Source organism: Actinophytocola sp. (assembly GCF_049647105.1).
GTDB lineage: Bacteria > Actinomycetota > Actinomycetes > Mycobacteriales > Pseudonocardiaceae > Actinophytocola.
The window spans coordinates 1-52,109 of the sequence record NZ_JBARWZ010000204.1 but is presented as its reverse complement, the minus strand read 5'-3'; the positions used below and the strand labels follow the sequence as shown (position 1 = coordinate 52,109).

Sequence of the window (52,109 nt, the reverse complement as noted above, 5' to 3'; positions counted from 1 at the left end):
ACAGACTGGGTAACCAACGGAGTTTCTGCTATCTGGTGATCTTGGTCGACACCGTTCTAGCAGGAACTCCGTTGCTAGTTTCAGCCGGCTGGACAGCCGCACCCACCCCTTAACTTCACGGCCTTGGCACTAGCTCGAGCATCTTGCCGGCGATGTACTGGTGCGTCCCGGGTGCCGCGCTGATCCACCGCTCCCCACGCGTCATCTGTGACACGGAAAGCGCCCACCGCCCGTCAGCCTGGTCCAGGACGGTGAGCCACCGGTCCGACCGATGCCGAACCCCGTTGACGTCCCGCTTGGCGGCGTAGAGCTTCGCCACCGCGAAGCGCTGAGCCTTGAGAAGGGCGTCGAGCCGCCGAGCCGCCTCGGGCCGGGCAGCGGAGGACCGCCGCATGACGCTGCCCTCCGCTCGCCCGCGCGGAGCGTGGAAGTCGGTGTGCCGCACGGAAAACGGCTCACCGTGCGCGACGCCGGTGTCCGGCAACCGCCACACCAGGGTCTCGATCATCCGGTCCAGATCGCACCGCTCGAACCGCACCCGCTCCCCGGAGCGCACAACGAGGACCGCGGACCGCCCATAGGAGGCAACAAGAACGGAGTAGGCCTCATCAGTGGTGGTGACCCACCCGTAGTACTCGACGGTGGCCCGCTGAACAACGTTGACGAGATCGACGAACTCGTCGAACTCCCTGCGACCCCCAAGCCCCGCGGCGTCCAGCTCCTGCCGGACAACCCGCTCCGCCTCGGCCGAGAACCGAGGGGAGACATACCGTTCGCCCCCGGCGAAAACAGCGTGCGGCTCCCCCAGATTCTCCTTCTGCATGAGACTGAGCAGAGGGAAGACGGAAAGCTCGACCTTGCGCCCGGTCTGCATCAATCCTCGTATTCGTCGTCGCCGATGACCTGAGGCGCGGTCAGCACGTCACTGCCGAAGATCTGCTCGGCGTCAGCCTCGATGAGCACCTTCCGCTCATGCTCGGCATTCTCGTCGTCCTTCCCCCGCCCAGCCCCCAAAGGTGCCCCCATGGGCCCAGCCCCACCACGGGCGGCAGCTCCCTGCATCCCGCGCCGAACAGCGTTCTCCTCAGCGGCAAGGGCCCCAGCCCCGACCGCACCCCCAGGCCCACGCACAGCGGACCCACCACCACCGCCGGCGACGCCCCCACCCGCACGAGGTGCACCGCCACCGGAGTACCCACCCACCGAACCCCCACCGACAAACCCACCGGGAGCTGCGGAAACCGGCGCCCCAGACAAAGGAGGAGAGTACCCGGTCGTTGGATACAAAGATCCCGAAGAAGACCGGTAGTCATTGGCCGCGGTCTGCCCATCACCGGATGACGAAGCCCCGGTGACCCCAGCGGAGGCGCCCGGATGCCCTGCGGCCTCACCCGGATAACCCGAAGGCCCCGCGCGATACCCACCGTCGGGGTTCCCCGGCTCGTCACCAGGCCCACCAGGCGGACCATCTCCGGGGCCAGGTCGAGGCTCCCCAACCCCGATGGTGTCGGCAGACTTCACCGAGATATCGCCCCCGTCCCGCCCACCGGCGTGGAACTCCTGAGGCATGTTCGTCTCGTTGTACTCACTGGCCCCGTCATACTGCTGGAAGACAGCGATATTGTGCTGGGCGTCAGCCTGGTATGCCGTGACTTCCTTCTCGTGGTCCACGTCAAACGGGAACGCGTCATCAAGCGACTGCTCTGGCGGCTCCGAAACCGGCCGCACGCTGTTGTGGGCCCGCTCGAACGAGCCGGCCTGTCGGGAGACGAGGTCCTGTGCCTGGTCGAGCTTGTCCGCGTTCGCGAGCACCTGCTCCTTGAGCGGCAGTGCCGCACCCCGGGCCGCCGCGCTGGCCGCACCCTGCCATCCGACTGCGATCAGATCCCCAAGCGACGCGATCAAGTTCGCCCGGTCTTCCTCCTCGGGCACCTCGTGTTGTACCTGCGCTTGGATCCTTTGCAGATCGAACAGACCTGGCCCCTGCGTGACCTGGTGATAGATCTCGGCGGGCGTCAGGAACGTGGAAGGGAAGAATCGATCTTCCGAGTCGGTCATGATCCCGCCTTGATCGTCTTCATCGTCTCGCCGGTCGCCATGATCGCGACCTCGCACGAATCCCGTTGTCCGATGTTGTCACTGGACAGTTGTGTCAGTGTCTGAATCACCCGTTGATCGGTCAGGCCGACGACGACCGAACACTGGACGGTGGGATTCTTGTCAGTGTCGAACGCGACCGCTGGAAAACCTTCGAGGTCGGCTATCGGTTTGAAATACGCGTAGGTGCCATTTTCGTTGGACCTGTAGGCGTCACTGAGTCCACGTTTCACCTTCGTGAGGACGCCGAAGTGGAAGTTGCCACCCGTGTCCGGATTGCGCCACGCGCACCCTGGGCCGAAGTCCGTGTCCGAGCGCGTCCCAGCCGGATCGACGTTGAGCGCGTTCGCCTGTTCCGCGGTCAGCGCGTCGCACGGATTCTTTTCGAAGTGGCTCGCGTCGAGCGGATTCCGGACCTTCGGGGCACCGTCCGACGGCAGTTCGTCGTCAGCCGGTGGCTCGTCGCCTGACGGGGAGGTTTCGCTTGTCGGGGCCTCGGCGGAATTCACCTGATCGGGGACTGGGTTGCCCGCTGCCGTTGTCGTGCACGACGCAAGGCTTGCCCCGATGATCGCGAGGATGGTGATTCGCGCTAACCGGTTGCTCACGATCAGATTCCCGTCTGCGGTCCGGACTTGTTGATCTCGATCACCGACTGGTACTCCTGGCCCAGGACGGTGATCCACGGTCCGACCGCTGTCGGCTGCGGTCTCCCAGATTCTCCTTCTGCATGAGACTTATCGTCGTCAGGAACTCGCCGGTCACCGTTACGCCGACTTCGCACGGATCTTTCTGGCCGATGTTGTCGCTAGAGAGTTCGGTCAGGGTCTGCATCGACAGTTGATCGGTGATCCCGACGGTCACCGAACACTGGTTCGTCGGGCTTTCCGAGTCGGTGTCCCACGCGACCGCCGGGAATCCCTCGATGTCGTCGATCGGCTCGAAGTATTTGAACTCGCCGTTCTTGTTCGACCGGTACGTGTCGCTCAGGCCGCGTTTCGCTTTCGACAGGAACGAGATGATGGCGGAACCGCCGGTCTCCGGGTTGCGCCACATGCAGCCATTGCCGAAGTTCGTGTCCGCCCGGGTGCCGGTGGCCTCGACATTGAGCGTGTTCGCCTGCTGAGGAGTCAGGGCGTCGCACGGGTTCTGCTCGAAGTGGCTCACGTCGAGGGGGTTCTCGACCTTGGGTGCGCCGTCGGAAGGCAACTCGTCGCCTGGCGGGTTCTCGTCGGTCGACGGTGGCTCGCTCGTCGGGGCGTGGCCAGATTTCACCTGATCGGGGATCGGATTGCCTGCCGCTGTGGTGGTGCACGCAGCGAGCCCGATGGCGCTCACGGCGATGATGGCGATTCGCAGTAACCGGTTGTTCACGATCAGATTCCCGCTTGTGGTCCGGGGCCGGACTTGTTGATCTCGATCACCGACTGGTGCTCCTGGTCCAGGTAGTCGTCGAGGGTGTCCTGCAGCAGCTGGGCCTGCTTGACGCAGTACCAGTAGTTCGTCACGACGTACTGGTAATACGCCTTGTTCGCGTTCGTAGAGGCCTCGGCCTGCCCTTTGCTGGCGAAGTCGAGTCCTGGCGGGATGATCGCGTCCGTGCTGACGCGTTTGCTCGATGCGAGGTAGCGGTCGGCAAGCTCGGTCCACTTCGTGACCAGGGACCGCAGTGTCGCCTCGTCGTACGCGAAGCCGCCGCCGGTGCCTTCGTGCGGGGTCGGGCTCCCCATCTTCTCCAGGCGCCGGTAGCTCTCGGTCTGCTCGAGTCTCCCGCTCATTCCTCTCGGCCTCTCCCCAGTGCCGCCTGTGATCCGGCGGATGCGCTCGGTAGCCGAGGATACGACATGCCGTCGCCCGGTGTGGTCTCTTCGCCGTGGAACCGCTCGCTCGGGTCAGTCTTCGTATTCGATGTCGCCGATTGCTCCTTGCGGGTCACGTCCTGCGCGATGTTCAGCGAGTCGACGCCGGTCACGAAAACGCCCCCGACCGGGACCCCTCCCTTGCCCGGTGTGGAATCTTTGATCAGCAGGGTGCTGCCGAATGGGGACCGTACGAGGGGCGTTTGATGACCGAGGAGCCGCCTGGCCGCCGGCTGGAGCCGTTCGACCCGCAGCCGCCGGAGTGGGCGAAGGTGCGGGGAGAGGAGATCGTGCGTCAGATCTTCGCCTTCGAGCCAGGGTCGGGCGGATGGGGCCCCTCGGGTGGCTGGGGGCGCAGAAGGGCCACCACGCCACCGGTTCTCCGGTTCTCGGACAAGCACATCGTCGGCATCCTCGACCTGCGTGCGGTGGAGTTCCCGCACCTGCTCGAGTTCGTCCGCTGCCGGTTCGAGGAGCCACCCGACCTCCGGCAGACCAATCTCGCGGGCTGCGAGTTCGCCACCTGCCGCCTGCCGGGGCTCGAGGGGCGCAACCTCTACAGCGACAACGACCTGCGGTTCGTCGGTGGCACCAGGGTGGACGGCCGGATCGACCTCACCGACGCCGAGATCAGCGGCTCGCTCGACCTGACCGGCGCGAAGCTGCGCAACGTCGACGGGTACGCGTTGCACGCCGACCGGCTGCAGCTCGCTGGCGCGCTCCTGGCCGCGAACATCGAGGTGCACGGCCAGCTGCGGCTTCCCGGCATGCGCACCGGCGGCAACGTCAACCTGTCCGGCGCACTGCTCGACAGCCCGAAGGGCTATGCGCTGGACGGGAACGGCCTGCAGATCGGTGGAAACCTGCAGTGCGTGGCGACCAAAAAGGGGCGGTTCACCTCGATCGGGCGGCTGTACCTGCCGAGCGCACGCATCGACAGCGACTTCTCGATGCGCGGCGCGTTGCTCAAGCCCACCGGTGAGGACTACGCCGACGGCGGCAACCAGCGGTTCTTCGACCAGCGCGCCACGTTGATCGCCGACCGGATCCAGGTGTCCGGCAACATGGACCTCGACCGGGACTTCACCAGCACCGGCACGCTGCGGATCGTCAACGCGCGCATCGGCGGGTCGCTGCGCCTGTCCGGCGCCACTGTCGACCTGTCCGACGACACCGAGCCGTTCGAGGAGCAGACCGCCAAGGCGGCGGCCCCCGGGCCGTACCGCTATCGCGCCTTGCACCTCGACGGCACCGAGATCGACGGCGGGATCGATGCCAGGAACACGCGGATCGCCGGGCAGGTGCGCCTCGTCGACGTGAACGCACGCGGCAGCGTCGTGCTGGACGGTTCGATCCTGAGCAACCGCCACGGCGACGTGGTCGAGGGCCGCCGGTTCACCACCGGCGGCAACCTGGACGCCCGTGGCGTCGTGGTGTTCGGGTCGGTCCTCCTGCCGGAGGCCGGTATCGGCGCCAACTTCGACCTGCGTGCCTCCCGGTTCGTGAGCCCCGGCCGGTACCGGCGCGACCAGTCCCAGAAGCCGTCGGTCGACCTGCGTGTCGCCCAGATCGGCCGGGACCTCGTCTGTGCCCGCGGCGACGGACAGTCGTTCTCCGCACACGGTGAGATCCGGATCCGGCGGGCGGAGATCGGCAGGCAGACCAACTTCCAGGGCGCGGAGCTCGGCTCCAAGCTGAGTGACACCGCCATCAACGCCTACGGGCTCATCACCCAGGAGCTGCGGGTCGACGTGGCGGCCGCGCCGCGCGGGCACGTGAACCTGCGGCACGCGCGCTGCGCGACCCTCGCCGACAACGACAAGTTCTGGGACGCCAGCGGGCACATCTCGCTGCACGACTTCCGCTACGACGCGCTGGCCGAGCCGATCGAGCTGGACGACGACGCGCAGGTCAAGCACCGGCTCAAGCTGCTGCGCAACGCCATGGGTGACATCTACCGGCCTGGCCCGTACGACCAGTTCGCCACGATGCTGCGTGCCAGCGGCAACGAGGAGCACGCCTCGACCGTGCTCATCGACAAGCAGCGCTGGCGGTACGCGGCCCTCGCCGAGGGCTACCGCCTGCTCGGGTTCCCGGTGATGTTGTGGAGCTGGCTGCAGAGATGGATGGTCGGCTACGGCTACCGGCCGATGCGTGCCCTGCTGTGGTTGCTCGCGCTGCTGGTCATCGGCTCGGTGTGGTTCTCGTTACAGCCAACGCCGGTGGAGTCCAACACCGACGACAAGCTCGTGTGGAACCCGGTGCTGTACACGATCGACCAGCTGGTCCCGATCGTCGACTTCGGTCACAAGAACAGATGGCACTTCGACGGTGCGTCACAGTGGATCACGGCCGGACTCGTCGCGGCGGGCTGGATTCTCGCGACGACCGTCGCGGCAGGCATCACGCGGATGTTGCGCAGGTCGTCGACTTAGTAACCTGCCGCTGTCTGGCACCCGCATGGAGGATCGATGAACGAGCCGAGCGCGTCCGCGCACACCGAGGTGCACGCGTCGCCGGACGTGGTGTATACGCTGGTCAGCGACCTGCCGGGGATGTCGGCACTGACCGACGAACTGGCGCGCGGCAGCTGGCTGGACGGGGTCGGCGAGGCCGCCGTCGGCGTCCGGTTCCGAGGGCACAACAAGATCGCGTGGCGGCGCTGGAGCACCACGTCGACGGTCACCGACGCGGACCCGGGGCGGCGCTTCGCGTTCGAGGTCTCCTCGGTCGCAGGCATTCCCGTCTCCCGCTGGCAGTACGACATCGAGGCGACCGTGAACGGGTGCCGTGTCGTGGAGCAGACGTGGGACCGGCGGCCGTCGTGGTTCCGGCCGTTCGCCAACCTCGTCACGGGTGTGCGGGACCGCGCGGATCACAACCGCCGCAACATGGAGCGCACCCTGGTGCGGCTGAAGGCGGCAGCGGAGGCGGCAAGCGGTTAGCCCGAGGGCGGCGGTTACCATTCCTTGGTGCCAGAACTCAAACTCGAGATCCAGATGCTGCACGACAGGGTGCTGGTGCAGCTCTCTCCCGAGGAAGGGGAACGGCGCAGTACCGGTGGCATCGTCATCCCGGCGACCGCGCAGATGGCACGGCGCCTTGCCTGGGGTGACGTGTTGGGGGTCGGCACGAACGTGCGGAACGTCAAGGTCGGCGACCGGGTCCTGTTCAACCCCGAGGACCAGTTCGAGGTCGAGGTCCAAGGGCAGACCTACCTCGTGATACGTGAGCGCGATCTGCACGCCATCGCCAGCGAGCGGATCGAGCACGGCACGGGTTTGTATCTCTAGGGAAGGCAAGTCGTGGAGCACCAATGGCCGGACTCGCACGCCGAGCAGACGGACGTGTTCACCCCGCTCACGCGCACCATTGGTGACGAGCCGACGGTCAGGATCCAGGCGCCTGGGCAGCCTCCCGCCGGGGAGCAGGGCACAAAGGGCAAGCGCCTGCGCAAGGCGGGCATCATCGCGGGGGCGGTGTTCGGCGCGCTCGTCGTCCTGTACGGCGTCGACCTGTTGATGAGCAGCGGCGAGGTGCCGCGCGGGGTCACCGTGGCCGGTGTCGACGTCGGCGGTCAGTCGCACGAGGACGCGGAGCAGGCTCTGCGCGAGACCATCGAGCCGCGCCTCGACGAGCCGGTCAAGCTGCGCGGTGGCGACGTCGACGCCGAGGTCAAGTCGGCCGACGCCGGTCTGACCATCGACTGGGTGGCGACCCTCGACCACACCGGTGAGCAGCCACTGAACCCGATCACGCGCCTGATGTCCTTATTCGGCAGCAGCGAGGAAAAGGGCGTCGTCACGATCACGGACGACGAGAAGCTGGACGCGGCACTCGAGGCGCTCCGGCCGAAGATCGACCGCGAGCCCGCCGAGGGCACAGTCAAGTTCGAGGGCGTCGACCCGGTCGCGGTCGACCCGAAGCCGGGCCAGAAGCTCGACGCAGCTGGCGCGCGGCAGGCGCTCGTCGACGAGTGGGCCACGGGCGAGCAGGTCGCGCTGCCGGTGGCCATCACCAAGGTCAAGACGACCGCCGATGGTGTGCGGAAGGCGGTCGACGAGATCGCGAAGCCCGCGGTCGCCGCTCCCGTGATCGTCCACGGCGAGGGCAGGGACGCGACGATCGAGCCCGCGGTGATCGCGAGCACGCTGGTGTTCAAGCCTGCCGACAACGGCGGGCTGTCGGCGAGCATCGACCAGGCCAAGCTGGCAGGCGCCGTCGGCCCGCAGCTCGCGTCCACCGAGGTCGAGGGCAAGGACGCACAGATCGTCTTCTCGTCCGGCGCGCCGACCGTCGAGCCGTCCGTCGACGGCAAGGGCGTCGACTGGGCCAAGACGCTGACGCCGGTGATGGACGTGCTGAAGAAGACCGACGGTCGTGAGCTGAAGGCCGAGTACGTGCCCAAGCCCGCGAAGGTGACCACCGACGCCGCGAACAAGCTCGGCATCAAAGAGGTCATCGGCGAGTTCACCACCCGGGGGTTCGCCTCGGACTCCGGCGTCAACATCCGCACGGTCGCGGCGGAGGTCGACGGCGCGATCGTGAAGCCGGGCGAGACCTTCAGCCTCAACGGTTTCACCGGGCCGAGGACCAAGGCGCAGGGCTACGTCGAGGCAGGCGTGATCAAGGAAGGCGCACCCGGCCGGGAGGTCGGCGGCGGCATCTCCCAGTTCGCGACGACCCTGTACAACGCGTCGTACTTCGCGGCCATGAAGGACGCTGGCCACAAGGAGCACAGCTACTACATCAGCCGCTACCCGGCCGCGCGCGAGGCGACCGTGTTCCAGAACCACGACGGCAGCAGCGTCATCGACCTGAAGTTCACCAACGACTCGGACACCGGGGTGGCCATCCAGACGATCTGGACGTCGAACTCGATCACCGTGAAGCTGTGGGGGACGAAGAAGTACGAGGTCGAGTCGATCACCGGTGGGCGGTCCAAGGAGACCCCGCCTCAGGAGAAGCCGGGGCCCGCGGAGAACTGCCACGCCAGCAACGGCGCGCCGGGGTTCACCACCAGCGACACCCGGATCATCCGGGAGGTCGGCAGTGGGCGCGAGGTTTCCCGGCACACCCGGTCGGTGAAGTACAACCCGCAGCCGAAGATCGTGTGCGCGCCACCCCCGCCTGCTGGGTGATCGCCCTTCTTTGACGCCGAGAGGCCTCCGGAGTCCAGGACTCCGGAGGCCTCTCGGCTTTGGGGTGTTCGTCGTCAGGCGCGCGTGCGTGACTTCGGGTAGAGGGCCGCAGCCAGGATTACCGCGACCACCGCGGCGATGATCTGGAAAATGTGCCGCCACCAGTCGATGCCCGGGGTGTCCTTCACGCCGACCCATCCGGCGATCAGGTTGCCCACCAGGGCGCCGACGATTCCTGCCACGATCGTCAACCAGAACGGGATCTTCTGATCACCCGGGGCGAAGAGCCGCCCCAGGATGCCCAGGACGATGCCCGCGATGATGAGGCCGATGATTGCGCCAAGTGACCACATAAATGCTCCTCCACCAAACGAATGGTGGCTCAGCAGTACCACCGATCGTCAGTGGTCACACCTCGAGCGTGATCCGACTGTTTCCACGCCTGAGACGGCACCAGCCGCGGGTCAGCGACCCGCGGCTGGTGTGACGATGAGTCTCGGTCAGAAGGCGGACTCGTCGAGCTCCATCAGCGAGTTGTCCGCGGCCTCGACGATCTTGCGACCCGAGGACAGCTCCGGCAGGACGTTCCGCGCGAAGAAGGTCGCCACCGCGATCTTGCCCTCGTAGAACGCCTTGTCCTTGTCCGCCGCGCCTTCGTCGAGGCGGGCGATCGCGATCTCCGCCTGGCGCTGCAGCAGCCAGCCGATCACCAGGTCGCCCACCGCCATCAGCAGGCGCACGCTGTGCTGGCCGACCTTGTAGACACTGGCGGGCTCGTTCTGCGACGCCGTCAGGAAGCCGATCAGCGAGCCGAGCATGCCCTGCACGTCCTCCAGGGCCTGCTTCAGCAGCAGGCGGCACTCCTTGAGCCTGCCGTTGCCGCCCTCGGACTCGATGAACGCCGTGATCTCGCCCGCCACGTGGGTCAGCGCGGCACCCTTGTCGCGGACGATCTTGCGGAAGAAGAAGTCCATGGACTGGATGGCGGTCGTGCCCTCGTACAGCGAGTCGATCTTCGAGTCGCGGATGTACTGCTCGATCGGGTAGTCCTGCAGGAAGCCGGAACCACCGAGGGTCTGCAGCGACTGGGCCAGCTGCTCGTACGCCCGCTCGGACCCGACGCCCTTGACGATCGGCAGCAGGAGGTCGTTGACGCGCTCGGCGAGCTTGCGGGACTCCTCGTCGCCCTCGCCCGTCCACGCCTGGTCCTGGAACGTCGCCGTGTACAGGTACACCGCGCGCAGGCCCTCCGCATAGGACTTCTGCAGCATCAGGCTGCGGCGCACGTCCGGGTGCGCGGTGATCGCGACCCGGGGTGCGGTCTTGTCCAGCATCTGCGTCAGGTCGGCGCCCTGGACGCGCTCCTTCGCGTACTCCAGCGCGTTCAGGTAGCCGGTGGACAGCGTCGCGATGGCCTTCGTGCCCACCATCATCCTGGCGTACTCGATGACCTGGAACATCTGCGCGATGCCGTTGTGCACCTCGCCGACCAGCCAGCCCTTCGCGGGCGTGTCGTGCTGGCCGAACGAGAGCTCACAGGTGGTGGACGCCTTGATGCCCATCTTGTGCTCGACGTTCGTCACGAAGGCGCCGTTGCGCTCGCCGAGCTCGCCGGTCTCGGAGTCGAAGTGGAACTTGGGGACCACGAACATCGACAGGCCCTTGGTGCCGGGGCCGCCGCCCTCGGGGCGCGCCAGCACCAGGTGGATGATGTTCTCGGTCAGGTCGTGCTCACCGGACGTGATGAACCGCTTCACGCCGTCGAGGTGCCAGGAGCCGTCCTCCTGCAGGACGGCCTTCGTGCGGCCCGCACCCACGTCGGAGCCCGCGTCCGGCTCGGTCAGCACCATCGTGGCGCCCCAGCCGCGGTCGATCATGAACTGCGCCCAGCGCTGCTGCTCGTCCGTGCCGTTGCGGTGCAGCACCTGCGCCATGTTCGGGCCGGACATGTACATGAACAGCGGCGGGTTCGCGCCCAGCATCAGCTCCGCGGCCGCCCACTGGACGGTCGGGGGGAGGCCGAGGCCGCCGAGGTCGTCGGCGAGCCCGAGGCGCCACCAGTCGCCGTCCCACATCAGCTGGTAGGCCTTCTTGAAGGACTCGGGCAGCTTCGCCGAGAAGGTCTTCGGGTCGTAGGTCGGCGGGTTGCGGTCCGCGTCCGCGAACGACTCCGCCAGCGGGCCCGTGGCCAGCCGGTTCAGCTCGGCCAGCACGCCGCGCGCGGTCTCCTCGTCGGATTCGGCGAGGACGCCCTTGCCCAGCCGGTCCTGGACCTTGAACACCTCGAACAGGTTGAACTCGAGGTCGCGGACGTTGCTCTTGTAGTGGCCCATCTCCTGGCTCCCTCGTTTTCGCGGTTCCGCGAACATGTGCTACCCGTCGGTAACATCAGGATATTACTAGCGAGTAGAGCACGGCAAGGAGAGCGGCCAACAAGGTGTGTCTCCGCAGGTGGGAGTGGGTGTAAGTCACCTCACGCCGACGTCGTTGCCTCCTCGGGCGCAGGGCACGGCGCCGTCGAGCGTCAGCACGCCGGAACGGAACGCGACGGCCACGGCGTGGGTGCGGTCCCTCGACGCGAGCTTGCGCAGGATGCTCTTCACGTGCGTCCTGATGGTCTCGACGGACACGAAGAGCACGTTCGCGATCGCCTGGTTCTCGAGGCCGTCCGCGATCAGCTGCAGCACCTGGTGCTCACGCCGCGACAGCGGCTGGCGCGGACCGTTCGGCCGGCGAGGACCGAGGACGGGCGCCGCCATCGCGGCGGTCATCGCGGCGTCGAGGTAGCGCCCCTCGGAGTGCACCGCCTGGATGGCCTTCACGAGTAGTGGCGGCTGCACGGACCGGAGGACGACCCCGCGCACCCCGCCGGTGACGGCACTGGCGACATACTCCGCGGTCCTGCGTCCCTCGTCGACCAGCAGGATGACCCCGAGGGCCGGGTTGCCCGCGAGGAGATGGCTCAGCTGCCCGCGCGGGTCGAGCGCGGCGTCGATGACGACGATGTCGGGCCGCATCCGTTCACACAACCGCACACCGACCGCCGGGTTCTCGGCCGCGCCGACCCAGCGGAGCCCCGGCGTCCGGTGCACGAGCGCGGACAATCCTTCTCGGACGAGCGGGATGTGGTCGATGAGCGCGACGCCGACGGCGCCGTTCGCCTGGCGCGTCGGCTGGTTGGTGTTCGGTTGCATCTCGGCGTCCTCCCGCTTGCACTACTCCGGGACAGAGACGAACCAGTCGGGGCGACGTGACGCGTTCGGTGACTTTGTTCTCACGATCCACTCTGGATAGCGAACGCTTAGCACTCCACGGGTTTGCGACGCTACTGTTAGTGGCACTGTGGAGTCCGAGATCGAGCGCAACGCCCAAGACTGGTTCAGGTTCATGGTCGACACGAACCTGGCCCCGGGGCTGCGTGCCCTCGGCTTCTTCGGGGTCGGCAGGCGCTTCCGCATCGAGGGCCCCAGCCACTGGGGCGAAGTCGCCGTGGAGCAAGCACGTTCCTACAGCGCGCGCGCAGTCCGCTTCACCCTGCACATCGGCGTCATGTCCCGCGACGAGTGGGCCGAGCAGCTGCGGGTCCGCCCGTACTACCCGGCGAGCGAAGTGGCGAAGGCGCAGTGGATGGGCTGGCAGGCGCCGATCGGCTCGGTCGTCGAGGTCGGAGGTTTTCCCATCGGCGAACTGTGGTGGGAGCTGGAGGTCGGCCGCCCGTTCCAGTCGCTGGCAAGGGAAGTGCTGACCACGGTCCGCGAGTACGGCCTGCCGGCCATGCATGAGCGCATGAAGGCCTGAGTCTGACCGCGGCTCGCCGGGTAGTCCAGCAACTGAGCACGATCGCGTAAATCCGTACGGTCCGACCTGATTACAATCAGTGTTCATCCGATTACGGAGAAGGGACTACACCTTGACGACCGAACATGCGATCGGTGTCCACCTGGACACCCCAGCGGTCCAGGTGGCTCGGGACCTCGTACTCCTGGTGGCCAGGGTCGGCCTCGCGGTGATCATGCTGGCGCACGCCAAGTTCTTCTACGACCTCGGCGGCCTTGGCGGTGTCGGGCAGATGTTCGCGCAGTCCGGCGTCCCGCTGCCGGGCATCGCCGGGCCCGCCAACGTCCTCTTCGAGTTCGTCGGCGGCATCGCGCTGCTCCTCGGCCTCGCGGTACCCATCGTCGGCGCCCTGATGGCGGTGAACATGGTGGGTGCGTGGATCTTCATGCACCCGGGTTCCCTGTTCTCCATGGAGCACAACGGCCCCGAACTGGTCATCACGATCGGGCTGCTCAGCCTCGTCCTCGCCGTGGTCGGCTCCGGCCGGTTCGGGCTCGACCACCTGATCCGCACACGTAGCGCCCGACGGGGCCAGTAACAGCACGAGAAGGTCCTGCCGACCAGGAAACAATCCCCAGCTCTACAGTGGACACACTGTGAGCTGGGGATTTGCATATTGAGCGGACTTATCCACCTCCGTTCGACGGCGTGTTGGCCGGCGAACGAACGCCTCCCATGTGACACTGCGCGTGATCAATCAATCACGTACGGTGCGTCTTCTTGTGGTCCTCGCGATACCGGAAGAAGAACGAGCCGTCCGAAAGGAAGAGGTGCCATGACATTCATGAATGGTTTGCGGCGCAAGGCAGTGCTGGCCGTGGCGGTTGCAGGACTGTCCTCGGGGTTCACCACCCCCGCGCTCGCTGCCCCCGCTGCCTCGGTGGCCGCCGAGGCATGCGGAGAGACCCAGTTCTGCATGTCCCGGGAGCGGGACGGCATCGGAGAGACGTTCCGCTACGAGAGTTCGGCCGACGGCACCTGTATCTCACGGTCCAACGCGTGGAGCGACGGCCTCACCTCGGACGCCAAGTCGTTCGAGAACAACCTGACCGTCGACGCGCTGGTGTTCACCTCGGGTAATTGTTCCGGATTCCCCACCGGCGGCAAGACGGCCCCGAAGGGCAGCTGGAACTTCGAGGACGACGTCCGCTCGTTTCGGATCCTGGGTGCCGACTGCGTCGAGGGCAGAATCTGCTTCTGGACGAACTCCAACTTCACCGGCACGCTGAAAGCGAAGCCGTGGGGCAACTTCTGCCAGGACACCGGCGGCATCGCAGCCAAGACCGCGTGGAACCGCACCGGGTCCTCTATCGACCTCTACTCAGGCGGCACCTGCCTGGGGGCCAGTTACGTCGGCTCACTGCCCGCCAACCAACTCGCCTACACCGAAAACTCGTGGGGCCGCTGGAATCTCTCCTGACCCGCAGCGACTCGTTCGACGATGACGCCAGTGCTGTTTGATCTAGAAACGACGAACCCCCAGGTCCACAGTAGACATGCTGTGACCTGGGGGTTCGTGTGTTGAGCGGATGACGGGAATCGAACCCGCGTTCTCAGCTTGGGAACCAGCCTAATCCGCCCAGAGAGGCTGTCTGACCTGCGGTTCGATCAGGACGGGGCTAGCCGTTGTTGACCGTTGCGGACCACCCTCTACAGCATGCGGACAGCACGAGGCTGGACCATCTTCACGCAGGTGAGAGAGGCGCTGAGTTGCCCTGTGCGCCTGCCGATGTGAATCACCCCGGCCCGTTGTGGATCGGTCGTCTACGGCGATCCTGGCGCGCGTTCTCCGCTCTGATCGATGTGCGTCGACTGACTCACGCTCCTGGCGCGTTGGGGGTCGTCAGGGACCGTCTGGGGCCAGCCGCTGAGGATGGTCCAGCTTGGTTGAGATGGCACCTGTGACACAGAGAGAGTGTGGGAAGCCAGGACAACCTCTCTGAGTGTCACTCAAGTGTCACTCCCGGTTCCCCAGGTCGCATCAGGTGCAGTGACAAGGTGACAGGTGTGACACCTACGGCGGGTCCTTGTCACTCAGCGCAGCCCGATCCCTGGTCTAAGAGCAATGCGTCTCCGTGCGGGCCACGGCGTGTTCCCCGATCCCATACCGAGGGAAGCTGGGACACTGAGCGGCATGTCAGCGGGATTGCTTGCGCAGATCGAGGCTGGCGTGCTCGAAGGTGAGCCGCTGCCGAGCCTGTTGCAGAAGTGCCTCGTGCTCGGAGGTCGGGCTGGGTCGGAGAAAATGCGAGATTGGGCCCGCCAAGAACTCAATGGTTATCCAGGCATCGGAGGTCTTCCTCCGTACCGCATGTTGCATGCACAGGTCAAGCTCACCTTGACCAACCCGTGGGGATATCAGCCCAAGACCACCTCGTTCTCCACCGCGCAGCTGCCTGACCAACTGAGCACGTTCCTTAAAGAGAAGGGCACCGTGCTCGAAAGCATCCCGATGAACATGGGCGTTGGTGAGCTGGACGCTATGGCTGACAGCGGCAAAGGCGAGCACCATCTCCTCCCATGGTGGTCTGACATGCTGCTTCCTGTTCTCAACGAGCACTACGTCGACCAGGAGTACACCCGGGTCCAAGATGTGTACTGGGCTCTGTCCAACAGCACACTCAAAGGACTGCTGGTTCAGATTCGCACGAACCTCGCCGAGCTAGTTGGTGAACTTCTCGCGCTTACGCCAGACGATCGCCAGCCGACCAAAGAGGCCGCCGACGCAGTGACAGTGTTCATCCTCTCCGGTGATCGCAACGTGATCACCAATCTTCGACAGGATGTGACTGGTGGAACTGCGGTCGCTACCCAGGGCGGCGAGTCTCCCGTGACTGCCGCAGGAACGGGTGGAACCGCGATCGGCAGCCAGACTGCCAGCAGTGAGGGGGCCAGTGTTGTCGGCAGTCAGGTCGCTAGCGGCGACGGCAGCCGCGCCACTGGCCGCGATTCGACCCAAGCTGAGCCTGTCACCAGCAAAGATGGGTTCTTCAAGCGGTTCCGCAAGCGCGGTATGTACGTTGGGATAGCGACTATCCTCGCCGCAGTGGTCGGCGTGCTGCAGTTGCTGGGCTGGACCCCCTGGTAGACATGGCGCGCTAGCAGCCTGGTGACGTGCAACGCACATGCAGCGAGCAACGCACATGCAGCGAGCACTGTCACCTTGGCTAGCTGTCAGTCGTGCGAGGACGCCTCGCATACCCCGACTCGCCGGAGTGTGGGAACAGTCGGTTGTTGGCGTCGTGTGACACCCTGAACGCCATGCCCGACGAGCCTCAGTACGAGTACGACCTTGCCGTGTCTTTCGCAGGCGAGCAGCGAGATTATGTGCGGGGAGTCGTCCGTGGTCTTGGTGACGACGTTCGGGTGTTCTATGACGAGGATGAGAAGGCGAGATTGCTCGGCGAGAACCTCGTCGACTTGTTGACGGACGTCTACCAGAACAAGACGCGATACGTCGCCATGTTCGTCTCCCAGGCGTACGCCGAGAAGATGTGGACGAAGGTGGAGCGTCAAAGTGCAATGGCGCGGGCCATTCGGCAACGGGCGGCATACATCCTTCCAATTCGTATGGATGACACGGAGCTTCCTGGCCTTCTGCATACCGTAGGATATCTTGATGCGCGGTTCGAAGGACTGGGCGGCGTAATCAGCGTTCTGCGGGAGAAGTTGGGCAATGAACGCGTCTCCGCGACCTACTCAGGCAGAGTTCCCGAGACGCAGGCAGACCTCGACCTGTTGCTTGCCATTCGACCTCAATGGTGGGAATTCTGGCTGTACGCAGGAGTCCTGAGGGTCGGCCTCGGTGCCCTGGAAAGCAAATATCGCGATTACGAAATAGGATTTGCTCCGCAGACTGGTGAGACATATTTTGGGCGTGATGCGTTCGAATTCTTGCACGCAGTCCCGACGCGTGCGAGTAGTTTGATCAACAACTTCAATGCCATTTTTCACTCGGGAGCGCAGTCTAGAGCCTTTGGTGAACCTGGCCAACCAGGTGACGCTGATCGCATAATCCATTTGGCTCGGCGCTTTCTGGACGTGTACGAGAGCTTGTTGGATGAGGCTGCTCGTATTCGAGGCGCGGCACTTTCGGACCCTTTTCAGGAGGCGCAACGAGCTGCCGCTGCGTTCGGGTCTAATGCGGTGCAAGAAATTCGCGATTTCGTCACAGAATGCGTCGAATCAATGAATTCCTTGCCTGAGCTCGCGGAGAGTCATTCGGAGGACGATGGGCCACTGGAACTCACACTCATCGTAAAGCTAACCGTTGACGAGGAGATATCCGCGAGTTTTATCGAAAATACCCAGAGAGCTGTTGATGAGATGCTTCGAAACGGGTAGTAGTGCGCGCTTGGATGACACCTGTGACATATAGAGGATGTGGTAGGTCAGAATGACTGTAGGTGTCGCTCCTGTTTCGAGGTCATCCCACGTGCAGTGACAGTGGCAGGTGTGACGCCTGTGGTGGACACCTGCCACTCTGTCGCTGTTCTAGTCGGTGGTGGCCTTTGGCGCTACGTAGGTACCGCGACCGTGCACAACCTTGAGTCGACCCTGTTCGACCAGTGCGGCGATGGCACGGCGCACGGTCGGCCGACTCACGCCGTACACGTCATCGGCCAGGCCCTGTTCCGACGGGAGACGAGTGCCGGGTGGCAGCTCGCCGCTGTCGAGATCTGCGAGAAGGTCCGTGTGCACCTGCTCCCACACAAGCTCGGGCCCGTCGTGGTCGATTCGGTCAGCACGGTTATCCCACGACATGCGGCCACAGTAGACATCCCCTCACCTGCGAAAACGGTAAGATACGTCACGTGACGTCAGGTGACGTAAGCTGGCCTGCGGCACGGCGCGACCCGTCCCCGGCAGGTGGCCTGATGGACGCCACCACAGCACGCGCGCTGCACGCCGTCCCGGCCGCGCCGGTGCGGCGGACGCGGTGGACCGACGATGTCCTGTTGCGGGAGGAGTTTCCTCCGCCCAAGTGGGCCGTGCCCGGCCTGCTCTGCGAAGGGCTCAACCTGCTCGCGGGAGCGCCGAAGCTGGGCAAGTCCTGGCTGTCGCTCGGGATTGCTGCGGCCATCGCCAACGGTGACCCGGCACTGGGTGGGGTCGAGGTCGAGCGCGGGCCGGTCCTGTACTGCGCGCTGGAGGACACCGGTCGGCGCCTGCAACGCCGTCGACAGCAGATGCTCGCCGCAGGTGGCCGGGCCGCTCCGCTGCTCACTCTGGAAACCGCGTGCCCGACCATGCCCAGTGGCGGGGAAGACGTGATCGTGGAGTGGATCGAGCAGAACCCCGGTGCGCGGCTGATCATCATCGACACCTTCGAGAAGATGCGCGGCCGCAACCCCCACGGCGTGTCCGCCTATAGCGCCGACTACGCCGCCGCGGGCCGGTTCAAGACCATCGCCGACCGCCACGGCGTGCCGATCCTGCTCATCCATCACGTCCGCAAGCAGGCCGCCGAGGACTGGCAAGACCTCGTGTCCGGCACCAACGGACTCACCGGAGCCATGGACGCCACGCTCGTGCTGGAGCGCTCACGCGGGCAGGCAGACGGCGTCCTGCACGTCACCGGCCGCGACGTCGTGGAGAACGACTACGCCATGACGTTCGACGGCACGTTCTGGACCAAATTGGACGGACCCGCGTCGGACTACGAGGTGAGCGAGACCCGCGCAGACCTGCTCCGGCTCGTGCGTGAGTACCCCGGCAGCAAGCCCGCCCAGCTCGCCGAAGCGCTCGGGATCGCACCCGCGACTGCCCGCAAAACGCTGTCCCGGATGGCCGAGAAAGGCCAGGTCCGGGTTGCGCCCGGCGGCCTGTACTACCCGCCCGAGCAGGTCAGTGACAGCGACCATGCCGCACCTGTCACACCTGTCACACCGTCACTCCACAACCTCTGACCAGGGAGAACCGCTGTGACACCGCCAGTGACACCCACAAGGACCCGTCACTCCGACACCAGGGATAGGGACATGACGACGCGCTTCCTCTCGGTGCCAGAAGCCGCCGATTACTTGAACACATCGGTGCGGTTTATCCGCCGACTCATTGCGGAACGGCGAGTCGCTTTCCACAAGCTCGGAAAGCACATCCGGTTCGCGGTCAGTGACCTGGACAGCTACGTCGCGGCGGGACGTGTGGAGCCGGTTTCCGTCAGCGACGTTTGGCTCAGCATGAAGGGGGTCGCGTAAATGGTGAGCAAGCGCAGGCGATTCGGTTGGGTACGTGACCTTCCCTCCGGCCGGTGGCAGGCCAGTTATCTCGGACCGGACGGACAGCGGCGGAACGCGCCCAACACGTTCAAGTCCAAGACCGACGCTGATCAGTTCCTTGTGAACGTGGAAAGTCTGATGATCCGTGGCGAGTGGACGGACCCAATCCGGGCGCGGATCAAGTTCGGCGACTACGCCGCTGTGTGGATTGTCGAACGTCCGGGTCTGCGGACGCGCACAATCGAGCTGTATCAGTGGCTGCTCAGGAAGCACATCAACCCCTACCTCGGTGAAACCGAGTTGGGCAAGCTGACCACCGGTGCGATTCGGCAATGGCGCGCGGAACGGCTCAAAGCTGGCGTTAGCGAGTCGGTTGCGGCCAAGTGCTACCGGCTCATGCGCGCCGTGCTCAATACCGCTGTCCAGGAAGACAACATCCTGCCGAAGAACCCGTGCCGCGTGCGCGGTGCCGACAAAGAGGAACCGGCCGAAAGGCCGGTGCTTACTGTCGCGCAAGTCTTCGACCTGGCGGGCCGGATGCCCGCGCGGTTCCGTGCCATGGTGCTACTGGCCGCATTCGCCTCACTCCGCTGGGGTGAGGTGTCGGCGCTGCGTCGGTGTGACATCGCGGAGGACGGGAGCTGGGTGCGCATCTCTCGCGCGTTCGTCGAGTCGACAGAGAAGGGGCTGATTGTAGGTCCGCCGAAGTCGAGGGCGGGTGCGCGGACGCTCACGCTGCCGACCGCTGTCCGGCCGGACATCCTCGGGCACCTGGAGACCTACACCGAGGGCTCGCGGGACGCGATCGTGTTCACCGGCGAGAACGGCGGGGCGCTACGGCGGCCGAACTTCAACCAGCGGGTGAAGTGGACAGCCACGGTCACGAAGATGGGGCTCAGGGGCTGCACTTCCACGACCTGCGGCACGCGGGCAACACCTGGGCGGCGCAGGCGGGCACGTCGACGCGGGATCTGATGACACGCATGGGCCACGACGACATGCGGGCCGCGCTCATCTACCAACATGCCAGCAAGGAGGCGGACCAGGCCATCGCTGAGCGACTCTCGGCGTGTGTTGACAGCTACCGTGAAGCCCAGCGGTGACGACTATCTGTTCAACACTGTGGCGACGGATGTGTACGCACAGTGGTCACCTCAACCGTGGATTTGTACCCCGCAAATGCATCACTCGATCGAGTGATGGGTATAGTCTGCCTTGATCCCATAGAGCGGCATCTGTGCTGGTAGCAGCAATATGATTCGTGGCCAAGTGAGACGCTGCGTGTGGCAAGCGCTACGCGACGCGTGGAGCTGGTACGACATGTTGGGCCAGTGCCTGGTACGACATGTTGCGACCATGGGGTTGCGTGGTACGACATGCTGAACTGCGTGGTACGACATGCTCACCATGGGTTGCGTGGTGCGACGTGTTGGACCATGGCTTGGCTGGTATGACATGCCTGGACCACGCGGATTACCACCACAGGAGTCGCGGGGCTCACAAAGGCGTCGTGGAGGAGAAGCGGGACCCCCGCCCGGCAGGTAACGCCTGACGGGAGTCCCAACTCTCAGAAGAAAACCACGATGGAAATGGTCTGCTGGCCATGGGCGAGCACAAGCCAAGCCAGCAGGACCACCAGGGCGAGGAGGAGCATGCTCCTCCTCGCCCTCCGGTATCGCCGCCTTAACATCTTCAACAGGCGGCGGCCAAAGGTCGTCTTCATCTGCATCACCTCCTCCCCCCGCTGGTGTTCTAGCTGGGACGTCCACGGGTGGACGCCTCGCGAGAACCGCAGGTTTTCCGGTTCTCGCGAGTTGAGAAGCGAGGCCGGGGAGGTGTGCGTGGCGAGATCGTATCGCGGACACGATCTCGCGCTCGGAGGACTCTCTCAAAGAGGCCCGAACAGCACGTGGACAGCACGTGGAGGCAGTTTGGGCACAACGTCAGAAGCCCCGGGTCCGGAGTAGATAACCTCTGACCTGGGGCTTCTGACGTGGAGCGGATGACGGGAATCGAACCCGCGTTCTCAGCTTGGGAAGCTGATGTTCTACCATTGAACTACATCCGCAGAGTGCTGACGAGCTTACAATGCCTGGTCCTCGCTAGGGTGATCGGGTGTTGTTGAGCGATGGTGACCTCCGCAAAGAACTCGCCGCCGGCAGGTTGGGCCTCGAGCCTCTCGACGAGGCGATGGTCCAGCCGTCGAGTATTGACGTGCGGCTCGACCGGTTCTTCCGTGTCTTCAACAACACGAAGTACACGCACATCGATCCGCGGCAGCAGCAGGACGACCTCACCTCGCTGGTCGAGGCGGCCGACGACGAGCCGTTCGTGTTGCACCCCGGCGAGTTCGTGCTCGGGTCGACGTTCGAGTCGGTGAACCTGCCGGACGACCTCGCAGGCCGGCTGGAGGGCAAGTCGTCGCTGGGGCGGCTCGGGTTGCTGACGCATTCGACGGCCGGGTTCATCGATCCCGGGTTCACCGGGCACATCACGCTCGAGCTGAGCAACGTGGCGAACCTGCCGATCACGCTGTGGCCGGGCATGAAGATCGGGCAGCTCTGTATCTTCCGGCTCTCCAGCCCGGCCGAGAACCCGTACGGCTCCTCGGTCGCGGGGTCGCGCTACCAGGGGCAGCGCGGTCCGACGCCGTCACGGGCGTACCTCAACTTCCACCGCACCGACACGCGCCGCTGACTCGCCCGCGACCGGGGTGAGGGCGGCGCCCGCCGCCGGGAAGAGTGCGGCGACCCCCAGCGCCAGCGGGTAGCCGAACGCGGTGATCAGGGCGCTGAACAGTGGCGCGGCGGCCATGGCCGTGATGTTCTGGCCGGTGTTCTGCACGCCGAGCGCGCGTCCCGCCCAGAACGGGCCCGCCAGCTCGGCGGTGGCGGTGAAGCCGAGCCCGTTGTCCGTCACCGACACGACCATGGCCGCCACCAGCGCGCCGATGGCCAGCCACGGCAGATCCAGCGCGTCCCCGACGCCCCACAGGACGATCGTCGCCAGCGCGCCGAGTGCGATGAGCCGCATCGGGCCCGTCCTGCTGCCCGCGCGGTCGGACCACACGCCGGCCAGGATCCGGCCCGCCGCGCCCCCCACCTGCACGACCGCGACGAGCTGACCCGCCGCCACCGGGTGCCAGCCGCGGGCCGACACGAGGTAGGTCACGGCGAAGGTCGCCGACACGAACTGGGGCACGACGAGCATCGAACTGGCCGTGTGCAGGCGAATGAGGGTGGTGGCCGTCGGGCCGGTGTACGGGGACGCCGCCGACGACACGGTGGGTTCCGGCCGTGGCGGGTCCACGACCACGAACCACACGAGCACGGCCGACGCCAGGCACAGGACGGCGGGCAGCACCAGCGCGGTCGCGAAGCCGTGGTGGTCCGCCAGCGCGGGCAGGGTCGCCGCCGCGATGCCCACCCCGACCGGCTGGGCGGTCTGCCGGATGCCCATCGCGAGGCCGCGTTCCCTGGCGCTGAACCAGCCGAGCACGACGCGCCCGCTCGCCGCGTTGACCGACGCCGAGCACGCACCCGCCAGCAGCAACCCGAGACCGAACAGCACGAACCCCGGCAGGGTGAGGCTCACCAGCAGCAGCACGCCGGTGAGTGCGAGCCCGGCGGCCATCACGCTCCGCTCGCCGAACCGGTCGGCGGCCGCGCCCCACGCGATCAGTGCGAGCAGCAGACCGAGCAGTGGCGCCGAGATCAGGACGCTCGCCGAGGTCAGGGACAGGCCGTGGCCGGTCTGCAGCGCGGGGATGAGGAACGGGAGACCATAGAGGAAGCTCGACGTGGTGGCCTGCGCGATCAGTCCGGTGGCGAGGATGAACCAGCGTCGCATGCTCGTCACCGTAACGCGGTGCTCCTGAATATTGGGATGGATTTCTCGCTATCCGAGACGACTTGGTGGGGGTGCCCCCAGGGTCGGATCGGGGGCGTCCCGGATGTCCCGCACCCCCCACAAGCCATAACTTCCTGGTGACACAGGAAAAGTGAGTGGAGGCGTGGCAATGGTGAGCAAGCGCGTGGTGGCGGGGATCGCGGTCGGGGTGGCCGGTCTGTTCCTGGCCGGGTGCGGCTGGGTCGGCACCTCCACGTTCGACGACCACGAGACGCTCGGCCAGAAGATCACCGAGGTGCGTTTCTCCAACGACTCGGGCAACGTCAGTGTCGATGTCGGCGACACGGTCGAGGTGCGGCGGACCGTCAGGCATGGCGACGACAAGCCGGGCAAGACCTACCGCGTCGAGGACGGCGCGCTCCTCGTCGACGCGTGCCCGGTCCGCGAGTGCACGATCGACTACGAGCTGACCGTCCCGGCGGGCACCAAGGTCAGCGGGCACGTCGACTCGGGGAGCATCGAGGTCGCCGGGGTGGCCACGGCGAACGTGGCAGCCGAGTCCGGCGACATCACGGTCCGGGACGTCGCGGGCGAGGTGAACGCGTCGGTCCAGTCGGGTTCGATCGACCTCGGTGACATCGGCGGCGCGGTCGTCGCGGGTGCGGAGTCCGGGGACGTGAAGGTGGGGCTCGCCACAGCCGGGAGCGTCTCCGTCGAGACGGAGAGCGGCAACATCGAGGTGACCGTGCCGAGTGGGAAGTACCACGTCACGGCGTCGACCGAGAGCGGCTCGATGGAGAACGACCTGGACAACGACCCCTCCGGGCTGCCGATCGAGGCGAGCGCCCAGAGCGGTGACGTGACCATTCGCGCCGCCTAGGGAACACCACGGGCGGTCCGCTCGTTGGGAGGATCAGAAAGATTGAGCGCGAGGGGCTCAAGTCTGGTTTGACGAGTGATCAGCTCCGAAGGCAAACTTGAGCGGCAGTCACTCAACCCACGCACAGGAGCAGAAAGCAGGAGGGAACCAAATGGCGCGAGCGGTCGGTATCGACCTGGGGACGACCAACTCCGTCGTCGCTGTCCTCGAGGGCGGTGAGCCGACGGTGATCGCCAACTCCGAGGGTTCGCGGACGACACCGTCCATCGTCGCCTTCGCCAAGAACGGCGAGGTGCTCGTCGGCCAGCCGGCGAAGAACCAGGCTGTCACGAACGTCGACCGCACGGTCCGTTCGGTCAAGCGGCACATGGGCACGGACTGGAAGACGGAGATCGACGGCAAGTCCTACAGCGCGCAGGAGATCAGCGCGCGTGTCCTCATGAAGCTGAAGCGGGACGCGGAGGCCTACCTCGGTGAGCCGATCACCGACGCGGTGATCACCGTCCCGGCGTACTTCGAGGACGCCCAGCGGCAGGCCACCAAGGAGGCCGGGCAGATCGCCGGCCTGAACGTGCTGCGGATCGTGAACGAGCCGACCGCGGCCGCGCTGGCGTACGGCCTGGACAAGGGCGAGAAGGAACAGACCATCCTCGTGTTCGACCTCGGTGGTGGCACGTTCGACGTGTCCCTGCTGGAGATCGGCGAGGGCGTGGTCGAGGTCCGTGCGACGTCCGGTGACAACCACCTCGGTGGCGACGACTGGGACCAGCGGATCGTCGACTGGCTGGTCGACAAGTTCAAGCAGTCGGCTGGCATCGACCTCACCAAGGACAAGATGGCGCTCCAGCGCATCCGTGAGGCCGCCGAGAAGGCGAAGATCGAGCTGTCCAGCTCGAACAGCGCAGGCATCAACCTGCCGTACATCACGGTGGACGCGGACAAGAACCCGCTGTTCCTCGACGAGACGCTGACGCGCGCCGAGTTCCAGCGGATCACCAGCGACCTGCTGGACCGCACCCGCTCCCCGTTCAACAACGTGATCAAGGACGCCGGCATCAAGGTCGGCGACATCGACCACGTGGTGCTCGTCGGTGGCTCGACCCGCATGCCCGCCGTGGCCGAGCTGGTCAAGGAGCTGACGGGTGGCGAGCCGAACAAGGGCGTGAACCCGGACGAGGTCGTCGCCCTCGGCGCGACCCTGCAGGCCGGTGTCCTGCGCGGCGACGTCAAGGACGTGCTGCTGCTGGACGTCACCCCGCTGTCGCTGGGCATCGAGACCAAGGGCGGCGTGTTCACCAAGCTCATCGAGCGGAACACGACCATCCCGACCAAGCGGTCGGAGATCTTCTCCACCGCGGACGACGGCCAGACCACGGTCGGCATCCAGGTCTTCCAGGGTGAGCGCGAGATCGCGGTGCACAACAAGAAGCTGGGCACCTTCGACCTCACCGGCATCCCGCCGGCACCCCGCGGCGTGCCGCAGATCGAGGTCACCTTCGACATCGACGCGAACGGCATCGTCCACGTCAACGCGAAGGACCTCGGCACCGGCAAGGAGCAGTCGATGACGATCACCGGCGGCTCCGCGCTGCCGAAGGACGACATCGACCGCATGGTCAAGGACGCCGAGGCGCACGCAGAGGAGGACAAGCAGCGCCGCGAGGAGGCCGAGGTCCGCAACCAGGCCGAGACGCTCGTCTACCAGACGGAGAAGTTCGTCAAGGACAACGACGAGAAGATCCCGTCCGAGATCAAGGACAAGGTCAACATCGCGGTCAAGGAGGCCGAGGAGTCGCTCAAGGGCACCGACATCGCCGCCATCAAGGCAGCGATGGAGAAGCTCGCGACCGAGTCCCAGGCCATGGGATCCGCGATCTACGCGCAGTCCGGCGCCACGCAGGACGCGGGAGCGGGTGCGGGTGCCGAGGGCGGCGAGCAGGCAGGCGGCCAGCAGACCCCGGGCGCCGATGACGTCGTGGATGCCGAGATCGTCGACGAGGACGGCAAGAAGTGACTTCGCCGCGATCATCCGACGACCACGGAGAGGAGCCACGAGTAGTGGTGCGTGACCGGCGTCGCATAGATCCGGACACCGGCGAGGTCCGGCCACCCACCCCAGAAGAGGAGGCGGGTGTGCCGGACCCCGAGGCCGGTGTCGTACCGGAGACCGCCGAGGAGGCGGAGCTGGTGGGAAGCCAGGAGGCCGAGCTGAAGGCCCAGCTCGACGAGCGGACCGCTGACCTGCAGCGGCTGCAGGCCGAGTACGCCAACTACCGCAAGCGGATCGACCGTGACCGGGAGGTCGTGGTCAACACCGCGAAGGCGTCCGTGGCGGGCGAGTTGCTGTCCGTGCTCGATGACATCGAGCGTGCCGCCCAGCACGGTGACCTCACCGGTGCGTTCAAGGCGGTCGCGGACAAGCTGGTCGCGACCCTGGAACGCACGGGGCTGGAGTCCTTCGGGCACGACGGAGAGCCGTTCGACCCGTCCGTGCACGAGGCCGTCCAGCACGACACGTCACCGGACGTGGCGGGGCCGACGGTGACCGCGGTACTGCGCCGCGGCTACCGGTTCGGTGACCGGATCGTGCGGGCCGCGCTGGTCGCGGTCACCGACCACGACCCGGGAGTCTCGCCAGTGCCCGACGAGCCGCCGAGCGAGTGGTTCGACCCGAACGACAAGTCGAACGACAAGATCTGACCGAGAGGAGGGGACGTCCGTGAGTGCGCGGGATTGGATCGACAAGGACTTCTACCGCGAGTTGGGCGTCTCGTCCGACGCCACCGACGCCGAGATCAAGAAGGCGTACCGAAAGCTCGCCCGTGAGCTGCACCCCGACGCCAACCCGGGCAACGCCCAGGCGGAGGCGCGGTTCAAGGCGGTGTCCGAGGCCTACGGGGTCCTCGGCGACGGGGAGAAACGCAAGCAGTACGACGAGGCCCGCCGGCTCTTCGGATCCGGCGGGTTCCGTCCTGGCGGCTTCGGTGGTTTCGGCGGCGGCGGAGGCGGCGGGTCGTCGACGTTCGACTTCAGCGACATCTTCGCGGGCCAGCAGGCCGGCGCGGGTGGGGCCGCGGGTGCCGGTGGCATCAGCGACCTGCTCGGCAACCTGTTCGGCCGCCGGGGCGGCGGCACGACGTCGGGCAACCGGCCGCGCCGCGGTGCCGACGTGGAGACCGAGGTGCGGATCGACTTCGTGGAGGCGGTGAAGGGCGCGACCGTGCCGTTGCGCCTGTCGAGCCCGTCCACGTGCGACACGTGCCACGGGTCCGGCGCCAAGCCGGGCACGACGCCGCGCACGTGTCCCACGTGCGCGGGTGCCGGCCTGGTGAGCCGTTCGCAGGGCGCGTTCGCGTTCAGCGAGCCGTGCCGCGACTGCCGGGGCACCGGCCGGATCGTCGACGACCCGTGCCCGGAGTGCAACGGCGACGGTGTCAGCACCAAGTCACGGACGCTGACCGTGCGGATCCCTCCCGGTGTGAACGACGACCAGCGGATCCGCCTGGCAGGCCAGGGCGAACCGGGCAACGCGGGCGGGCACGCGGGCGACCTCTACGTCCGCGTGCACGTCACGTCGCACCCGGTGTTCGGCCGCTCCGGCAACGATCTGACGTTGAAGGCGCCGGTGACCTTCACCGAGCTCACGCTGGGCACGACACTGGAAGTGCCGACACTCGAGGGCAAGGTCGCCCTGCGAGTGGCCCCCGGCACGGCCAGCGGCCGGGTCCTGCGCGTGCGCGGCAAGGGCATCACCCGGCGCGACGGGCAGGCGGGTGACCTGCTGGTGACCCTGCAGGTGGCGGTGCCGTCGAACATGGACGACAAAGCCAAGGCCGCGCTGGAGGAGTACGCCGCGGCTACCTCCGGCTACGACCCCCGGCCGGAGCTGACCGCGATGCTGGCTGAACGGAGTCGGTGATGACGGGTTTTCCGTTCCCACCCGGGGCTGACGAGGACACTCCTGTCTTCGTGATCTCCGTGGCCGCCGAACTGTCCGGGCTGCACGCGCAGACACTGCGCGGGTACGACCGGATGGGGCTGGTGTCTCCCGGGCGCACGTCCGGGGGTGGACGGCGGTACTCCATGCGGGACATCGCGCTGCTTCGTGAGGTGCAGCGGTTGTCCCAGGAGCAAGGGGTGAACCTGGCAGGCGTCAAGCGGATCATCGAGCTGGAGCATGAGGTCGATGACCTGCGGTCCCGGCTCGCCGAGCTGACCGAGGAACTGGCGGCTGTGCACGCGGCCGCAGAGCAGGCCGCTGCCGCCATTCACCGGTCCTACCGGAACGAGCTGGTACCCGTTTCCCGGCAGACCGCGTTAGTGGTGTGGAAACCGCGTAAGAAGTAGGGGTTTCACGTCGAAGGGGCCGTGCCTTTGTGGCGCGGCCCCTTTTGTCAGTCCACCGTGAACGGGTCGTACGTGATTCGGTCAAGGGCGGTGCCCGCCACCAGCATTCTCGACACCGTGGAGCGGACCATGGCTGGGGAGCCCGACACCAGTACGTCGTGGTCCTGCCAGGCGCCGTAGCGGGTCACCACGTCGGCCAGGGTGCCGTTTTCCACCGCTGCCATCGTGGAGTCCGATTCCAGTACCGGCACCACCTTCAGCCACGGGTTGGACGCCGCGGTGGCTTGCAGGTTCTCCAGGTCGTACAGGTCCGCCCGGATGCGGCCGCCGTAGAAGACCTGCACCCTCGGGTTCTCGCCCCAGTTGGCGAGGTGGTCGATGATGGCGCGCATCGGGGCGATGCCGGTGCCGCCCGCGATCATCAGCACGTCCCTGCCGGAGTCGCGGTTGACCGCAAGCCTGCCCATCGGGGGGCCGATGCGCCACACGTCGCCGGGTTCACCGTGGGTGACGATCGACCGGGAGACCCAGCCGGTCTGGACCGCGCGGATGTGGAACTCCAGCAGGCCGTCGTCGCGTGGTGCGGTGGCCGGGGTGAAGTACCGCCACATCCTGGGGCGCTGCGGCACCTCGACGCTCAGGTACTGCCCCGGCTGATAGGGCACCGCGTAGTCGGGCTGGACCCGCACCACGGCCAGGTCCCTCGCCAGGCGGTGGTGTTCGACGACCGTGCCGTTCCACCAGGCCGGGCTCTGGTCGGCGCTCGCGGCCTCCAGCATCGCCCTGGCCATGATCGTGTACGCCTCGGCCCAGGCTCGTTCGACCTCTTCGGTCCACGCGGCCCCCGCGTACTGCTTGACCGCCGACAGCAGTGCCATGCCGACGGCTTCGTAGTGGCCGGCGATCACGCCGAACTTGCGGTGGTCGCGGCCCAGCTGCCTCAGGAACGGCAGCAGGTCGTCTGGGCGGTCGACCATCTGGACGACGTGGACCAGGGCACGCAGCAGCCGCGAGCGCTGTACCTGCATGTTCACCGGGAACATTTCGCGGGTGGCGGGTGCGATCGCGAACAGCGTCGAGTAGAAGTGCTGCGCCACTCGGTCGTGGTGCGGCTCCACGACCGCGAAACTCTCGCGGACCAGGCGCGCCATGGTCGCGAGGGGCTCGTCGCCCTGCTGCTGGTTGTCCTGGTTCGGTAAGGGGCTCACAACGGCGTTGGCTGTCATGGTCGGGACACAGTCCACCTCTCGGCGTCCGGGGTTCCACGCCGCATCACCTGGTCGTCGTCCGTCCCCGACTTCGAGACACTAGACGGAAACTCACTCGTTGTCCGCCCTCCTGACACTTTCGTGTGAGGTACCACTACTTACGGTTGTCGTGTTGGGACGTTCCGGCGACATCACGGGGGGTGCCTGCGCGGTCACCGTCCCGTTATGAAAACGTGTCCGCTGTGCCTCCTGATGTGGTGACTCCCACGGGTGTCGCGGACACGACTCTGCTGGCCTTGGAAATCGCGGAACCCGCTGTCACGCCGCCGCCACCGTCCGTAGATCCGCCGACCGTGCGATTACACCCGATCAGCGCGTCCGATTCACCCGATTGCCCGGGGGAGCGCCTGCTCCAAAACGCCTACGGCACTACGGAACGGGCCGAACGCTTCTACCGCGACCAGGTGCTCGACCACCTCAACCCCGAGATGATCGAGTTCGTGGGCCGGATGGAGATGGCGTTCGTCGGCACGGCGGGCGCGAGTGGCGAGTGCGACTCCAGCTTCCGCGCGGGACCGCCCGGCTTCCTGCACGTCCTCGACCCGCGCCGCGTCGCCTACCCGGAGTACCGGGGCAACGGCGTGCTCGCGCGCCTCGGCAACATCAGCGAGAACCCGCACGTCGCGGTGCTGATGATCGACTTCGTGCGGGACCTGATCGGGCTGCACGTCAACGGCCGCGCCGCGATCATCGACGACGTCGTGCTGCGCCGTGACCATCCCGCCCTCCCCGCCGCCGACGAACGCGGGCGCACGCCAGAGCGCTGGATCGTCGTGCATGTGGAGGAGGCCTACGTCCACTGCCGCAAGCACATCCCCCGGTTGCGGCCCGTGCCGCGCGAGCGGGACTGGGGCACCGACGACACCCGGCGCAAGGGTGGCGACTACTTCAACGTCCGTGCGCGCCAGAACGCCCCCGTTGCCGGGCGTCGCTGAGCCGATCCCTCGTCGGCCCGCATTCACTCGGGTGGCGGTGTCGCTCTGAGCCACCGACCATGGACCTGACGTCCCGAAGTGCCTCTGCACACCGTCCTGTGGATAGACACCTGGCGATTGTGGACAAGTGGGAACCCACTGTGGACAACGCGGCTACGACATGTGGGTGAGGCGGAACCAGGCGATCGTGACCTTGCGCCAAGTCGGAGTTGAGCGGAACACACTCAACTTTGCTGACGTTATACACAGTGTGTACGAACGTTGCAGGTGAGGGGACCCATGGACGCTTTCAACCCGACGACCAAGACCCAGCAGGCCATCTCGGCGGCCGCCCAGGCCGCGACCGTGGCAGGCAACCCGGACGTGAAGCCCGCGCACCTGCTCGGCGCGCTGCTCGCGCAGGGCGACGGCCTGACCGCGCCCTTGCTGTCGGCGGTCGGGGCCGACCCGAACGTGGTGCGCAAGGAGCTGGACCAGCTGGCGAACTCGCTACCGTCCGCGAGCGGCTCGACGGTGTCCGCGCCGCAGCTGGACAGCGAGGCGCTGCGTTCGGTGACGCACGCGCAGAAGCTCGCGACCGAGATGGGCGACGAGTACGTCTCCACCGAGCACCTGCTCGTCGGCCTCGCCGCGCAGGGCGGCGCGGTGGCGAGCCTGCTGAACCGGCACGGCGCGACGCCGGAGGCGCTGCGTGAGGCGTTCGCCAACGTGCGCGGCTCCGCGCGGGTCACGAGCCCCGACCCGGAGTCGACCTACAAGGCGCTGGAGAAGTACAGCCTCGATCTGACCGAGCGGGCCCGCAAGGGCGAGCTGGACCCGGTCATCGGCCGCGACTCCGAGATCCGCCGGGTCGTGCAGGTGCTGTCCCGGCGGACCAAGAACAACCCGGTGCTGATCGGTGAGCCCGGCGTCGGCAAGACCGCGATCGTCGAGGGCCTCGCCCAGCGGATCGTGGCCGGTGACGTGCCGCAGTCGCTGCTCGGCAAGCGGGTCATGGCCCTGGACCTCGGGTCCATGGTCGCCGGCGCGAAGTTCCGAGGTGAGTTCGAGGAGCGGCTGAAGGCGGTCCTCAAGGAGATCACCGAGTCGGCGGGCCAGGTCATCACGTTCATCGACGAGCTGCACACGATCGTCGGCGCGGGCGCGACCGGCGAGAGCGCGATGGACGCGGGCAACATGATCAAGCCGATGCTCGCCCGGGGTGAGCTGCGGATGGTCGGCGCGACCACGCTCGACGAGTACCGCCAGCACATCGAGAAGGACGCCGCGCTGGAGCGCCGCTTCCAGCAGGTGCTGGTCGGCGAGCCGTCCGTCGAGGACACGGTCGGCATCCTGCGTGGCCTCAAGGAGCGCTACGAGGTGCACCACGGCGTGCGCATCACCGACGGCGCGCTGGTCGCCGCGGCGACCCTGTCCGACCGGTACATCACCGCACGCTTCCTGCCGGACAAGGCGATCGACCTGGTCGACGAGGCCGCGTCCCGGCTGCGGATGGAGATCGACTCCCGGCCCGTCGAGATCGACGAGGTCGAGCGGGCCGTGCGGCGCCTCGAGATCGAGGAGATGGCGCTCGCGAAGGAGGACGACCCGGCGTCGAAGCAGCGACTGGCCGTGCTGCGAGCCGAGCTGGCCGAGAAGCGGGAGGCGCTGACCGGGCTGACCGCCCGCTGGCAGAACGAGAAGGGCGCCATCGAAAAGGTCCGCGACCTCAAGGAGCAGCTGGAGCAGCTGCGTGGCGAGGCGGAGCGGGCCGAGCGGGACGCCGAGCTCGCGGTGGCCTCCGAACTGCGGTACGGCCGGATTCCCAAGCTGGAGAAGGACCTCGAGGCCGCGACGCGGACCGCTGAGCGGACCGAGGAGCAGGTCATGCTGAAGGAGGAGGTCGGCCCGGACGACGTCGCCGACGTCGTGTCGGCGTGGACCGGCATCCCGGCGGGCAGGCTGCTCGAAGGCGAGACCGCGAAGCTGCTGCGCATGGAGGATGCCATCGGCAGGCGGGTCGTCGGCCAGGAGAAGGCCGTGCGGGTGGTGTCCGACGCGGTGCGGCGGGCCAGGGCAGGTGTGTCCGACCCGGACCGGCCGACCGGCTCGTTCCTGTTCCTCGGCCCAACCGGTGTCGGCAAGACCGAGCTGGCGAAGGCACTCGCGGAGTTCCTGTTCGACGACGAGCGCGCGATGATCCGGATCGACATGTCCGAGTACTCGGAGAAGCACTCGGTCGCGCGGCTGGTCGGTGCCCCGCCAGGGTACGTCGGCTACGACCAGGGCGGCCAGCTCACCGAGTCCGTGCGGCGGCGGCCGTACAGCGTGGTGCTGCTGGACGAGGTCGAGAAGGCGCACCCGGACGTGTTCGACGTGCTGCTGCAGGTACTCGACGACGGTCGCCTGACCGACGGTCAGGGCCGCACGGTCGACTTCCGCAACACGATCCTGGTGCTCACGTCGAACCTGGGCTCGCAGGCCATCGCGGACGTGAACCTGAACGAGCAGGAGCGCAAGGACGCGGTGCTTTCGGTGGTGCAGCGGCACTTCAAGCCGGAGTTCCTGAACCGGCTCGACGACGTGGTGGTGTTCGGATCGCTCGCCACCGAGGAACTGACGTCCATTGTGGACATTCAGATCGCGGCGCTCGGCCGTCGCCTCGCGGCACGCAGGCTGACGCTGGACGTGCGCCCGGCGGCACGCGAATGGCTGGCGCTCAACGGGTTCGACCCGGTGTACGGTGCGCGGCCGCTGCGGCGCCTGGTGGCCTCCGCGATCGGCGACCAGCTGGCGAAGTCGTTGCTGGCCGGGGAGATCCGGGACGGCGACACGGTCCGCGTTGACATCACGCCGGACAGCTCGGGCCTGATCGTCGGCCGCGCGCAGTAGGACGACCCGAAAGCGGCGCCTCCCCCTGGAAGGCGCCGCTTTCGCGTGTTCAGGCGCAGAACTCGATCTCCGGGTACGCCTGCGACGGCGCCGTCAGCAGCGGGCGCTGCCTGCCGCGCAGGTTCTGGTCCAGGAACGCGCCGAGGTAGGCACGGGTGATCGCCTGGACCCGCGCCCCGTCGACGGTCGCGCCGATGTCGACGCCGAAGTGGTCCGCCATCAGCCCGACGTCGGTGAACGACGCGTGCTGTGCGCCGTGCAGCGTGAGCCAGCGCTTCCACCCGGTCAGGTGCTGCCAGTCGTCCTGGACGAACGGCTCAGAGCACGAAGGGAACGGCGCGCCCGGCGGGTACTTGACCAGGTACAGGAACGGCCGGTCCAGGTCCGCGGCGAGCAGGAGGTAGGCCCGGCCGTCGATGTCGAACCCGGCCCTGATCCGGTCGTCGGCGACCAGGGCGGTCGTGGCGCTGCAGCCACCCGCGGAGTGGCCGCCCATCGCTATCCGCGACGGGTCGATCAGCCTGGCACCGCGCCATTTCGGGTGCCGCCCGGTCAGCTCGTCGAGCACGAACGACACGTCCGCTGCCCGGCCCCGCGCCAGCTTCTCCCAGAACCCCGGCAGGTGGTCGACCTCGCACGACGCGCACCCGAGGAAGCGGCCACCGGGGAAGCTCGTGCCGTAGTTCTCGTAGGTGTGCCCGACGATCGCCACGACATAGCCGTGGCTCGCGAGATCCTCGGCCAGCGCGGTGAGCGTCGCGCGGGGCTTGGTGTAACCCGGGGACAGCACGACCAGCGGCAGGCTGTGCGGACGCCCGGCCGGGTGCGCGTTCTGGACGGAGTTGGTCCGCGTCCTGCTCAGCAGGTCCGGCGGCACGTCGGTGAGGCCACCGTCCGCCAGCAGCGCCGCCGACTCAGCCGGGGTCACGTACTGAGTCCTCGGCCCGTGGCTTCTGGACGCCGGGTAGAACACGGAAACCATGAGTTCTCGGTAGGGCACCGACGGCACCCAGGGGTCCGGACGGGAGATGTCCTTCAGATACAGCGAGGTCGTGCCGACCGGGTGGGTGCCGGTCGGGGCGGGCAGAGCGGGTGGTGCCTGCTCGGCGGCCGCGGGTGTCGCGGACAGGACGAGCGCGAGTGCGATGAGCATGGCTGTGCCACGCATGGAATTCCCCTTGTGGTTGTTTCTCAGGACACGTGGCGGATTCGCCGGAAGCAGAACCACGTCAGCAGCGCAGACAGTGCGAGGAACAGGCCCGTCTCGATCCACTGCAGGGGCCAGAAACGGCTGCCTGGCTGGTAGGTCACGCGTTGCGTGTAGCCGAGGTCGGACAGCTGCGCGATGCACTCGGTGATCGACATGCGGCTCGGCGCCCGCGCGATCGCGTCGTCCGGGCGTGGCACGCAGTCCTGCACCGCGTCTGGCAGTGGGCTGATCGCGGTGCCGGACGAGTCGACGGTCTCGTTGGTCAGCATCCACGCTCCCGCCGGGGTGGACACGGTCATCTCCTCGATGACGCCGGACTCGTTCCCGACGATCTGCCGGATGTTCGACGCCGTGATCGTGACCGTGTCCTCGGCCGGGGGAAGCACGTACGGGCGCACCAGGAACGGGATCGCGACCATCACGGCGGCGAACACGGCGAGGGTGACGGCCATGGCGGCGACGGTGCGGCGCAGCACGAGCCCCACCGCGACCCCGAGCACGAACGCGAACGCGGCGTAACCGATCGGCGCGATTCCGCGTGCGGCGAACACGACCGGTGACATGCGGGTCTGTTCGAAGCCGTTGTCGTCCGCGCTTGCCAGCGTGTCGATCGGGCTGGCCCACCAGGTGACCGCGGTGGCCAGCAGCGCCGCCGCGACCACGGTGGTCAGCACGCCGACACCCAGCTTGGTCGCGAGCCAGCGCTTGCGGGTGATGCTCTGGTTCCACACCAGGTTGTGTGTGCCGGTCTCCAGCTCCCGCGTCACCAGCGGCACGCCCCAGAACACGCCGACGACCGCGGGCAGCACGTACATCACGAGGATCGTGCCGCCGAACAGGACGTCCATGTCGGAGAAGTCCGTGCGGCCCACCAGCTCGGGTCCGGTGATCGCGAGGATCACCCCGATCGCCACGAGTGCCGCGTACACCGAGCCCGCCGGGATGCGGAACTGGCGCCAGGTCAACCAGGTCATCGGAGTACCTCCAGTGCGGGGCGGGCGGTGACCGGGTTGCTCATGTACTCGAGGACCAGGTCCTCCAGGGTGAGCTGGCCGACCGTCCACGACGGGTCGAGGATCGGCGCCTCGGTGCGGACGACGACCGAGGTCTGCCGGTCGGTGTGGCTCGCGGAGATCACGTGCTGGTCGGCGGGCAGCGTGTCGAGGTCACGGCGCGGGCCGGTCAGCCGGTGGTGCGTTGCGAGCAGATCCTCGACCTCACCGGTGATCCGCAGCTGCGCGTCGACGAGCACGATCATCTGGTCGCACACCCGCTCCAGGTCCGCGACCAGGTGCGAGGACAGCACGACGGACACGCCGTGCTCCGCGACCGACTCCATCAGGTCGGACAGGAACTCGCGGCGGGCGAGCGGGTCGAGGGAGGCGACCGGCTCGTCGAGCAGCAGCAGTTCCGGGCGCTTCGCGATGCCGATCGTGAGCGCGAGCTGCGCGCGTTGACCACCGGAAAGCTTGCCGGCCTGCTGTTTCGGGTCCAGCCCGATCCGTTCGACGCGCCGCTGCGCCAGCTTCTCGTCCCACGTCGGGTTGAGCCGCGCGCCGAGGCGCAGGTGGTCCTCGACGCGCAGGCCCGCGTAGACCGGGGTGCTCTGCGCGACGTAGCCGACCTTCGCGAGCTGGTCAGGACCGCTGCCCGGCACGCCGCCGCACACCTCGATCGAGCCCGCCGTCGGTTCGAGCATGCCGGCGGCGAGGTTGAGCAGCGTCGACTTGCCCGCGCCGTTCGGGCCGACGAGACCGGTCACGTGACCTGCCTCGATGTCGAGTGTGCAGCCGGTGAGTGCCCACCGGCTCTTGTACTTCTTGCCCAGTCCCTTGGCCCGCAAGACGGTCACGCTATGTCCTCTCTTGCGGCGTTGCGAAACGTGGACATGAACAACGCCTCGATGCTCTCGTCGTCGAGACCGGCCTTGCGGGCCTTGGCGAGCCATCGCCTCAGGTCCTGGCGCAGCGGTCCGTGTGCGGCGAGCGTGTTGTCGGTCAGCGTCGCGGTCGCGAACGTGCCGACGCCGGGACGTGCCGCGACGAGCCCGTCGTGCTCCAGCTCCCGGTACGCCTTGAGCACCGTGTTCGGGTTGATGGCGAGGGTGGCCGCCACGTCCTTGACCTTCGGCAGCTGGTCGCCCTCGCGGAGCAGGCCCAGCCGGAGCGCGTGGCGCACCTGCTGGACCACCTGTTGGTAGGGCGACAGGCCGGACCTGCCGTCCAGGTGAAACTCGATCACCACTACCTCCATTTATCTAGCTAGCTAGCACTATAGCTAAATAGGCGGGTGTCGCGCCACAACGAGTGACAAGGGGCCTGTGATCGTGGTGATGGCCCCAGGACGGCTACTCTTTGCCGCGTGGGCATACCGGCATGGGTGTGGTTCGTCGTGGCGCTGGTCGCCGGGCTGGCCGGTGCCGCGCTGTTGATGCGTGACCGCGCCCGCCTGACCTCGCGAAACCGGGAGCGTCGCCGCTGGGCCGCGCTGCGCGGATGGCAGTTCGCGGAAACCGACCACCTGCTGCCGACCCAGTGGACCGGCGGTTCGATCGCGTTCCACGGTGGCGGCGTCGCGCACGACGTGGTCGCCGGGTCGACGTTCACCGCCGACGGCAGGCGCAAGGTGTACGTGTTCGACCTGGAGACGGGCGGGCGGGTCGTCGCGGTGATCGCGGCCGTGCAGTGCAGGCGCGTGCTGCCCGCGGTGGTCGAGCTGTGGCTGCCGAGCGCACCGTTCCAGCGCGACACGATGCCAGAGCTGCTCGGGCCGGTCGGCCAGCGCTACGCGTTCGTCTCCGACATCACCGCCGCCCGCGGCCTGATCACCCCCGACCTCGTCGACGCGACGGAGGAGATCGGCGCGGACATCCCGGTGGCGTGGATCGAGGAGGGCTGGGTGCTGGCGAGCGTCGCACCGCACGCCTCACCGTCCAGGCTGGAGCGGCTGCTGCGCGGCGTCGGCGAGATCGCGGACGTCATCGACCCCTTCGACGCCGAAGTCGATCCGGTCGGCGAGCACGAGCAGCCGACCGGGCGCCACGGGGAGCACGCCGACTAACGTTGGGCGCATGCCAACAGCGCTCGTCACCGGGGCCACGGCCGGAATCGGCGCCGCCTTCGCGAGGAAGCTCGCCGAGGAGGGGTACGACCTGGTGATCATCGCCCGCACCAAGGAACGCCTCAGGGAAGTCGCCGCGTCGCTGACGGAACGCTACGGCGTCACGGTCACGCCGATGACCGCGGACCTTTCGGTCGCGCGTGCCCGCAAGCGCGTCGAGGAGCGGCTTCTGACGGGTGACCCGATCGACCTGCTGGTCAACAACGCCGGCTTCGGCACCCGGGGCGCGTTCGCCACCACGGATCTCGACCTCCTGCAGTCCCAACTGGACGTGAACGTCGTCAGCGTGCTGCGCCTGACCCGCGCCGCGTTGCCGGGCATGCTCGACCGCGGGCGCGGCGCGGTGGTGAACGTGTCGAGCGTGGCGGGTTTCTTCCCGGCCATCGGCCCGACCTACTCCGCGTCGAAGGCGTGGGTGACCACGTTCTCGGAAGGCATGGCGGCCAACCTGGCTGGTACGGGCGTGCGTGTCATCGCGCTGTGCCCGGGTCTGACGAAGACGGAGTTCCACGCCAGGGCGGGCGACGACAAGACCACCATGCCCGACGCGATGTGGCTCGACGCGGACCGCGTGGTGGCGGACTGCCTGCGCGACCTCCGCCGAGGACGGCCACGGTCGGTGCCAGGCGCGTTGTACAAGGCGCTGATGGCCGTGCCCCGCCTGCTGCCCCGCGCCGTCCTGCGCCGCCTGGAGACCAAGGCGATGGGTGACAGGGACCGCACCTGACTTTCGCTGATCCGGCTCGGCCTCAGGCAGGATCGATGTGTCCAAAGTGGACTGGATGCTGAACGCTGCGTAGCGAGCGCACCGCCCTGTGCCACGACGGACCGGAGTATTCGGACAACGCCTGCGGGTCGGCCGCCCTCGATGAGAAGCTGCCCCCATGACACAGCCGCCTGGTTGGTATCCGGAGCAGCATGGCTCCACCGTTCTCCGCTGGTGGGACGGCACGCAGTGGACGCAGCACACGCAGCAGCAGGCACCGAGGAGTGACGCCAGCCCCTGGGAGGTGCAGGTCGGCCGGGGGCCCGACCCGAACAAGCTCCGGGAGCAGACCCGCGCAGCCGGGGTGGGGCAGGTCGGGCAGGGCGGCGGCACGTTGTTCACGGAGCCGGTCCTCGTGGTCAACCAGAAGGTCAAGCTCATCGAGATGGCGAACGAGTACGCCGTCTTCGATCAGCATGGGCGGCAGATCGGGTCGGTCGCGCAGGTGGGGCAGAACGCGTTCAAGAAGGCGGTCCGGTTCTTCACCAGCTACGACCAGTTCCTCACGCACCGCCTCGAGGTGCGGGACGTCAACCACCGGCCGGTGCTGCTGTTGACGCGGCCCGCGAAGGTGCTCAAGTCGCGGATCATCGTGCAGCGGCCGGACGGGGCCGAGGTCGGGCAGATCCTGCAGAACAACGTGTTCGGCAAGATCCGGTTCTCGTTCATGATCAACGAGCAGCAGGTCGGCGGGATCCAGGCCGAGAACTGGCGGGCGTGGAACTTCTCCGTCACCGACCACACCGGCGCCGAGATCGCCCGCATCACGAAGACGTTCGAGGGCTTCGCCAAGACGATGTTCACCACCGCCGACAACTACGTGGTGCAGATCCACCGCCCGCTGCAGGACCCGCTCGCCAGCATGGTCGTCGCCTCCGCGCTGACCGTCGACACCGCGCTCAAACAGGATGACCGCGGGTTCGGCTGATCCCGGGACACCGCGTGTGACTTCTGGCGTGCCGGTACGCCGTCGCCCCAGGTCCGTGGCACAGTGTGGACCCGTGCGAACCGTTGACCTCACAGCTAAGGGCGAGCTCGCCCGTCTTGTCACCGAGCTCTCCGTGGTGCACGGGCGCGTGACGCTCGCCTCCGGCAAGGAGGTCGACTACTACGTCGACCTCCGCCGCGCGACGCTGCACCACGCGGCGGCCCCGCTCATCGGGCGGTTGCTGCGCCAGCTCACCGCCGACTGGGACTACGTCGCCGCCGGCGGGCTCACGCTCGGCGCCGACCCGGTCGCGGGCGCGATGATGCACGCCGCCGCGGCCGCCGGTGAGGTGCTGGACGTGTTCGTGGTCCGCAAGGAGTCCAAGTCGCACGGCATGCAGCGGCGCATCGAGGGCATCGAGGTCGCCGGGCAGCCGGTGCTGGCCGTCGAGGACACCTCGACCACCGGCGGCAGCGTGCTCACCGCGGTCGACGCGCTGGAGGAGGCGGGGGCGCGGGTCGTCGGCGTCGCGACCGTCGTCGACCGGGACACCGGGGCGCGCGAGGCGGTCGAGGCACGCGGTCTCCCGTACCGCTACCTGCTGGATCTCTCGGATCTGGGTTTGTGAGCCGGGCCGCGAAGTGGGCCATCGCGGTATAGCCTCACCAGCGTGACTGCTGTGCTGATCATCATTCTGGTAGTGGTGGCGCTCATCGTGATCGCCGTCGTCGCCGTCATCTCGATGTACAACAAGTTCGCGCGGCAGCGGAACACCATCGAGGAGTCGTGGCGCCAGATCGACGTGGAGCTGCAGCGCAGGCATGACCTGATCGGCAACCTCGTCGAGGTCACCAAGGCGTCGGCCCGGTTCGAGCAGCAGACGCTGACGCAGGTCGTCCAGGCCCGGACACAGGCGGTGGCCGCGCACGGCGCGGGCCCGGCCGCGCAGGGGCAGGCGGAGCAGGCGCTGAACGGCGCGCTGTCGAACTTCTTCGCGGTCGCGGAGCAGTACCCGGACCTGAAGGCCAACCAGAACTTCGTCCAGCTACAGCAGCAGATGGTCGAGACCGAGGACCGGGTCGCTGCGGGCCGCCGGTTCTACAACGGCAACGTGCGTGCCTACAACACGCGGTTCGACACGTTCCCGTCGAGCATGGTCGCGAACCTCGGCAAGTTCCAGAAGAAGGAGTACTACGAGGTCGACGACCCGAACGTGCGGGCCGCGCCGTCACTCAAGGGGGCGTTCGACTCGCTCACCGGGCCCTCGGTGCCGACCCCGCCGCTCGGCCAGCCCGCGCTCGGCACTCAGCAGCCGCCCGCAGGCCCACCACCTGCGCAGAACCCACCGCCTCGCGATTGATATTGGGTAGCGTGGCGCCATGGCCGGGTTCCTCGCCGATGTCACGATGGTGGTGCACTTCGCGGCGCTGCTGTACATCGGGTTAGGGGGGTTCCTGGCCTGGCGCTGGCGAAGATCGATCTACGTGCATGTGTTCTTCGCCGCTTGGGGCGTCATCGTCAACGTGCTGCCGGTGCCGTGCCCGCTGACCGCCCTGGAAGACTGGTTCCGCGGCATGCAGGGCCTCGGCCCGCTGCCGGGCGGTTTCAACGAGTACTACATCTACGACGAGATCATTCCCCGCTCGCTTCTCCCGGCCGTCGCGGTGGGTGCGGTCGTGCTGCTGATCGTGTCGTACGTGGGAGTGTGGGTGCGGTGGCGGAGGAGTCCGGTCCAACAGAGTGGGAGTTCGGCGAGCCCGTCGGCGTAGGCCCGTGGCCGGGTGACTGGCCTGCCGACGACCGCTACGACCCGGCGCTGCTGGCCGACGGCGACCGCCGCAACGTGGTCGACCACTACCGCTACTGGCGCCGCGACGCCGTCGTCGCCGACCTCGACACCCGCCGCCACGACTTCCACGTGGCCATCGAGAACTTCCAGCACGACCACAACATCGGCACGGTCGTCCGCACCGCCAACGCGTTCGCGGCCAGCGCGGTCCACATCGTCGGCCGCCGCCGCTGGAACCGCAGGGGCGCCATGGTCACCGACCGGTACCAGCACGTGCACCACCACCCGGACATGGCGTCGCTGCTGGACTACGCCACCGCCGATGGCCTCGCGATCGTGGCGATCGACAACACGCCGGGCGCGGCCCGGCTGGAGACGGTGTCGCTGCCGAAGCGGTGCGTCCTCGTGTTCGGGCAGGAGGGCCCCGGCCTCACCGAGGACGCCCGCAAGCAGGCCACCCAGGTCGTGTCGATCGCCCAGTTCGGCTCGACCCGCTCGATCAACGCGGGCGTGGCGGCCGGCATCGTCATGCACGCATGGATCCGCGAGCACGCGGACCTCGACAGGGCCTGGTAGCCGGCGGGGCTAGTGGCTTTCCACCTGACTGATCCGGGGTCGTAGTTCCAGCATCCGCTCCGGCATCGACATGCCCAGCTCGATCAGGTGCTCCCGGTAGCGGTCGTACAGCTGCAGCGCCTCGGCGTGTCTTCCGGTGCCGTGCAGGGCGGACACGGCGAGCCTGACGACCTCGGTGTCCGCCAGCCGCTCGTTGGACAGCCGCACGAGGTCTGGGACGTGGTGCTCCACGCGGCCGAGGCGGAACTCGGTGCGGATGAGCGCGATCTCCGCCTTCCTGCGGTCTTCGAGGAGGGTCTGGCGGCAGCGGTGGATCCGGCGGCCGGTCAGCCCGGCCAGTGGTTTGCCCGCGCAGAGGTCGAGTGCGGCACGCAGCCGAACGGCTGCGGTCCGGTCGTCGAGGCCGGCGGCCTCGGCCACGGCCGCGCTGAGCCGGTGCGCGTCGACCTGGTCCTCATCGACGATGAGGCGGCACACCGGGTCGCGGATGACCAGCATGTGCCGGAGTCCCAGGGCCGCGAGCCCCCGGCGGAGACTGGACATGTGCTCATCGAGGTCGGCGGATGCGCTCGCGGGCGGGTCGTCGTCCCACATCCACTCGGTCAGCGCGAGGCGGGACACCGCCTTTCCCCTGGCCAGCAGGAGCGGCACGACCATGCACCGCTCCAGTTCCGGACCGAGTTCGACGGGCACACCGCCCGCGGTCGCCGCCGCCGTGCCGTACAGACGAAACATGACAGTTTGGGGCGAAAAAATGTCGGATACTTTCGTCATCTTCTGCCTTCGGGTTTCCATGGACTCATGCACCCAGTCATGAACGACCACATGGAGAACTGGATCCGGGCGCACGCGACCTTTGCGAAGAGCACCTTCAGTGAGGGTGGCAACTGTGTGGAGCTGGCCACCGTGGAGGTCGTCGGAGTGCGGAACTCCAAGGATCCCGACGGGCCCGTGCTGTTGTTCGCGCGACGCGAGTGGGACGCGTTCGCCAGCGGAATGCTGCCTTTACAGCGCCGTGTTCTCGGTTAATTCCCGGATTCGCGCCATGGTGGACTCCATTGTCCTATTTGGTTGAACGAGTGCGGAGGTCGGCGACGACGTCACGCAGAAATTCCTGAGCCTCGTCACCGAAGAGCGCCGCCCGGCTGAGTTGTTGCCAGCGGGACCGGTACAGCGCGACGTGTTCCTCGCGGTCGATCGTCATGTCGGCGTGGATCGTCTCGGCGGTCACCGTGACGTCCGTCGCGCCGTCGTCGCCTTCGTAGACCACGAAGTTGTGGGTCGTGAGTGCGGTGGCCTCGGCGTCCAGCGGGAGCAGCCCGATGGTGACGTTGTCCAGCGTGCTGACCGACGCGATGCGGTCGAGCTGTGCCACCTGCAGGCTCGGCGGGCCGGGACGCCAGCGCAGTGCCGCCTCCGTGATCAGGAAGTCGAAGTGCCGGTTCGGCTCGTAGAGCGCGAGCTGCCGGTGCAGCCTGCCCGCGACCTCGGCCGCGGGGTCCGAGCCGCCGTACTGCCGGTGGAACATGGCGATCACGCGGCGCGCGTACTCGGCGGTCTGCAGAAGGCCGGGTACGAGCGCGGGCTGGAACGTGTAGGTCCTGGTCGCGGTCGACTCCAGGTCCTGGACGGTGTCCTGCAGGTTCCCGCGCCGCTGCAGGGCCGCGCGCCATGGATGCATCTCGTCGTACGCGGCCTCGGTCAAGGCTGTCAGTCGCTCCCGTAACTCGACGGACACACCCAGCTCCTCTCCCCAGGCCGTCACCTCCGGAAGGGAGGGGACGACCGCGCCCGACTCGATCCTGGACACCTTCGACTGGCTGATACCAATGCGCTGCGCCAGATCCCGGCCGGACATCCCGGCAAGATCGCGCAACCGCCTCAGTTCCGCCGCCAACTGCTCCCTACCAGCCGGCGCCGGAACCGACCCACCCGACGTGCCCATGAAGCGGTGAACCTTCCCGTCATCCATCCAGCGGGATGATCCAAGGTGATTCGTACTGATGCGAATCACACCAAACGTGCACGTGCATTGTCAACTGCACGACTCACTTCGAGTCGTCTCCGTGTCAGGCGCCGGCGGGTTCGATCTCCACCGGGATGCCGTTCAGCGCCGCGGTGCCAGACAGCGCGTCGAGCAGCTGGTCGTCCGCGAGCACGTTCGTGTTCACGCCGGCGTGGGCCCTCGCGACCGTGGTGCGGGTGCCGTCCACGTCGTGGCCCCAGCCGTGCGGGATGCTCACCACGCCCGGCCGGATCGTGTCCGTGACCTCCACCGGAATCTCGATCTTGCCCGCGCGGGAGCGGACCACCGCCGTGCCGCCGTCGACGAGACCAAGCCTGCTCGCGTCCGCCGGATTGAGCTGCACGGTGCACCGGTTCTTCCCGCGCACCAACGATTCCAGGTTGTGCATCCACGAGTTGTTGGAGGACAGCTGCCTGCGCCCGATCAGCAGCAGCTCACCGTTCACCGGGGTCGCCAGCGCCGCCGCGAGCCGCGGCACGTCCCTGGTGATCGCCTCCGGTGCCAGCTCGACCCGTCCCGACGGGGTGCCCAGCACGTCGGGGACCCGTGGCATCAGCGGGCCGAGGTCCACGCCGTGCGGCGCGGCCTCGAGGTCCGCGAGCGTCAGGTCGTACGGGCCGCCGCGCAGCATGATGTCGACCAGCCGCTCAGGGCCGCGCCGGTCGCCGAGCGGCACGTCGTGGCGCTTCGCCAGCTCACCCGCGACGAAGTCGTCCAGCGCGGCCAGGTCGACCGACGCGCCCTGGCCCGTGACGATGCCGGTGAGTCGCAGCAGGGTCTCCCACTCCTGCGGCACGTCCGTCGGCAGCGTCGCCGGGGTCCAGTTCGCCACGTTGCGGACCGACAGCTGGTACAGCGCCAGGTCGTAGTGCGGGCGCTCGAGCGGGGTCGGGCCTGGCAGGACCACGTCGGCGTGCTTGCTCGTCTCGTTCAGGTACACGTCGATCGAGACCATGAAGTCAAGGCGCCCCAGCGCATCCGCGAGCCGGTCCGCGTTCGGGGTGGACAGGCACGGGTTGCCGCACACCGTGATCAGCGCACGCACCTGGCCATCGCCCGGGGTCAGGATCTCGTCCGCCAGCGTCGCCACCGGCAGCTCGCCGACCACCTCCGGCAGGCCACGCACCCGGCTGTGCCACCGGCCCGTCGTGAAGCCGCGCCGCTTCGACGGGCGGGCGTTGGCCTGGCCCGCCGCCGCGAGCGGGAACATCGCGCCGCCCTCGCGGTCCAGGTTGCCGGTCAGCACGTTCAGCACGTCGATCAGCCAGCTCGCGAGCGTGCCGAACGCCTGCGTCGTGGTGCCGATCCGGCCGTACACGACGGCCCGGTCGGCGGCCGCCAGCTCGTGGGCCATGCGGCGGATGTCGTCGGCGGCGATGTCGGTGTGGGCCGCCACCGACTCCGGCGTGAACGGCGCGGCCAGCGTGCGCACCTCGTCCACACCGTTGACCGGCAGGTCTCGCGTGTTCACCAGCGAGGCCGCGAACAGCTCGTTGACCAGCGCGAACAACAGGAGCGCGTCGGTGCCGGGCCGGATCGGGTGGTGCTCGTCGGCCAGCTCCGCGGTCCTGGAGCGCTTGGGGTCGACCACCACGAGCTTGCCGCCGCGCTCGCGGAGCGCACGCAGCTTGCCGCGCACGTCCGGCGCGGTCATCAGGCTGCCGTTGGACACGAGCGGGTTCGCGCCCAGCATCAGCAGGTGCTGGGTCCGGTCCAGGTCCGGCACCGGGATCGTGAACCCGCCGCCGAACAGGTTCCCCACCGCGAAGTGCTTCGGCACCTGGTCGACCGTGCCGGCCGTGTAGAAGTTCCTGGTGCCGAGCGCCTTGTAGAACGCCGGGCCGTACAACGAGGTCGGCGTGTTGTGCACCGACGGGTTGCCCGCGTACACCGCGACCGCGTCACGCCCGTGCTCCGCCATGAGCGGCGGCAGCCTGCGCTCTATCTCCGCGAACGCCTCGTCCCAGGTGGTCTCCACCAACTCGCCGCCGCGACGCACCAGTGGCCTGCGCAGCCGGTCCGGGTCGTGGTGCAGCGCGCCGAGCGACGCGCCCTTCGGGCAGATGAACCCCCGGGAGAACACGTCGGCGTCGTCACCACGCACACCCGTGACGCGGCTGTCGTCGATCGTCACCGCCAGCCCGCAGGTCGCTTCACACAAGGGACACGTCACCGGCGTGGTGGTCATGTCCTCACCTTGACACAGGACGGTGACATCACTCTTCCGGCGGACACATCGGAACCGATTCAGCGCGCACGATGTATGGGTGGCGCAACGGGCCGGTTATGCGGACAGCACAAGGGAGGGATCGCCGTCCCTCTGGTGTGCGCGGGCCGCGGTCGCGGAGCGTGCGGTCCTGGCCCGCCACCTGCGGCGGGTGTGGGGGCTGCCCGGCACCAGGCTCGGCGCCGCGGGCTGGCCGCAGTCGCTCGGCCACCGCCTGCACGGCCACTGGAACTACTGGTGGCAGGCGCACCTGCTGGACTGCCTCGTCGACGCGCAGGAACGACAGCCGAACGCGGCCCGCGCTGGCACCATCAGAAGGGTCGTGCGCGGCGTGCACCTGCGCAACCTCGGCGGCTGGACCAACGACTACTACGACGACATCGCCTGGCTCGGCCTCGCCCTCATGCGCGCCGACGACTGCGAGGACGTGCCGATCGCCAAGGCGATGACCGCCATCGCCGCGCAGCTGCGGGCCGGGTGGACCGACCACGTTGGCGGCGGAATCTGGTGGCGGCGCAAGGACAGTTTCAAGAACGTCCCCGCCAACGGCCCGGCCGCGATCCTGTTCGCCCGCTGGGCGGCCCTCGGCGGCGAGCGCGCCGACCGCCAACGCGCCCGGTCCATGACCGAGTGGATGTCCAAGGTCCTGGTCGATCCGGCCACCGGGCTCCTGTGGGACGGCGTGCACGTCGAGCCGGACGGGATGATCAAGGACATCGTCAAGGTCATCTACACCTACTGCCAGGGCGTGTACATCGGCGCGTGCGTCGAACTGGCCGACGGCGGCACGTCGGGCGTGTGGGTGGACCGAGCCGGGCGGACCATCGACGCCGTCGCCACGCACCTCACCGACGACAAGGTCCTCCGGGGCAGGGGCGGCGGCGACGGCGGCCTGTTCGCGGGCATCCTCGCCAGGTACCTCGCACAGGCGGCGCTGCGACTGCCCCCGTCCCCGGCCGCCGACACCGCGCGTGAACTGGTCGTCGCCTCGGCGCACGCGGCGTGGCGGAACCGGGCGCTCGCACGGGCCGGTCCGCTGTTCGGGCCGGAGTGGTCGCAGCCGGCGCGGGTGCCGAGGTCCGCCGGGCACCACAGGGTCGAGCGGGACATGTCCGTGCAGGTCTCCGGATGGATGGTGCTGGAAGCCGCGGCACTGCTGGAGCGGTCTTCCGGTTAGGTTTCGTGCGTGAGCGTGGTCATCGTGACCGGCGGGAGCCGGGGCATCGGAGCGGCTGTGGCACGGCTGCTCGCACGGAGTGGGCACGACGTGGCCATCGGCTACGCGAACGACCACGACGCGGCGCGAGCCGTGGTCGCGGACGTCGAGGCGGCGGGCGCGCAAGCGCTTGCGGTGCCCGGTGACATCGCCGACGAGACGGACGTGCGGCGGCTGTTCGACAAGGCGGCGTCGCTCGGCGACCTCACCGGCGTGGTGTGCAACGCGGGCATCACGGGTAACACCCCGGGGCGACTGGACGAACAGGACGCGGCCACCGTGCGCCGCGTCCTGGACGTGAACGTGATGGGGGTGTTCCTGTGCAACCGCGAGGCGGTGCGGCGGCTGTCGACCCGGCACGGCGGACGTGGCGGCGCCGTCGTGAACGTGTCGTCGACCGCGGCAGGCCGTGGCTCACCCGGCGAGTGGGTGCACTACGCGGCGAGCAAGGCGGCCGTCGAGTCGCTGACGTACGGGCTCGCCCAGGAGGTCGCCGCCGAGGGCATGCGGGTGAACGCGGTCGCGCCCGGCCTTGTCCACACAGACCTGCACGCCGCGGCGGGTATGCCGAACCGGCCCGCCGACCGCGCGCCGATGATTCCCATGAGACGGGCGGGCGAACCGGAGGAGATCGCCGAGGGGGTCGTGTGGCTGCTGTCCCCGGCCGCGTCGTTCGTGACCGGCGCCACACTGCCCATCAGCGGGGGCTACTGACCGGGTATCGGCCTGCAGAAGATCCGATAACGGCGCTGGTTTTGTCGAATCGCTGCGGCACTATGGCTGAGTCGGCCCGCCTCCGGCTGGGTCGGGAAGGACTCTGATGCCCACGCTGACCGGTGTTCACCACGTTGCCCTGACCGTCACCGATGTGGATCGCAGCGTCCCGTGGTACGAGCGGGTACTGGGGTTCGAGTCGGTCGGCTGCGACGACCAACCGACCGGGATGCGGAAGGCGTTCCTGCGCGGCCCGGGTTTCGGGATCACCCTCACGCTCGTGCAGCACCCGGTGTCGGAGTACTCGCTGTTCGACGAGCGCAGGCCGGGCCTCGACCACCTGACGTTCTCCGTGCCGGACCGCACCTGCCTTCGCGAATGGACCGACCGCCTCACCGAGCACGGCGTGACGTTCTCGCCCATCACCGAGGAGCACACGTCCCCGGGCACCGAGGTCATCTCACTCCGCGACCCGGACGGCATCCAGCTCGTCCTGTGGGCCCGCGAAGACTGACCAGCTCCGGAGTTGTCCACAACCGCACCGGTTATCCACAACCAAGATCGACAACGCCGCAATGTCAGTCCCAGCCGGTAAACTGGCATGGCGGGACGCCCCCGGGAACGGGTGGGGGTTGGCATCCGGCCGGTTTCGGGGATGTTGATCTTGAGTGGGGGTCTGGCCAGGGGGAACTTGGATCTGTGCCCGGGTTGTGCGGGTCAGTCCTGTGCGGTGCCCGCGGTCACCGTGGCTTCCACCGGAGGTTTGTGCATCTCCTGGCGGTAGCGGACCACGCCGTACACCGTGCCGATGATGAAGAACGCGATGCTGCCCCACAGTGCGACGGCCTTCAGCCACGGCATGTGCTCCAGCAGTCCGGCGCCGTAGTAGCCGAGCAGCACCAGCGTCGGCACCCAGGCCAGGCCGCCGATCGTGGTGGCCAGCAGGAACCGGCGGGTGTCCATCTTGGCCGCGCCCGCGATCAGCGGCGCGAACGTGCGGATCCACGGGATCCAGCGCGCCAGCACGATCGCCCAGAATCCGCGCCGGTCCAGGAAGTCCCTCGCCTTGTCGAGGTTCTCGAGGTTCAGCACCCGGCCGCCGCGCCGCGCGATGATCGTGTGGCCCGCCTTGCTCCCGATGTAGTAGCCCACCATGTTGCCGACCACCGCGGTCACCATCGCGGCCGCCGACAGCGCCCACGCGTGGAACTCGCCGTCGTGCTCGGCCAGCACCACGCCCGCCGCGAACAGCAGCGAGTCACCGGGCAGGAACAGTCCGACGATGAACGCGCACTCGGTGAACACGAACCCGAGCACGATGATCCACACCATGACGGGTCCGGCGGACTCAAGTACGCCGGTGGCCACACTCACGACAAATAGCGTACGTGCCCTCGGGCAGGCTCATCTCGTCAACGTGTCTGAATTCGCCGGATATCCACGGTCGGGTCAACTGGCGGCCGCGATCGCGTTCCGGTCGCCTGCGAGGTCGCGGACGAACCCGCCGACGTAGGAGATCGCCGCCCTGCCCTCGGGCAGCACCGGGTAGAACGCCGGGAAGACGTGCACCTGTCCCGGCCACACCTGCAGTTCACAGTGGACGCCCGCGGCGCGGATGCTCTCCGCCATCCGCTCCGAGTCGCCGAGCAGGCACTCGGTATCGCCGACCTGGATCAGCACCGGCGGCCAGCGGCGCTTGTTCGCCCGCAGCACGTTCAGCCTGCTGTGCGTGAGCGCGTACTCGCCCGCGTAGGTCCGCCCGCACTCCAGCGCCCGCTGCGGCGGCACGAACGGGTCACGCCGCACCCGGTCCCGATCGGCGAGCTCCGCGCAGGTCAGGTCGAGGAACGGGGAGAACATGACGGCCGCGGCCGGCATCGGCAGCCTGCGCCGGGACAGGTCGGCGAGCAGGCCCGCGACCAGGTGGCCGCCTGCCGAGTCGCCCATGACGGTGATCGACTCGGGTGCGTGGCCGTTGCGCAGCAGCCATCGGTAACCGGCAAGCGCGTCGTCGGCCGCCGCGGGGAAGGGGTGCTCCGGCGCGCGTCGGTAGTCGACCAGGAAGGCGGGCCTGCCGGTCGCCGCTGACAGCGCCGCCACCAGGTGTTTGTGGGTGCGTCGCGACCCGAACACGAAGCCACCGCCGTGCAGGTACAGCACCACGCCGTTCGCCGGATCGGCGTCGCGGCCGGTGATCCACAGGCCGTGGACGTCACCGTCCGCGATCGGCTTGACCTGGGCCCCGCGGGGCATGGGGGTGAGCCCGACGGTGTCGAACATGTCGCGTGCCACCCGCAGGTGCGGCCAGGCGGTGATCCGCAGCCGGTCACCGAGTGGCCGAAGCCCGTTCATGAGGAGTTGTGCCAGCGCCCGGCTTTGCACGCTCGGGCTCGTGGGCACCGCCGGCCGCGTCATCGCACCCCGCTCTCCTGCTCGCACGTCACCTGTGACGTACAACCCACTGTAAATGACTGACGGAGTAGATCGACCCCGCGAAAGTCGTACACCTTGATCTCGGTTCGGTGTCGCTCGAGCGCCTCGCATTCCGCTGGAGAACGGTTACGGTTGACTCGTGACCACTCTCCTGGACGAGCTGCGTGCCGCTGTAGGCGACGGCGCGGTGCTCGTGGACACGGACGTCACCGAGAGTTATCGGCGCGACATGATGCCGCTGGCGCCGCACGGCGCCCCGCTCGCGGTGGTGCTGCCGAAGGGCGCCACGGAGGTGCAGGCCGTCGTCCGCGCGTGCGCCGCCGCGGGTGTGCCGATCGTGCCGAGAGGCGCGGGCAGCGGCCTGTCCGGCGCGGCGAACGCGATCGACGGCTGCGTCGTGCTCGCGATGACCAGGATGAACGAGATCGTCGAGATCGACCCGGACAACCGGCTCGCCGTGGTGCAGCCCGGTGTGGTCAACCTCGACCTGCGCGGGGCGGTGGAGAAGCACGGGCTGTTCTACCCACCGGACCCGTCGAGCTACGACTGGTGCACGATCGGCGGCAACCTGTCCACGAACGCGGGCGGGCTCTGCTGCGTCAAGTACGGCGTGACCACGGATTCCGTGCTGGGACTGGAAATCGTGCTCGCGGACGGCGAACTGCTGCGCACCGGCAGGCGGACGGTCAAGGGCGTGGCGGGCTACGACCTGACGAAGCTGTTCGTCGGCAGCGAGGGCACGCTCGGCGTGATCACGCAGGCGACGCTCGCACTGCGACCACTGCCGCAGGCCCCGGGCACGATGGTGGCGGCGTTCTCGGCGGTGGAGACCGCGGGCGCCGCGGTGAGCCGGATCGTGCGCGAGGGCATCGTGCCGTCACTGATGGAGATCATGGACGCGACGTCGATCGCGGCGGTCGAGGCGTACCTGAAGACGGAGCTGGGTGCGGGGGCGGGCTGTGCGGCACTGCTGATCTGCCAGTCGGACTCCGGCGGCGAGGCGGCGCGGCAGGAGCTGCGCGCGATCGAGCAGGTGTGTGAGGACGTCGGCGCCGAGCTGGTGCACTCGACGTTCGACCCGGCCGAGGGTTCGATGCTGCTGACCGCGCGCCGGGCGGTGCTGACCGCGCTGGAGGTGTACGGCGCGTGGATGACCGACGACGTGTGCGTGCCCCGCACCAGGATCGCGGAGCTGATCGCGGCGTGCGAACGGATCTCGGCGGAGGTCGGGCTGCGGGTCGCGGTCGTCGGCCACGCCGGCGACGGCAACATGCACCCGACGATCGTCTACGACCCGGCTTCGGAGGACGAGTTCGCGCGGGCCACCGTGGCGTTCAACGACATCCTGGCCGCGGGCCTGGCGCTGGGCGGCACGGTCACCGGCGAACACGGCATCGGCAAGATCAAACGCGACTGGCTGGAGAAGGAGGTCGGCCCGATCGCGATGCGCACCCACCGCGCGATCAAGGCCGCCCTGGACCCGGACAACGTCTTCAACCCGGGCTCGATGTTCTCGATGCCGGCCGCCGCCCCCCGAGTTTCGGCGTAGGCGCGAGGACCGACAGAACCACGGAGTTGTCCACAGCCGCTCCGGTTGTCCACAGGTTGCCCCGCAACCCCCTGACCTGTCGGTACCCCCCGGTAGACTGGCAAGGCGGGACGCCCCCGGGAACGGGCAGGGTTCCGTCAAAGTCGATCACCTGCGTGGAGCAGGCACGATCCTCTGGTTGATCATGTGATTGTCGAAGTCGCATGATCTTGTGAGAGGGCCGTGCCTGCTGTGTCATCATCCCTGATCC

Annotated in this window: 55 protein-coding genes and 1 tRNA gene; 33 read left to right on the top strand and 23 right to left on the bottom strand. The window is 67.9% G+C overall.

Annotation, left to right across the window (positions count from 1 at the left end):
• Positions 1-115: 115 nt before the first annotated feature.
• From WBA97_RS24165 to WBA97_RS24140, 6 genes are read right to left on the bottom strand one after another with little or no spacing between them, the layout of a single operon-like run.
• Positions 116-874 (bottom strand): ESX secretion-associated protein EspG, encoded by a 759-nt coding sequence (locus WBA97_RS24165; protein ID WP_424233184.1) that lies wholly within the window; start codon positions 872-874, stop codon positions 116-118.
• Positions 874-2,058: a hypothetical protein gene (locus WBA97_RS24160; protein ID WP_424233183.1), complete on the bottom strand. Its 1,185-nt coding sequence runs from the start codon at positions 2,056-2,058 to the stop codon at positions 874-876. The genes WBA97_RS24165 and WBA97_RS24160 overlap by 1 nt, the downstream gene beginning before the upstream one ends.
• On the bottom strand, positions 2,055-2,705 hold the full coding sequence (locus WBA97_RS24155; protein WP_424233182.1) for a DUF3558 domain-containing protein: 651 nt from the start codon (positions 2,703-2,705) through the stop codon (positions 2,055-2,057). Before WBA97_RS24155 ends, WBA97_RS24160 begins: the two co-directional genes overlap by 4 nt.
• Before the next feature lie 40 nt (positions 2,706-2,745).
• Positions 2,746-3,471: a DUF3558 domain-containing protein gene (locus WBA97_RS24150; RefSeq protein ID WP_424233181.1), complete on the bottom strand. Its 726-nt coding sequence runs from the start codon at positions 3,469-3,471 to the stop codon at positions 2,746-2,748.
• Between the two features lie 2 nt (positions 3,472-3,473).
• Entirely contained in the window at positions 3,474-3,875 is a 402-nt protein-coding gene (locus WBA97_RS24145; protein ID WP_424233180.1) for a hypothetical protein, read from the bottom strand.
• Positions 3,872-4,069 (bottom strand): hypothetical protein, encoded by a 198-nt coding sequence (locus WBA97_RS24140; RefSeq protein ID WP_424233179.1) that lies wholly within the window; start codon positions 4,067-4,069, stop codon positions 3,872-3,874. The genes WBA97_RS24145 and WBA97_RS24140 overlap by 4 nt, the downstream gene beginning before the upstream one ends.
• Before the next feature lie 93 nt (positions 4,070-4,162).
• On the opposite strand from WBA97_RS24140, the gene WBA97_RS24135 reads away from it, so the two are divergent.
• The 4 genes from WBA97_RS24135 to WBA97_RS24120 are packed head-to-tail and all read left to right on the top strand — an operon-like array spanning position 4,163 to position 9,097.
• Positions 4,163-6,391: a hypothetical protein gene (locus tag WBA97_RS24135; RefSeq protein ID WP_424233178.1), complete on the top strand. Its 2,229-nt coding sequence runs from the start codon at positions 4,163-4,165 to the stop codon at positions 6,389-6,391.
• A 36-nt stretch (positions 6,392-6,427) separates the two neighbouring features.
• On the top strand, positions 6,428-6,901 hold the full coding sequence (locus WBA97_RS24130; protein WP_424233177.1) for an SRPBCC family protein: 474 nt from the start codon (positions 6,428-6,430) through the stop codon (positions 6,899-6,901).
• A gap of 54 nt (positions 6,902-6,955) precedes the next feature.
• Complete coding sequence (locus WBA97_RS24125; protein ID WP_424233189.1) at positions 6,956-7,249, top strand: GroES family chaperonin; 294 nt, start codon at positions 6,956-6,958, stop codon at positions 7,247-7,249.
• 12 nt (positions 7,250-7,261) lie between these two features.
• Entirely contained in the window at positions 7,262-9,097 is a 1,836-nt protein-coding gene (locus WBA97_RS24120; RefSeq protein WP_424233176.1) for a VanW family protein, read from the top strand.
• 74 nt (positions 9,098-9,171) lie between these two features.
• Here the strand turns inward: WBA97_RS24120 and WBA97_RS24115 are convergent, their stop codons facing one another.
• From WBA97_RS24115 to WBA97_RS24105, 3 genes are all read right to left on the bottom strand, one after another.
• On the bottom strand, positions 9,172-9,450 hold the full coding sequence (locus WBA97_RS24115; RefSeq protein ID WP_424233175.1) for a GlsB/YeaQ/YmgE family stress response membrane protein: 279 nt from the start codon (positions 9,448-9,450) through the stop codon (positions 9,172-9,174).
• A 147-nt stretch (positions 9,451-9,597) separates the two neighbouring features.
• Positions 9,598-11,430 (bottom strand): acyl-CoA dehydrogenase, encoded by a 1,833-nt coding sequence (locus WBA97_RS24110; RefSeq protein ID WP_424233173.1) that lies wholly within the window; start codon positions 11,428-11,430, stop codon positions 9,598-9,600.
• Positions 11,431-11,565: 135 nt separating this feature from the next.
• Positions 11,566-12,291, bottom strand: a complete 726-nt coding sequence (locus WBA97_RS24105; protein WP_424233172.1) for a response regulator transcription factor — start codon at positions 12,289-12,291, stop codon at positions 11,566-11,568.
• 193 nt (positions 12,292-12,484) lie between these two features.
• Between WBA97_RS24105 and WBA97_RS24100 the strand changes: the two genes are divergently transcribed.
• From WBA97_RS24100 to WBA97_RS24080, 5 genes are all read left to right on the top strand, one after another.
• Positions 12,485-12,895: a DUF4304 domain-containing protein gene (locus WBA97_RS24100; protein WP_424233171.1), complete on the top strand. Its 411-nt coding sequence runs from the start codon at positions 12,485-12,487 to the stop codon at positions 12,893-12,895.
• 112 nt (positions 12,896-13,007) lie between these two features.
• Entirely contained in the window at positions 13,008-13,472 is a 465-nt protein-coding gene (locus tag WBA97_RS24095; protein WP_424233170.1) for a DoxX family protein, read from the top strand.
• Positions 13,473-13,709: 237 nt separating this feature from the next.
• The gene (locus WBA97_RS24090) at positions 13,710-14,354 is read left to right on the top strand and encodes a peptidase inhibitor family I36 protein (RefSeq protein WP_424233169.1); all 645 of its coding nucleotides are present in this window, start codon (positions 13,710-13,712) and stop codon (positions 14,352-14,354) included.
• A 714-nt stretch (positions 14,355-15,068) separates the two neighbouring features.
• On the top strand, positions 15,069-16,022 hold the full coding sequence (locus WBA97_RS24085) for a hypothetical protein (RefSeq protein ID WP_424233168.1): 954 nt from the start codon (positions 15,069-15,071) through the stop codon (positions 16,020-16,022).
• Between the two features lie 173 nt (positions 16,023-16,195).
• On the top strand, positions 16,196-17,278 hold the full coding sequence (locus tag WBA97_RS24080) for a TIR domain-containing protein (protein WP_424233167.1): 1,083 nt from the start codon (positions 16,196-16,198) through the stop codon (positions 17,276-17,278).
• 150 nt (positions 17,279-17,428) lie between these two features.
• Here WBA97_RS24080 and WBA97_RS24075 read toward each other — a convergent pair whose 3' ends face one another.
• Positions 17,429-17,698, bottom strand: a complete 270-nt coding sequence (locus tag WBA97_RS24075) for a GntR family transcriptional regulator (RefSeq protein ID WP_424233166.1) — start codon at positions 17,696-17,698, stop codon at positions 17,429-17,431.
• 113 nt (positions 17,699-17,811) lie between these two features.
• Between WBA97_RS24075 and WBA97_RS24070 the strand changes: the two genes are divergently transcribed.
• The 4 genes from WBA97_RS24070 (at position 17,812) to WBA97_RS24055 (ending at position 20,258) form a co-directional block, all read left to right on the top strand.
• Positions 17,812-18,843, top strand: coding sequence for an AAA family ATPase (locus WBA97_RS24070; RefSeq protein WP_424233165.1), 1,032 nt, complete (start codon positions 17,812-17,814; stop codon positions 18,841-18,843).
• A 72-nt stretch (positions 18,844-18,915) separates the two neighbouring features.
• Positions 18,916-19,134: a helix-turn-helix domain-containing protein gene (locus tag WBA97_RS24065; protein ID WP_424233164.1), complete on the top strand. Its 219-nt coding sequence runs from the start codon at positions 18,916-18,918 to the stop codon at positions 19,132-19,134.
• Positions 19,135-20,130, top strand: coding sequence for a tyrosine-type recombinase/integrase (locus WBA97_RS24060; protein WP_424233163.1), 996 nt, complete (start codon positions 19,135-19,137; stop codon positions 20,128-20,130).
• Positions 20,022-20,258 (top strand): tyrosine-type recombinase/integrase, encoded by a 237-nt coding sequence (locus WBA97_RS24055; RefSeq protein ID WP_424233162.1) that lies wholly within the window; start codon positions 20,022-20,024, stop codon positions 20,256-20,258. Before WBA97_RS24060 ends, WBA97_RS24055 begins: the two co-directional genes overlap by 109 nt.
• 464 nt (positions 20,259-20,722) lie before the next feature.
• On the opposite strand, the gene WBA97_RS24050 is transcribed toward WBA97_RS24055, so the two are convergent.
• Positions 20,723-20,878, bottom strand: coding sequence for a hypothetical protein (locus tag WBA97_RS24050; RefSeq protein WP_424233161.1), 156 nt, complete (start codon positions 20,876-20,878; stop codon positions 20,723-20,725).
• A gap of 271 nt (positions 20,879-21,149) precedes the next feature.
• Positions 21,150-21,223: transfer RNA gene (locus tag WBA97_RS24045), tRNA-Gly, on the bottom strand.
• A gap of 47 nt (positions 21,224-21,270) precedes the next feature.
• Here WBA97_RS24045 and dcd point away from each other — a divergent pair.
• Positions 21,271-21,852: a dCTP deaminase gene (gene dcd, locus WBA97_RS24040; protein WP_424233160.1), complete on the top strand. Its 582-nt coding sequence runs from the start codon at positions 21,271-21,273 to the stop codon at positions 21,850-21,852.
• On the opposite strand, the gene WBA97_RS24035 is transcribed toward dcd, so the two are convergent.
• Positions 21,808-23,004 carry an MFS transporter gene (locus WBA97_RS24035; protein ID WP_424233159.1) on the bottom strand — a complete coding sequence of 399 codons (1,197 nt, stop codon included), beginning with the start codon at positions 23,002-23,004 and terminating at the stop codon, positions 21,808-21,810. The two genes, dcd and WBA97_RS24035, sit on opposite strands and share 45 nt — an antisense overlap.
• A 169-nt stretch (positions 23,005-23,173) precedes the next feature.
• On the opposite strand from WBA97_RS24035, the gene WBA97_RS24030 reads away from it, so the two are divergent.
• From WBA97_RS24030 to WBA97_RS24010, 5 genes are all read left to right on the top strand, one after another.
• Positions 23,174-23,884 carry a DUF4097 family beta strand repeat-containing protein gene (locus WBA97_RS24030; protein WP_424233158.1) on the top strand — a complete coding sequence of 237 codons (711 nt, stop codon included), beginning with the start codon at positions 23,174-23,176 and terminating at the stop codon, positions 23,882-23,884.
• 151 nt (positions 23,885-24,035) lie between these two features.
• Complete coding sequence (gene dnaK, locus WBA97_RS24025) at positions 24,036-25,898, top strand: molecular chaperone DnaK (protein ID WP_424233157.1); 1,863 nt, start codon at positions 24,036-24,038, stop codon at positions 25,896-25,898.
• A 44-nt stretch (positions 25,899-25,942) separates the two neighbouring features.
• Entirely contained in the window at positions 25,943-26,584 is a 642-nt protein-coding gene (gene grpE / locus WBA97_RS24020) for a nucleotide exchange factor GrpE (RefSeq protein ID WP_424233156.1), read from the top strand.
• A gap of 19 nt (positions 26,585-26,603) precedes the next feature.
• A complete protein-coding gene (gene dnaJ / locus WBA97_RS24015; RefSeq protein ID WP_424233155.1) occupies positions 26,604-27,803 on the top strand; it encodes a molecular chaperone DnaJ in 1,200 nt (399 codons plus the stop codon).
• Positions 27,803-28,231, top strand: coding sequence for a heat shock protein transcriptional repressor HspR (locus WBA97_RS24010; RefSeq protein WP_424233154.1), 429 nt, complete (start codon positions 27,803-27,805; stop codon positions 28,229-28,231). The genes dnaJ and WBA97_RS24010 overlap by 1 nt, the downstream gene beginning before the upstream one ends.
• Positions 28,232-28,278: 47 nt before the next feature.
• Here WBA97_RS24010 and WBA97_RS24005 read toward each other — a convergent pair whose 3' ends face one another.
• The gene (locus WBA97_RS24005; protein WP_424233188.1) at positions 28,279-29,382 is read right to left on the bottom strand and encodes a globin domain-containing protein; all 1,104 of its coding nucleotides are present in this window, start codon (positions 29,380-29,382) and stop codon (positions 28,279-28,281) included.
• Between the two features lie 314 nt (positions 29,383-29,696).
• On the opposite strand from WBA97_RS24005, the gene WBA97_RS24000 reads away from it, so the two are divergent.
• The gene (locus tag WBA97_RS24000) at positions 29,697-30,434 is read left to right on the top strand and encodes a pyridoxamine 5'-phosphate oxidase family protein (protein WP_424233153.1); all 738 of its coding nucleotides are present in this window, start codon (positions 29,697-29,699) and stop codon (positions 30,432-30,434) included.
• A 279-nt stretch (positions 30,435-30,713) separates the two neighbouring features.
• A complete protein-coding gene (clpB, locus tag WBA97_RS23995; RefSeq protein ID WP_424233152.1) occupies positions 30,714-33,305 on the top strand; it encodes an ATP-dependent chaperone ClpB in 2,592 nt (863 codons plus the stop codon).
• A gap of 49 nt (positions 33,306-33,354) precedes the next feature.
• On the opposite strand, the gene WBA97_RS23990 is transcribed toward clpB, so the two are convergent.
• From WBA97_RS23990 to WBA97_RS23975, 4 genes are read right to left on the bottom strand one after another with little or no spacing between them, the layout of a single operon-like run.
• A complete protein-coding gene (locus WBA97_RS23990; protein ID WP_424233151.1) occupies positions 33,355-34,473 on the bottom strand; it encodes an alpha/beta hydrolase family protein in 1,119 nt (372 codons plus the stop codon).
• A gap of 23 nt (positions 34,474-34,496) precedes the next feature.
• Positions 34,497-35,489, bottom strand: coding sequence for a transporter (locus tag WBA97_RS23985; protein WP_424233150.1), 993 nt, complete (start codon positions 35,487-35,489; stop codon positions 34,497-34,499).
• A complete protein-coding gene (locus tag WBA97_RS23980) occupies positions 35,486-36,367 on the bottom strand; it encodes an ABC transporter ATP-binding protein (RefSeq protein ID WP_424233149.1) in 882 nt (293 codons plus the stop codon). The genes WBA97_RS23985 and WBA97_RS23980 overlap by 4 nt, the downstream gene beginning before the upstream one ends.
• The gene (locus tag WBA97_RS23975) at positions 36,364-36,756 is read right to left on the bottom strand and encodes a GntR family transcriptional regulator (protein ID WP_424233148.1); all 393 of its coding nucleotides are present in this window, start codon (positions 36,754-36,756) and stop codon (positions 36,364-36,366) included. Before WBA97_RS23975 ends, WBA97_RS23980 begins: the two co-directional genes overlap by 4 nt.
• Before the next feature lie 120 nt (positions 36,757-36,876).
• Here WBA97_RS23975 and WBA97_RS23970 point away from each other — a divergent pair, with 120 nt between their 5' ends.
• From WBA97_RS23970 to WBA97_RS23940, 7 genes are all read left to right on the top strand, one after another.
• A complete protein-coding gene (locus WBA97_RS23970; RefSeq protein WP_424233147.1) occupies positions 36,877-37,575 on the top strand; it encodes a hypothetical protein in 699 nt (232 codons plus the stop codon).
• A gap of 10 nt (positions 37,576-37,585) precedes the next feature.
• Positions 37,586-38,362, top strand: a complete 777-nt coding sequence (locus WBA97_RS23965) for an SDR family NAD(P)-dependent oxidoreductase (RefSeq protein WP_424233146.1) — start codon at positions 37,586-37,588, stop codon at positions 38,360-38,362.
• Between the two features lie 157 nt (positions 38,363-38,519).
• On the top strand, positions 38,520-39,329 hold the full coding sequence (locus WBA97_RS23960; protein ID WP_424233145.1) for a phospholipid scramblase-related protein: 810 nt from the start codon (positions 38,520-38,522) through the stop codon (positions 39,327-39,329).
• A 73-nt stretch (positions 39,330-39,402) separates the two neighbouring features.
• Positions 39,403-39,957 (top strand): orotate phosphoribosyltransferase, encoded by a 555-nt coding sequence (gene pyrE / locus WBA97_RS23955; protein ID WP_424233144.1) that lies wholly within the window; start codon positions 39,403-39,405, stop codon positions 39,955-39,957.
• Between the two features lie 42 nt (positions 39,958-39,999).
• The gene (locus tag WBA97_RS23950; protein ID WP_424233143.1) at positions 40,000-40,689 is read left to right on the top strand and encodes a LemA family protein; all 690 of its coding nucleotides are present in this window, start codon (positions 40,000-40,002) and stop codon (positions 40,687-40,689) included.
• Positions 40,690-40,708: 19 nt separating this feature from the next.
• A complete protein-coding gene (locus WBA97_RS23945; RefSeq protein ID WP_424233142.1) occupies positions 40,709-41,098 on the top strand; it encodes a DUF2784 domain-containing protein in 390 nt (129 codons plus the stop codon).
• Positions 41,044-41,694 (top strand): TrmH family RNA methyltransferase, encoded by a 651-nt coding sequence (locus tag WBA97_RS23940; RefSeq protein WP_424233141.1) that lies wholly within the window; start codon positions 41,044-41,046, stop codon positions 41,692-41,694. Before WBA97_RS23945 ends, WBA97_RS23940 begins: the two co-directional genes overlap by 55 nt.
• Positions 41,695-41,703: 9 nt before the next feature.
• Here the strand turns inward: WBA97_RS23940 and WBA97_RS23935 are convergent, their stop codons facing one another.
• Positions 41,704-42,429, bottom strand: a complete 726-nt coding sequence (locus WBA97_RS23935) for an AfsR/SARP family transcriptional regulator (RefSeq protein ID WP_424233140.1) — start codon at positions 42,427-42,429, stop codon at positions 41,704-41,706.
• Between the two features lie 78 nt (positions 42,430-42,507).
• Here WBA97_RS23935 and WBA97_RS23930 point away from each other — a divergent pair, with 78 nt between their 5' ends.
• Positions 42,508-42,723, top strand: a complete 216-nt coding sequence (locus WBA97_RS23930; RefSeq protein WP_424233139.1) for a DUF397 domain-containing protein — start codon at positions 42,508-42,510, stop codon at positions 42,721-42,723.
• Positions 42,724-42,757: 34 nt separating this feature from the next.
• Here WBA97_RS23930 and WBA97_RS23925 read toward each other — a convergent pair whose 3' ends face one another.
• Together WBA97_RS23925 and WBA97_RS23920 are read right to left on the bottom strand one after the other, a co-directional pair.
• Positions 42,758-43,639, bottom strand: coding sequence for a helix-turn-helix domain-containing protein (locus WBA97_RS23925; protein ID WP_424233187.1), 882 nt, complete (start codon positions 43,637-43,639; stop codon positions 42,758-42,760).
• Positions 43,640-43,763: 124 nt separating this feature from the next.
• Positions 43,764-45,908: a molybdopterin-dependent oxidoreductase gene (locus WBA97_RS23920; protein WP_424233138.1), complete on the bottom strand. Its 2,145-nt coding sequence runs from the start codon at positions 45,906-45,908 to the stop codon at positions 43,764-43,766.
• A gap of 169 nt (positions 45,909-46,077) precedes the next feature.
• On the opposite strand from WBA97_RS23920, the gene WBA97_RS23915 reads away from it, so the two are divergent.
• The 3 genes from WBA97_RS23915 to WBA97_RS23905 all read left to right on the top strand — a co-directional run bounded on the left by WBA97_RS23915 (position 46,078) and on the right by WBA97_RS23905 (position 48,391).
• Positions 46,078-47,124: a glycoside hydrolase family 76 protein gene (locus WBA97_RS23915; protein ID WP_424233186.1), complete on the top strand. Its 1,047-nt coding sequence runs from the start codon at positions 46,078-46,080 to the stop codon at positions 47,122-47,124.
• A gap of 9 nt (positions 47,125-47,133) precedes the next feature.
• Entirely contained in the window at positions 47,134-47,877 is a 744-nt protein-coding gene (locus WBA97_RS23910; protein WP_424233137.1) for an SDR family oxidoreductase, read from the top strand.
• 106 nt (positions 47,878-47,983) lie between these two features.
• Complete coding sequence (locus tag WBA97_RS23905) at positions 47,984-48,391, top strand: VOC family protein (RefSeq protein ID WP_424233136.1); 408 nt, start codon at positions 47,984-47,986, stop codon at positions 48,389-48,391.
• A gap of 203 nt (positions 48,392-48,594) precedes the next feature.
• Here WBA97_RS23905 and WBA97_RS23900 read toward each other — a convergent pair whose 3' ends face one another.
• Both WBA97_RS23900 and WBA97_RS23895 read right to left on the bottom strand, forming a co-directional pair.
• Positions 48,595-49,209: a DedA family protein gene (locus WBA97_RS23900; protein WP_424233185.1), complete on the bottom strand. Its 615-nt coding sequence runs from the start codon at positions 49,207-49,209 to the stop codon at positions 48,595-48,597.
• Positions 49,210-49,326: 117 nt separating this feature from the next.
• Positions 49,327-50,292, bottom strand: coding sequence for an alpha/beta hydrolase (locus tag WBA97_RS23895; RefSeq protein WP_424233135.1), 966 nt, complete (start codon positions 50,290-50,292; stop codon positions 49,327-49,329).
• 157 nt (positions 50,293-50,449) lie between these two features.
• Here WBA97_RS23895 and WBA97_RS23890 point away from each other — a divergent pair, with 157 nt between their 5' ends.
• A complete protein-coding gene (locus WBA97_RS23890; RefSeq protein ID WP_424233134.1) occupies positions 50,450-51,859 on the top strand; it encodes an FAD-binding oxidoreductase in 1,410 nt (469 codons plus the stop codon).
• Positions 51,860-52,109 lie beyond the last annotated feature (250 nt).

Excerpts from the sequence above, each read along its gene's own strand:
- WBA97_RS24060 (WP_424233163.1), top strand. The coding sequence starts at position 19,135 with ATGGTGAGCAAGCGCAGGCGATTCGGTTGGGTACGTGACCTTCCCTCC.
- WBA97_RS23935 (WP_424233140.1), bottom strand. The coding sequence starts at position 42,429 with ATGTTTCGTCTGTACGGCACGGCGGCGGCGACCGCGGGCGGTGTGCCC.
- WBA97_RS24075 (WP_424233166.1), bottom strand. The coding sequence starts at position 17,698 with ATGTCGTGGGATAACCGTGCTGACCGAATCGACCACGACGGGCCCGAG.
- WBA97_RS24160 (WP_424233183.1), bottom strand. The coding sequence starts at position 2,058 with ATGACCGACTCGGAAGATCGATTCTTCCCTTCCACGTTCCTGACGCCC.
- WBA97_RS24010 (WP_424233154.1), top strand. The coding sequence starts at position 27,803 with ATGACGGGTTTTCCGTTCCCACCCGGGGCTGACGAGGACACTCCTGTC.
- WBA97_RS23925 (WP_424233187.1), bottom strand. The coding sequence starts at position 43,639 with ATGGGCACGTCGGGTGGGTCGGTTCCGGCGCCGGCTGGTAGGGAGCAG.
- WBA97_RS24135 (WP_424233178.1), top strand. The coding sequence starts at position 4,163 with ATGACCGAGGAGCCGCCTGGCCGCCGGCTGGAGCCGTTCGACCCGCAG.
- WBA97_RS23990 (WP_424233151.1), bottom strand. The coding sequence starts at position 34,473 with ATGCGTGGCACAGCCATGCTCATCGCACTCGCGCTCGTCCTGTCCGCG.
- WBA97_RS24050 (WP_424233161.1), bottom strand. The coding sequence starts at position 20,878 with ATGAAGACGACCTTTGGCCGCCGCCTGTTGAAGATGTTAAGGCGGCGA.
- WBA97_RS24085 (WP_424233168.1), top strand. The coding sequence starts at position 15,069 with ATGTCAGCGGGATTGCTTGCGCAGATCGAGGCTGGCGTGCTCGAAGGT.
- WBA97_RS24080 (WP_424233167.1), top strand. The coding sequence starts at position 16,196 with ATGCCCGACGAGCCTCAGTACGAGTACGACCTTGCCGTGTCTTTCGCA.
- WBA97_RS23945 (WP_424233142.1), top strand. The coding sequence starts at position 40,709 with ATGGCCGGGTTCCTCGCCGATGTCACGATGGTGGTGCACTTCGCGGCG.
- WBA97_RS24110 (WP_424233173.1), bottom strand. The coding sequence starts at position 11,430 with ATGGGCCACTACAAGAGCAACGTCCGCGACCTCGAGTTCAACCTGTTC.
- WBA97_RS24115 (WP_424233175.1), bottom strand. The coding sequence starts at position 9,450 with ATGTGGTCACTTGGCGCAATCATCGGCCTCATCATCGCGGGCATCGTC.
- WBA97_RS24100 (WP_424233171.1), top strand. The coding sequence starts at position 12,485 with ATGGTCGACACGAACCTGGCCCCGGGGCTGCGTGCCCTCGGCTTCTTC.
- WBA97_RS23905 (WP_424233136.1), top strand. The coding sequence starts at position 47,984 with ATGCCCACGCTGACCGGTGTTCACCACGTTGCCCTGACCGTCACCGAT.
- WBA97_RS23920 (WP_424233138.1), bottom strand. The coding sequence starts at position 45,908 with ATGACCACCACGCCGGTGACGTGTCCCTTGTGTGAAGCGACCTGCGGG.
- WBA97_RS23965 (WP_424233146.1), top strand. The coding sequence starts at position 37,586 with ATGCCAACAGCGCTCGTCACCGGGGCCACGGCCGGAATCGGCGCCGCC.
- WBA97_RS24090 (WP_424233169.1), top strand. The coding sequence starts at position 13,710 with ATGACATTCATGAATGGTTTGCGGCGCAAGGCAGTGCTGGCCGTGGCG.
- WBA97_RS23895 (WP_424233135.1), bottom strand. The coding sequence starts at position 50,292 with ATGACGCGGCCGGCGGTGCCCACGAGCCCGAGCGTGCAAAGCCGGGCG.
- dnaK (WP_424233157.1), top strand. The coding sequence starts at position 24,036 with ATGGCGCGAGCGGTCGGTATCGACCTGGGGACGACCAACTCCGTCGTC.
- WBA97_RS24145 (WP_424233180.1), bottom strand. The coding sequence starts at position 3,875 with ATGAGCGGGAGACTCGAGCAGACCGAGAGCTACCGGCGCCTGGAGAAG.
- WBA97_RS23930 (WP_424233139.1), top strand. The coding sequence starts at position 42,508 with ATGAACGACCACATGGAGAACTGGATCCGGGCGCACGCGACCTTTGCG.
- WBA97_RS24165 (WP_424233184.1), bottom strand. The coding sequence starts at position 874 with ATGCAGACCGGGCGCAAGGTCGAGCTTTCCGTCTTCCCTCTGCTCAGT.
- WBA97_RS23960 (WP_424233145.1), top strand. The coding sequence starts at position 38,520 with ATGACACAGCCGCCTGGTTGGTATCCGGAGCAGCATGGCTCCACCGTT.
- clpB (WP_424233152.1), top strand. The coding sequence starts at position 30,714 with ATGGACGCTTTCAACCCGACGACCAAGACCCAGCAGGCCATCTCGGCG.
- WBA97_RS24065 (WP_424233164.1), top strand. The coding sequence starts at position 18,916 with ATGACGACGCGCTTCCTCTCGGTGCCAGAAGCCGCCGATTACTTGAAC.
- WBA97_RS24035 (WP_424233159.1), bottom strand. The coding sequence starts at position 23,004 with ATGCGACGCTGGTTCATCCTCGCCACCGGACTGATCGCGCAGGCCACC.
- WBA97_RS23985 (WP_424233150.1), bottom strand. The coding sequence starts at position 35,489 with ATGACCTGGTTGACCTGGCGCCAGTTCCGCATCCCGGCGGGCTCGGTG.
- WBA97_RS24070 (WP_424233165.1), top strand. The coding sequence starts at position 17,812 with ATGGACGCCACCACAGCACGCGCGCTGCACGCCGTCCCGGCCGCGCCG.
- WBA97_RS23900 (WP_424233185.1), bottom strand. The coding sequence starts at position 49,209 with ATGGTGTGGATCATCGTGCTCGGGTTCGTGTTCACCGAGTGCGCGTTC.
- WBA97_RS24125 (WP_424233189.1), top strand. The coding sequence starts at position 6,956 with ATGCTGCACGACAGGGTGCTGGTGCAGCTCTCTCCCGAGGAAGGGGAA.
- WBA97_RS24030 (WP_424233158.1), top strand. The coding sequence starts at position 23,174 with ATGGTGAGCAAGCGCGTGGTGGCGGGGATCGCGGTCGGGGTGGCCGGT.
- WBA97_RS24105 (WP_424233172.1), bottom strand. The coding sequence starts at position 12,291 with ATGCAACCGAACACCAACCAGCCGACGCGCCAGGCGAACGGCGCCGTC.
- WBA97_RS24005 (WP_424233188.1), bottom strand. The coding sequence starts at position 29,382 with ATGGCGCGCCTGGTCCGCGAGAGTTTCGCGGTCGTGGAGCCGCACCAC.
- WBA97_RS24130 (WP_424233177.1), top strand. The coding sequence starts at position 6,428 with ATGAACGAGCCGAGCGCGTCCGCGCACACCGAGGTGCACGCGTCGCCG.